This is a genomic window from Psychrobacter sp. 1044, assembly GCF_904846525.1.
Classification (GTDB): domain Bacteria; phylum Pseudomonadota; class Gammaproteobacteria; order Pseudomonadales; family Moraxellaceae; genus Psychrobacter.
The window spans coordinates 1-57,671 of the sequence record NZ_CAJHAZ010000010.1 but is presented as its reverse complement, the minus strand read 5'-3'; the positions used below and the strand labels follow the sequence as shown (position 1 = coordinate 57,671).

The following is a 57,671-nucleotide window of genomic DNA, read 5'->3' as shown; positions in this document are numbered from 1 at the left end:
CGATTATTGGTACGGCTGGCGCGTTGGGCGATGCAGGTTCTCCAGCATCAGATTCGACTCTCGGACCCACTTCTGGTCTAAACATTGACGGTCAGCATGACCATATCAAGGACAGTGTGGTGCCGACATTCTTGCATTACAACATTCCATTATTGATATTTGGTTGGATTGCAGCGATGGTTCTGTAAGGTTGTAAAATATCTAAGTTATAAGATAATGAAAAAAGACGCTTTTCTAAGCGTCTTTTTGGTTTTCAAAAAATCATTTAATTAGGAAAAATCTTAAGAAACCAATGTTATTTCTTCATTATGTGAGCCTTGTTTAAAGTCTCTTATCCCTTTAGATAGAAGGTATAGAAAAAATAACTCAATCACAGGATCATAAATCCGCTCTAGTTTTAGATTGCCATTACTGTAGTCTATGATTGATAAACCAAATAAAACTAGCAAAATTAATAAGACTATAGGAGAAATTATGGCAATAAAGCGGTGAAAAAATATATTATTAGGCTGCCTTATTCGTTTTATTTCAATATAAGTTGTCAATGCAAAGGTATAAAATGCAACTAACGCAAAAGAAAAACTTCTCAGCTCGGCAATATCAAAATCATTGTAATCATAAATATAAGCAGCTGGTGTGAGAAACAACATAATTACCCAAAAGTAAAAGCATACTTGTAATGAAGCGGGTGACATGAACTCTTTTTTTGCTTTATTCATGGTAGATTGGACCAGTATTGTAATGATAATTTTTTACATTAATTGTATTTCATAATTTAAAAATAAACAATAGTCCATATCATGTAATATATCAAGAGGTTACTAATATAGTGGCTTTTCAATTGACCAGTGGGTTATTTGTTAGTTATCTGTACTTTTATCAAAATCTTTCAACTCACCATTCAAATTACTCAAAAACGCATCACTTTGCGCGAGCAACTCATTCAAGCGTTCTTCATTGACTAGCCGTGTCATCTCATCAGAGCTAAAAGGTTGCTCTTGACTATAGTAACGCAACTCTCTAGCGCCCTCGTTACCTAACGTTTGCAAATACTCGTCCACATGATCAGCGCTAGAGTTAGTATCCATCGCTTGCTTATCCTCTTTCATCAAAACCACCTTATGCCACTTGGCGTAATTAAGCCATCTAGTGGCACATCCCATGGTTGCCGCTGTAATTGTTCGACTACTTGGAAGTCATAACACCAGCCGATCTTTAATGGTCTTTTAGCCCCTGATCGATAGCTTTTGCCTAACGTCGTGTCATAAAAGCCGCCACCCATGCCCATACGATTGCCGTTGAGGTCTACTGCCACGAGCGGACAGATAATCACATCCAATTCTCGCGCCCAAAGTAATCGGCGATGATGGTTTTGCTTCATGCCTAAGCTATGAATGCGAGTCGGTATATTGAGCAGCTTTGATTGATAAATAGGTACGAAACGTAGATGTTTATCATCGCTGCCATCGCTCGCACGACTAAGCGAGCCGACGACTGGTAAATAAGGTAAATAGCCTAAGCCTTGACACCAAGTTAGCAGTGGCTGAGTAGGTAGCTCACCAAAGCCATCGTAGTACAGTCCAATACGTGCGTTTTTTGGTAGCCGCTGCTGTAGCTTAGATAGGTGCAAACTTGCCATGCGCGCGTAATGTCTACGTTCGCCAGCCGTTAATTGCCGACGCTGGCGGGTAAATTGCCGTCTCGGCGGATTACTCACTGTAGATATCTGAGACTCAGAATGTTTTAACTCAGGATGCATAGATATACTATCCAATAATGTATTAAATTGATGATGGCTGTTGTTTTTAGAGAGCCGCAATGGCTATTTGTGAATATTCAACACGGCCTAGTCATGCTATCATAATGCCACTTTACAGCGTATTTTCCTTTATGTGCAGCGTGTGTTGCACTTTTTTCGAAGCAGCTATACAACAAACCATCAAAGAGGGTAGTTATGTCGACACAGAATCAGGCAACTCGTACCGAAAAAGATACCATGGGCAACGTGGAAGTCCCAGCCGACGCTTATTGGGGTGCGCAAACCCAGCGTAGCCGTGAAAACTTCAAAATCGGTGGCGAGACTTTGCCGCGTCCAATGATTGAAGCAATGGCACTGGTCAAAAAAGCCGCTGCAATTACTAATGCGAGCCTTGAGCGTATTGAAGGCGATAAGCGCGACCTAATCGTACAAGCCGCTGACGAAATCATCAATGGTGGCCTAACCGATCAGTTCCCATTGGTTGTATGGCAGACGGGTTCTGGTACGCAGTCAAACATGAACATGAACGAAGTACTAGCCAACCGTGCCAATGAAATCGCTGGTTCTGAGCGCGGTAGCTACACGCCAATTCACCCAAATGACCATGTAAACCATGCACAGTCTACCAACGACAGCTTCCCAACAGCGATTCGTGTGGCTGCTGCTCGTCAGATCAACAGCTTGTTGATCCCTGCGGTAAAAGCACTACGCGACACATTGGCTGCTAAAGCCAAAGAGTTTGATAGCATCGTAAAAATTGGTCGTACGCATTTACAAGACGCTACTCCATTAACGTTAGGTCAAGAGTTCAGCGGCTATGTCAGCCAACTTGATCACTCATTGGTACGTATTGATAATGCGCTACAAGGTCTATATGAATTGCCACTAGGCGGTACTGCGGTTGGTACTGGTCTAAACGCTCATCCTGATTATGCGGTAACAGCTGCTGAGCAGTTAGCGACTTTGACTGGTTTGCCATTCGTAACGTCACCGAACAAATTCGAAGCACTAGCCGCTCGTGATGCTGAAGTATTTGCGTCAGGCGCACTAAAAACGTTAGCAGGTAGCTTAAACAAAATCGCTAACGACGTACGTTGGTTGGCATCAGGTCCTCGTTGTGGTCTAGGCGAATTGACGATTCCTGAGAACGAGCCAGGCTCTTCTATCATGCCGGGTAAAGTAAACCCAACTCAGTCAGAAGCATTGACGATGGTTGTCGCTCAAGTCATGGGTAACGATGTGACGATCAGCATGGCTGGCGCATCAGGTAATTTTGAGCTAAACGTTTATAAGCCAGTTATCGCGTTTAACTTATTGCAATCTATCAAACTATTGGGTGATGGCTGCAACAGCTTCAATGAAAACTGTGCCGTTGGTATCGAGCCTGTTAAAGACAAAATCGATGACTTCTTACACAACTCATTGATGCTAGTGACTGCATTGAACCGTCATGTTGGTTATGAGAATGCTGCGAAAATCGCTAAAACTGCTTATAAAGAAAACAAAACCTTGAAGCAAGTGGCGGTTGAGCTAGAGCTATTAACTGAAGCTCAGTTTGATGAGTGGGTAATTCCTGCTGATATGGTAAATCCTAAGTAAGCAGTAGACCAAATAATGACCTGCTACGGCGTCAGACTCGCTTAATGTGCGATAAGTACCCTTTGCACTCGTCTTTCTGGTAGCAGCGTCATATTTGTGACACTGATAATTTAGAAATAAAAAAGACCTTGTCATCCTTTGTAAACGGATGTTCAGGGTCTTTTTTTGTCTATTAATTGAAGTACCTGCATCGAGCGAAACAATGTCTTACCCTCAAACAACAAGTCAACTAATATTTATAACGAGTAAAACTAAAACTTTGGTTAGAATAGGCACATAGGTAAGTGATGATGAAAAATAATTTTTAAATCATCATAGTAAATCAACACATGCACAATAAGAGCGAACGATTAGACTAACTAAAAATAGTTCGCCGCTAACGTCCCTGTTTGTATTCTCTTATCTATGACCATTCTAATTATATCATTGAGGTAATTTATGAAAAAGTTAACGACCGCTCTATCATCAGCTGGTATTTTGATGGCAATGTTAGGTTCTGGTTCTGCCATGGCTTACTCGGACCAAGTAATGGAACCAAGCGAAAGCTATGACACCGCTGTTAAAATTAGACAAGTCAACTATACTTGCCAAAGCAACAAGAAAGTAAGCGTGACTTATGGCTTTAATAAAGAGTATTTACCGACCTTTGCAGAAGCCAATCTGAACGGCAAAAAAAGATTTTTACCGATTAACTTAGGTCGTTCTGACAATGTTGGTACCGTGTTTGGTGATGAAGACAACTTTAGTATCATGACTGGCGCATTGCGTTTAAATAACTATCATAAATCATCGGCTAATATACAAAACGCTAAGAGTGAAATCCTTTATAAAGGTTGTAATGTTGCTTCTATCAAAAAGCTTAAAGGCTAGTTTCTAGTAGGTTGATACATAGATAAAAAAAGACCTTGTCACGTAATGTGGCAGGGTTTTTCATATTTAAGGGTGGAGCTAATACCTAATAAGCGTTAAAAAATGTGTCTGTCTACTGTAAAAAACAGAATATATCTTATATTCATCTACAATGAGGCAAGAGACGATTATAAATTTTATTTGGGCTATCTTGAAATTTCAGCTGTGAACTTGCAGTATACTCTTGATTGAGTTTTCATTGATAATCTTGAATATTATTAGAAAAGGAATTAAAAAAATGGGTATAGCTGATTGGCTTATGATATTTGCAGTTTTATTTGGGCCAATAATAGCTGTCCAGTTGACTAGATACTTAGATAGAATAAAGGAAATAAGAGAAAGAAAGTTGGATATATTTAAGACCTTGATGGCAACCAGAGCTTACAACGTTTCATGGGCGCATGTCGAGGCTCTTAATCGCATTGATTTAGAGTTTGACCATAATAATAAAAAAGAGAAAGCTGTAATTTCTGCTTGGAAAGAGTATCTTGATTTATTAAGCAATAGTTCTATTAACTCTGAACAGTGGAATATTAAGAGAGTGGATTTATTAGTTGAACTCCTGCATAAGATGGCAAAAGTCCTCAACTATGATTTTGACAAAATTCATATCAAAAACTCTTTTTACGCACCAACGGTTCATAGTGCAACTGAAGAGGAGCAAATAGCTTTGCGTCGTGGATTACTAGAAGTTTTAGAAGGAAAGAAGCATATACCAATATCTTTTCCTGACCTTAATAATTATAAAAAATAACTTTAAAGTATCTTAGGGTGCGTTCCCCACATCTATTCTAAGAACTATGTATTTTATCGGTGCGCTAGGCGCACCCTACATTTAATGCTCTGAAATAAAAAGACCTTGCCACATCACGCGGCAAAGTCTTTTTTATATCAAACATCTAATCTCAACTAGAACTTATAAAGCAAACCAAGCGTCGAGGTTGACTCAGTACGCGAGTCAACCATTGGGCTATCGTATTGTTCATTCGGCAAATAGCTTAAGCTTTGATTAGCAAACAATGCCCAACGTTCATTGAAATCATAGTTGGCACTAATGTTAACGTAAGGGTTCAAGCTCGAATTGGACTTATAAGCGGCGACGCCTGTTTCCGCTGACTCTTTTTCGCTGATGCCATAATAGTATTCATTATAGTCAGCATCGTTGTATTCGAAGCCAATGCTTGGATAGACTGTTAGCTTGTCTTTCGTAATTCTAGCAAGATAGGTCAAGCGGGCAGTATTGCCACCACTACGGTCTAAAACATCAGTCGCGATTTGAGCACGGAAACCACCGACGGGCGTGCGGCGCAAATAAGTCAGACCAGCAGCGACTGACGCTTCACGCTCATCAAGACCTTGTAATGCGCCTCTAGCATCATCAGGATCGAAATCGTTGCCAGCGAGCTGAGCATAAGCCGATAGCTGATTTTTGCCATCATTAATGATATAAGCACCCGCTTGAGCGCCGCGCACATAGAATCTATTGTTGTCATAAAAAGCGCCCGGCAACACACGTACATCGAGGCTGTCTTCCATATCGTAGGCTGAGTTGACGGCTATGACGTTGACACCCACGCTTAATACAGCGTCTTGGTCAGTAGGTAAATTGTCCTTAAAAAGTGCAGCATTGGACATACTGGTGACACTAAATAACGCGGTAGCCGTTAATGCGCTAAGCATGACGCGCGTAGAAATATGAGGTAGCGCTACAGGTTTAAACATAATAAAGTCTCGTGAATGGATGAAATAATTGGGGGCAATCGTGTATAGTCAAGGAATTTTAAAATCGCTACAAGGCGAACGACCGCAGATAGTACACTGAGTACATCTAGGGCGGGTAACACGGTAGCGGTTTAAAAGTGCTCTGACTTATAGCAAGAAGCGAGTAAGGAAAACCTAACTAGTAAGCTGTTATCATGAACTATTTAGCAATGATAAATAACTATGAAGGTTTACTCAATGGTTTTTAATACTTGTAGTATTTGATCATGAATATCTTGCCACCACCAAATAAAGCCAATGCTAATCAGTAGCATCATTAGCCATGGTAGTAATTGCCAAATAAGGATAGATTTGGTCGGTGTTTCTTGTTCACTAAGGTGGCTGCGATTAGCATAAGTATTTAAGTGTGAGTTTACAGCAGAGTCGGGGTGGAAACTGCTGTTATTGTCAAAATCAACATTATTAAAGTGCTCGTTATTAGCAGAAGAATCAGTATCGCTGCTTGCTGGAAAATTGATATAAGTTGTTCGATAACGGTCTTCATAAGCAGCTGGATTAGGCATATTCTGTAACGCTATTGTCATACGCTGACGGTAGGCGATTGCGAATGCCAGTGCAACCACTAAGCCAGTCACCGCGCCGCCAATATGCCCCGCATTGTCGATACCGGGTACGGCAAAACCATAAACAAGGTTAATGCCCATGATAAATATCAAGCTTTTAAGATTGAGCACCATGCCATTGACCGATATTTTAAACAGCGCGGCTATTAATAGTGCTGCGCCGATACCCATGATGCCACCTGACGCCCCAGCCGATAGACCCAGTTGACCAGTTCCTTCTACAATACTGTGCCACGTGACATAGTTATTCAGTAAGTTGCCCCCGATCGCTGCCAGTAAAAACAATGCCAAAAACTTGGCTGAGCCAAACATCGGCTCGGCAATCTGCCCAAAGAAATACATGGCAAATCCATTAAACAATAAATGCATCAAGCCGATGTGTAAAAAGGCACTGCTGACCAAGCGCCACGGCTCATCGCCCATGGTAAATGGCAATGCATTGGCACCCCATTTCAAGAGCGCCTCAGTCGATGGGTTATTGACATCGACGCCTGTCAGTACTTGCATGATGAATAACCCAATAAAGCTGGCTAGTAACAGCGTGGTGACAGGGGCTGTTTTTAATAATTGTTGAATGGTCATAAAGGTGAGATATCATTAGAATATTATAAATAGAGTATAAAGGGTATGATCAAATAATGTCAGACATCTGCATGACATTATGATTTAACGACTAGTAATCTTAAACGATTAATGCCCTTAATAGTGGATCGTTTTAACGACCGTTTTAATGACATGTTTAATGACATGTTTAATGACAAGTTTAATGACAAGTTTAACGATTAGTAACTTTGAGGTTCTCATAAGTGCCCTTTACCAATATATCAGTGGTGACCTTATTGATATCAGTATGACCACAGAACGCCATCGATAAGTCACATTCTTTATGAATGATTTCCAGCGCACGGCGCACGCCATCTTCGCCATAAGCGCCCAGACCGTAAAGAAAAGCGCGACCAATCATCGTGCCTTTCGCGCCAAGCGCAATGGCTTTTAGCACATCCTGACCCGAGCGAATGCCGCTGTCTAACCACACCTCGATATCGCTATTTTCAGCCTGCACCGCTTGTACGATATCGGATAGGGCAGATATGGAAGAGAGTGCGCCATCTAATTGACGGCCACCGTGGTTTGAGACGACCAGTGCATCGGCACCGCTACGAGCAGCCATAATGGCATCTTCAGGTTCCATGATACCTTTAATAATTAATTTGCCGCCCCACATATCTTTGATACGTGCCACGTCATCCCAGCTCAAGCGCGGATCAAACTGCTCTTCCGTCCAAGCGGTGAGAGAAGATAAGTCGTCGACGCCTTTTGCATGACCGACGATGTTGCCAAAGCTATGACGTTTGGTGCCCAGCATATTCATACACCACTGCGGCTTGGTCATCAAGTTGACGATATTGGCAAGTGTAGGTCTAGGCGGTGCAGACAAGCCATTTTTGATGTCCTTATGGCGCTGTCCCAGCACTTGTAAATCCGCGGTAAGGATCAATGCCGAACAATTGGCATCTTTCGCCCGCTGAATCAAATTGGCCACATAGTCATGATCGCGCATCACATATAGCTGAAACCAAAAGGGCTTGCTGGTATGGGTGGCGATATCTTCGATAGAGCAGATACTCATGGTCGATAGCGAAAACGGCACGCCGAATTTTTCTGCTGCCCGCGCGGCATGAATCTCGCCATCCGCCCACATCATACCGGTAAAGCCAGTGGGCGCGATGGCGACGGGCATTTTTACTTCTTCATCAATCATCTGGGTTGCTAAACTGCGATTGTCCATATCTACCAATACTCGCTGGCGTAACTTGATACGGTCAAAGTCGGTTTCATTGCTACGATAAGTCGTCTCAGTCCATGAGCCTGAATCGACATAATCATAAAACATACGCGGTACTTTACGTTCGGCAACGCGGCGCAGGTCTTCAATTTCAGTGATTTTGCTCAAATTTTTCATTATGTTCTCACTACATCGTTTTTTATTGTAGGCTTGCTATGATTGTATGAAAAGTTGCTGTAAATCCATGACTGAAAATGGATAGTTTAATCGTGTTGATGGTGTCAAAATCACCGGAATAGTGGTGGCAAATTCCATCATCAATGGTTCATCGAAATGTGCGATATCGACCTGTTGATAGGTAATCGGCTGTACGGCTTGAAATTGAATCAGCACTTGCTTCGCGATGTCGCACAAATGACAGCCAGACGTTCCAAGTAGCCACCATTTATCATTATTTTCAGCATGACCAAGATCGGGGTTTGCAGCAACCATACGTTCCCGTAAGGCTTTTATATTATTATCATCGTACATATTTATTCTCTTGTCTTAATACTTGTCACAAAGTTTCGGTTTTTAGGACTTCGATTGCCAGCATAAATACAGCCTGATTTTTTTACGTAGACTCTATGGCATGATAAAGAAGTGGGGTAAATAATGACAGCGATTGTGAGATTAGGTAAGATGACCTGCTGTTTTTAATTACTGGCTCTTCAGCTCATCTTATTACCTTTTCAATCACTTGGATATCGCGCATGGCAAGTTTTGGCAAATTTTTCAAACGATTATTGATGGCAATCATGCTATTGGTCGTTGCATTTCATGTATTAGTTGCTGGGCTACTATTAATTTGGAAAACGCAGCCGATTAATAACAGCATGTTTATGCTGACTCATCGTTTGACGGGCGGTACTGTCACCCAAACTTGGGCTGAATACGATGCCATCGCAAAATCTGCCAAACAAGCCGCGATAGTGAGTGAGGATTCGACATTTAGTCAGCATAATGGTTTTGATTTCAAAGGCATTGAGGCGGCACGTAAGAAAAATGAAGAGACGGGTAAGATGTCCGCTGGTGGCTCGACGATTACCCAGCAGCTAGCAAAAAACTTATTTTTGACCTCGCATCGCTCGTATGTTCGTAAAATTGAGGAAGCGATTATCACTGTCATGATTGAGACATTATGGGACAAGCAGCGTATCTTGACTGCTTATCTCAATGTGGCAGAGTTTGGCAATGGTATTTATGGTATCGAAGCAGCCGCTCAGCATTACTTTGATAAATCTGCTGCCAAGCTGAACCGTGATGAATCAGCCTTACTTATCGCTATGTTGACCAATCCAAAATACTACGAAGACAATCAGGGTGATAGACGTTTACGCAATAAACAACGTATTATCAAAAAGCGCATGAGCAATGCGGTGTTACCACAATCGGCTTAATGGATTGTACCTATGACCATTTAATAAATAGCGCTGTGTTTTTGAATGATAGTTTTAAGTGACGGTTTTAAGTGATAGTTTTGAATGGCAGTTTCAAGTGATAGTTTCGAGTAGTAATGGATGAAAAAAGAACCCTGATAAATTTCTTAGTGAAAAAGCGATTATAAAAGACAATTGGTATTGAAGATGATGGCGTATCGATAACGCAAAGGAGTAGTGACGTGATGGATGTGAATAATAAGCAGGACACTGATAGCAATAATACAGTGATAGCAGTTGATAATAAAAGCCATACAGAGAGTCGCAATGACAATTTAACTGAGGTTGCATGGCAGCGTTCAGAAGACGGCAGCTATTCACCCAGCAGTTATATCAATCGCGACTTGTCTTTATTACAGTTTCATTTACGTGTCTTAGCGCAGGCAGCAAGTCCTCGTCATCCGCTACTTGAGCGCTTGTTTTTCTTGATTATTTTCTCATCGAATATTGATGAGTTTTTTGAGATTCGTGTCGCAGGCATTATGCAAAAGCTCAATATGGGTGATGTCTCGACCAGTGTTCATGGCATGCGTCCCAGTGAAGTGCTGAATGAGATATCTACCGTAATGCACGACGCCATCGCTGAGCAATATCGTATTCTCAATGAAGATATCTTACCAGCACTGGCGCTTGAGGATATCCGTTATCTAAAACGCGACGAGCTAAATGCTGAGCAGTCGGCATGGATGAAGCGCTACTTCACTGAGCAAGTATCGCCAGTGTTGACACCGATTAGCATCGATCCGGCGCATCCGTTTCCGCGTTTGGTCAATAAGAGCTTAAACTTTATCGCTACTTTAGAAGGTAAAGATGCCTTTGGTCGTGATATCAATCTAGCGATTGTGCCCGCACCGCGCAGTTTGCCGCGCGTGATTCGCCTGCCTGATGAGCTGACAGGTGGCAAAGAGCATCACGTCATGCTCTCAGCTATTATTCATGAGCATATCGGTGAGCTGTTCCCTGGGATGAGTGTGACGGGCTGCCATCAGTTTAGACTGACGCGCAATGCCGATTTAGATTTGGCTGATGATGTTGAAGATATTGCTAAGGCTCTGGAGGGCGAGCTAGAAAACCGCCGCTTCGGTGATAAAGTGCGGCTAGAAGTCACCACCGATTGTCCAACGCCTATCAGTGATTATTTGCTTAATGAATTTGAGCTGCATGACAATCAGCTGTACCGCGTCAATGGTCCTGTCAACTTAACGCGCTTATTGTTTGATTTCAATATTCCAGCGCTGCGCTATCAGCCCTTTACCCATGTGGTGCCAAAAGAGTTCCGCCGTGAAATGGATAAGCTGGATAAAGCAACCAGTATGTTTGCCGCCATGCGTAAAAGCGATGTGCTGGTGCATCATCCTTTTCATGCGTTTTCACCGATTATCAATCTGCTTTGGCAAGCGGCGAGCGATCCAAAAGTGTTAGCGATTAAGCAGACATTGTACCGCTCAGGCACCAATTCAGAAATCGTTAAAGCATTGGCTGCTGCTGCTCGTAATGGCAAAGAAGTGACTGCCGTCATCGAGCTGCGTGCGCGTTTCGATGAAGCCTCTAATATCGCCGTCGCCAATTATTTGCAAGAAGCGGGTGCGGTCGTTGTTTACGGGATTGTCGGCTATAAAACCCACGCCAAGCTGATGCTCATTGTACGCCGTGAGGATGATCGAATCCGCCGCTATGTGCATTTAGGGACGGGCAACTATCATGCCGCCAATGCCAAAGTTTATACCGATTATGGTTTATTTAGCGCAGATCCTGATATTTCAGAGGATGTACATAATATATTTCAAGAGCTGACGGGAATGGGTAAGCCTGCCAATCTCAAAAAGCTGCTGCATGCGCCTTTTACCTTGCATGATAAGTTGATAAGCTTTATCGATGATGAAATTGCTCATGCAAAAGCTGGCAAGCGCGCTCATATTATCGTTAAGGTTAACGCTTTAACCGAACGTCGATTGATTAGCAAGTTATACGATGCCTCGCAAGCAGGCGTCAAAATCGAGCTCATTTTACGCTCAATGTGTTGTTTGCGTCCGCAAGTAAAAGGTCTATCAGAAAACATTACCGTACGCTCTGTTATCGGGCGTTTTTTAGAGCATACGCGTGTTTATTATTTCTATAATAATGGCGATGAGCGCTTATATTGTGGTAGTGCAGACTGGATGGATCGTAATTTATTCCATCGCGTCGAAGTGGCGTTTCCAATTGAAGACAAAAAACTATTCAAACAAGTATATCAAGACGGTTTACTTAACTATCTGAAAGACAATACCCAAGCGTGGATACTTAGCGGTGATGGTGTTTGGCAGCAGCTGCAACCAGCCGTAGGTGAAACGCCGCATACTGCTCAAGAGTATTTATTAAAAGTGATTAATGGCGTTGATGCATCAAGCTAGCTTAATATTTCAACGACATCTTCAAAGTGGTAAACACGTCTTTACAAACAATAAATACCAAGCAAAAAACCAAGTATAGAGTACTTTCTATGCTTGGTTTTTTTTGGATAAACGATTTGTCTGAGTTACAAACTGTCTTGTAACCTCACATTTATTCACATATTGATACGGCAGCACACTGGTGCAGTCCGTTATCTCATCCTTATAATCAAGGTCAGCCCTTACGCTATTATTAAACCGATTTGATGGTTTAATAAACAATTAGCACTCTAGTAATTCATGCAAAATTGCTCGTATTACTATCATTGATCGTATTACGAAAAAGAGCAGGGACTGCCTAAATCAACGAATTATAAAAATAGGAAACATCTTATGAGCAATACCGATAATGACACATCAGATATCAAAAAAGCTGTTGAGCAAGCAGATAGTCAGCAAATTGCGCGAAATCTCAAAGACAATAAAGCGGTCGATGCGCCTGAAGCATTAAGTAAAGACGAGCAAACTTCTTTTATTGAAGATGATTTGCGTACGGATAAATGATAAATAAGCTGTGATATAAATATTTGGATTAACTTATTTTATCTATTAATGACATATTGATGCGAGGGAACTGCAATGCCAAATAACACCCATCCAAATCATGAAGAAGCGGTACCAGTTCGTGATCCAGCCGCCTTACACCCAGACAATGCACAAGACAGTTATGAAGGTCGTAAGCACGAACCTAATATCGATGGTCCACAACAAGAGTCGCAAGAAACCGACGAGATATATGTTGACCCTCGTAAAGAAGAGAATTTACCCGCTGGCGGCAAGAACGTCGCAGATTTGAATGCCTATGACTTAAGCCAAGAAGGCAATGAATAGTACGGCTTACAGGCTAGGTTGAGCTGGGTATTAAATTAGGCTCACCATTTGCTAAACCGCCATAAAAACTCTAAGCACATTAAGCAATTGCCAAAACACGAATAACAATAATAAGGATATAGCTATGCAAACCAATGATCCAGCACTCACCAAGACACGCATCAGTGAAAATCATGACTCAACCAATAGTCATGATGCTGCTAATACCTTCCCTAGTAGACCTACTTCTAATGAGCATAGTGATAGTGGCATTGACAAGAGCATCACTGAAAATAAAGAAACGGATACTTTCAAAGAAGGCGTCGTTAACTCAGAGCATGTCAATGATAATGACAACCCCGCACGTCAGCCTGATCGCCGAGACCAAGAAGGTAATGCCTTTGATGATGGCGTGAATGAGCATACGATGGTTAGCGAGACATCCAAAAGCGAAGGTATTAACAACATGAATCGTTATGCAAATATCGATAATGCTCAAACACGGGTGTTAAATCCTGACGAAAAGGATTAATAGCTTTTTATGAAAAATTGATTAAATACAGATTTTTTATCTTTATAGAATGACTATTATGATAATAAATGATAATAAGGAGTAATGATGAATACGCCAGATGACAAGGCTGTCAACCAAGAAGACCATCAGTTAAGAGATGCGAACGATAACCATGGTATCGTACCTGACGATGCGCTACAAAAAGTCAATCCAGCAGCGGCAGAAAGGGCAACCGATGATCACGATCCCCATCATGTTGCGAAGGATAGTAAACAGTACGACAGCTCATTAATGAAAGATGATAAATAACCATTCATTTTGCTATAACGAAGTTCAAATAAAAGGCTAATAAGTGAAGTAGCAGACCAGAGCATGAAGCTTGGTTCGTTACTTCACTTATTATCTGTATAATTATTTATTGTATAAGAGGGTATCTAATCTAAAGTGATACCTAATCTTAGGTATTTAAGCAGGTGTGCCGCTATGAAAGCGTAGCTCATGATCTGGGCTAGAAATCAGTTCTGCTTCTACGTCTTTAAAAAATGCGACGCGCTCATCAATACTGTCCTCAGACAGTGATTGAGCCAAGGCTAAATAATCCTCAAAGTGACGACTCTCTGACTTAAGTAAGTAGCGATAATACTTTGCCAAGCGTTCGTCGTCGATGACCTCAGCAAGGGCGGCAAAACGTTCACAAGAGCGTGCTTCGATAAATGCGCCAATTATCAACACATCAACCATCGCTGCTGGCTCATAAGTACGTTTGTGTTTTAACATGCCTTTAGCATAACGTCCAGCACTCAGATATTTCCACGCCTGACCACGGTCATTCATAATACCTAAAACCTGCTCATAATGCAGCATTTCTTCGCGTATCAATTGTGCCAATTTACGCTGCAAATCATAAGAAAACTCATAGCGGAATATGAGATTCATGGCAGTGCCAGCGGCCTTTTTTTCGCAATTGGCATGATCTTGAATGATCATCGGTACATTCGCAATCGCCGCATCAACCCAAGCTTGTGTTGTGCGCGCACCCAAAAAATTATAAACAGCAGATAGGTCAACCTTGATTGGGGTGCGTAGCTTTGTGATATCAACATCGTCCTCTTCTATCTCGTCTTTTACTATACGAGGTTCTTCTATATTGCTGTCGTTCATAACTTTGTCGTTACTGTCCTTGGTTCTTATATCTTCTTTATTCATAGTTTTTGCCATAATCGAACGTTTAAAAAATCTTTTACTAATATTAGATAGATAACGGTTAAGCATAAATCCATGGAGTAATGATTACTGACAGTTTGTCTATGCGATATCAAGTATTGATCAATAAGCACTAATAAAACCTCTTAGCGCCTGTCTCATATAGATTATCATTATAATACAATCCCAGTATTTATCTAGTGAATGATGTTTTCTTGTTTATTTCTTTATTTGATAGTAGGATGATATTTTGCTTAAGCGCTATTTTGTCTTACTATTGATGTGTCGCCATATTGTGTTGTCGCAGTGGTGATGATTGCCAATGTTATGCAGTTGAAACCGTTTACAGTAGGTGCAAGGCAACCGAGCTCAAATCGTACACTGAGTACATTAAGCAAGGTTGACACCATCATCCGTTATAAATGCTTTGACCATGCTAATGGCTAATGCAGCAAAAATATAGGTTAATAGCATAGCATAAATAGTTAATTTGTTATTCACCACAAGCTTGTATGATATATCAGTAGGTTTGCTTAGTATTTCATCTAAATTTGGAATAGATGCCTAAGACCGACAATGTGTAATCATTGCGGTAGCAACTTCGTATTCACACCCCTCACGAACAGATAAGGATAACAACATGAGCCAGTCTTCTAACGCCAATCGTATTCAAAGAGGCATTCTTGCCATCGACCAGCAATTGTATGACTTTATTGAAAACGAAGTGCTGCCGAAAGTCGGTGTTGATTCAGACAGTTATTGGTCAGGTTTTGAAAAAGTCATTAAAGAGTTTACGCCGCGCAATAAAGCATTGCTCGCAACTCGTGACAAGATTCAAGCGCAGATTGACCAGTGGCACCTGCAACATCCTGCCAAAGACGGCAACATTGATTATCCTGCTTACAAAGCATTCTTACAAGAGATTGGCTATCTGTTGCCAGAAGGCGATGATTTTAAAGTTAGCACAGAAAATGTCGATGACGAGATTGCTCATATTGCAGGCCCGCAGTTGGTCGTACCAGTACGTAATGCGCGCTACGCATTGAACGCGACCAACGCTCGTTGGGGCAGCTTGTATGATGCTTTATATGGTACTGACGTTATCAGTGATGAAAATGGTCAAGAAGCAAAAGGTGGTTACAACCCAACTCGCGGTGCTGCTGTCGTTGCTTATGCCAAACAATTCCTAGATGAAAACTTTGCATTGGCGTCAGGTTCATATAACGATGCGACCGGCTTTAAAGTGGTCGATGGTAAGCTTGAAATTGTCCAAGGTGATAGCAGTACTGAGCTAAAAGATGCCGAAAAATTCGTTGGTTTCGTCGGTGATGCAGAAAGCCCAACGGGTATTTTATTAAAAAACAACGGTTTGCATGCAGAGATTCAAATAGATGCCAATCATCCAGTCGGTAAAGACGACCCTGCACATATCAAAGATGTGTTGCTAGAGTCAGCTATTACGGCAATTCAAGATTGTGAAGACTCAATCGCTGCCGTCGATGCAGAAGAAAAAGTGGAAGTGTATCGCAATTGGCTTGGTCTCATGAATGGTGACTTGCAAGAAACCTTTGAAAAAGGTGGCAAAACCCGCACACGTCAGCAAAATCCAGATCGTGAATACACCACCCCAGATGGTGGTAAGCTTATCCTGCCAGGTCGTTCGTTATTGCTGATTCGTAACGTCGGTCACCTCATGCAAAACCCTGCAATATTGGTCGACTTGGGTGATGGTCAAGAACAAATATTTGAAGGCTTGATGGATGGCTTGATTACACCACTATTGACGCTCAATGACCTTAAAGGTAAAAATGCGCTATCAAATTCACGTAAAGGTTCAATGTATATCGTTAAACCAAAAATGCATGGCCCTGAAGAAGTCAAAATGGCCAACGATTTATTTAATGCAGTAGAAGACTTATTAGGCTTAGAGCGTAATACCATCAAAATCGGTATCATGGATGAAGAGCGCCGTATGACGGTCAACTTGAAAGAAGCCATCCGCCAAGCGAAAGAACGTGTCATTTTCATTAACACAGGTTTCTTAGATCGTACTGGTGATGAGATGCATACCAGCATGAATGCAGGCCCATTTGTACCTAAGGGTGAGATGAAGTCACAAGCATGGCAGCCAGCCTACGAGCAGTGGAACGTTGATATCGGTTTAGAGACTGGTTTACAGGGTGTTGCTCAGATTGGTAAAGGCATGTGGGCGAAGCCTGACGAGATGAAAGAGATGATAGACACCAAAGCTGCACATCCTAAGTCTGGAGCCAGTACCGCATGGGTACCGTCACCAACAGGGGCAACCTTGCACAGCATGCACTATCATCAAGTGAGTGTTGCTGATGTTCAAGATAGCCTAAAATCACGTGAGCGTGCCAGCTTAGACGACATTTTGACCATTCCATTAGCAAAAAATACTAATTGGACAGATGAAGAGAAACAACAAGAGCTTGAAAATAACGCTCAGGGCATCTTAGGATATGTTGTGCGTTGGGTAAACCAAGGCGTTGGTTGTTCTAAAGTACCAGATATCAATGATGTGGGTCTAATGGAAGACCGTGCAACTTTACGTATCTCAAGTCAACATATTGCCAACTGGTTGCATCACGATGTCGTGAGCGAGCAGCAAGTGATGGATACGATGAAGCGTATGGCAAAAGTGGTAGATGAGCAAAATGTAGGCGATAGTGACTATCAGACGATGGCAGATAACTTTGACCACTCTTATGCCTTTAAAGCGGCCTGTGACTTAGTGTTTAAAGGTCGTGAGCAGCCGAGTGGTTATACTGAGCCATTATTGCATCAGGCACGTCTTGATCTAAAAGCAGGCTGCTAATATTGCGCAGGTTAATATTAGAATATGGCATACTTGACATTCTATTATAATACTGTCATGACTGAATGAGGCTTGTTATTGGCTTTTATACTTAATAAGAAGTCTGTGATAGCCATTGACTAAGGTTATAGTCTGGAAACAAGAGCAGTGAAAATACCTTTTTTACTGTTCTTGTAGCAATTTTCCAGTCTCAATTGTGACTGTCAGCATGTCATAAATCACCTTTATTATTTTCTATTAGCCCTACTTGTCAATAAACAAGTAGGGCTTTATGTTTGTTAATTAAAGGGTATTCATTACGATAGTTTCAAGTTCTTGGTAATTATATTAATCAATAATATCCTTATCTATTTGAGCAGATAGAGATTTTTTTACAATGACCCACATTCTATAGTAGATATGGTGTTCAACAAATACTGGGTTTAAAAATCTAAAAAAAATGTTGCAAATTATGTCAAAGTTGTTATGCTTGTATTCGAAGTATGAGTTTGGTAACGGATGTTACGCAACGGAGCGATAAAGACCTAAGATTACATGGCAGTTACTTTTTAATCCCAGTTATGTAAGTCATTGTTTTTTTCATCTTACTGTAATAGAACTTCGCCACACTTGTTTCTGACTAATCTCGGTAGCCAGTTACACATTATATCTTTGAGGATTTGTGACGATACCATTATGAGCACCAGCTAATCATAGCTCGCTTATTACTAAAATTGTAAAGTGGAGATACCCCATGAAAAAACTACTTTTAGCTACAGCAGTTGCTGCCTTATCTGTATCTGCAGCCAATGCAGCACCGACTATCTATGGTAAAGCATTTGTAGCTGCTGACTACATCAATGCAGAATTTGATACTGATAGTGGCAACATGTATGATGAAGACAATGTAGAAATTAATTCTCATGCTTCACGCTTAGGTTTTAAGGGCTCTGAAGCCATGACTGCCAATACTGATGTTATCTATCAGTTAGAGTATGGTACAAGTATTACTGGTGATAATGCCACTTTCACTAACCGTGATACGTTTCTTGGTTTAAACAACAAGCAGTTCGGTGAGTTCCGTGCTGGTAAAAACCAGTCAACGCTAGCTCGTATTGATAACGTTGTTGTTAACGAAGGTTACTGGGATAACCTAGGTCAAACTGTAAATGAGAAAGAAACAGTTGCAGCATTAAACATGGCTGACAGTAATCGTCTTGCAAGTTCAATCATTTGGACTGCACCTAAGTACAATGGTCTACCATTACAACTATCTGCAATGTACAGCTCTAATGATGTAGATGGCGATGACTCTGATGACGCAGGTTTCGGTGTTGCCATGTTGTTTGATCAAGGTACTGGCTTTACTGCTGGTGTTGCGTACGATAAAGATCAAAATATTGATGGTGACATCATCCGTGGTACAGCGACTGTAGATCTAGGTAAATTTATCGCTGCTCCTGTAAATTTAGGTGCCTTATATCAAGTAGCTGACTATAATTACGGATCTTCTAAAGAAAAAGGTTTGGTGGTTAGTGCTCAGATGGCTCTAGCTAACTTTGCGCGTCCAGCCTCTATCTACACTCAGTTTAATAAAACTGACAATTTAGATGGTATGGACAACGCTGATTCAAATCAGATCGTTGTTGGTGGTAAATACTTCTTTAAAGACAATATCATTGCTCATGCCTATGCTGGTATGAACAAAGCTGATAATGTTAACTACACATATGTTGATGATATTCTAGAAAAAGATATTAACGTACGTGGCGATGCAGAAGTATTAGTAGTTGGTACTGGTCTAGAATACAAATTCTAATCTAAGCATTAGAATCTGATTATAAAAACTCATCCTTCGGGGTGAGTTTTTTTTGTTATATCCTTTTTGAGTGGGTAGTGCGTTATAATAGCTAAGTACTAAAACTTGAATGTTTCAAAGAGTTTATGCTTTTGCCCTATATTTTTTGACGTATTTTTAGTAAAATCCTTCTTTACCAATTACCGACAGAGTACTATGACCAAGTTTATATTTGTGACCGGTGGGGTAGTGTCCTCACTAGGAAAAGGTATCACCGCAGCCTCTCTTGCAGCGGTCTTAGAAGCCCGTGGCGTGACCGTCACGATGACCAAGATGGATCCGTACATCAACGTCGATCCAGGTACGATGAGCCCATTCCAGCATGGCGAAGTATTCGTCACCGAAGATGGTGCAGAGACTGATTTAGATTTGGGTTACTATGAGCGCTTCTTACGCCATTCAAAAATGAGTAAGAGCAATAACTTTACTAGTGGTCGTATCTATCAAAACGTTCTAAATAAAGAGCGCCGTGGTGAATATCTTGGTGGTACAGTACAAGTTATTCCACATATCACTGATGAGATTAAGAGTAAAATCTTAGCCAGTGGTGAAGGTTATGATATCGCTATTATTGAGATTGGCGGTACCGTTGGTGACATCGAATCGTTACCATTTATGGAAGCCGTCCGCCAAATGCAAGTAGAGCTTGGTCGCAATAGAGCTATGCTGATGCATTTGACGCTAGTTCCTTACATTGCTAGTGCAGGCGAAACCAAAACCAAACCAACGCAGCATTCAGTAAAAGAGCTACGTTCTATCGGCTTGCAGCCTGACATATTGATTTGCCGCTCTGATCACCACATCTCGCAAGACAACCGTCGCAAAATAGCGTTGTTCACTAATGTGGAAGAGCGTGCGGTTATTATGTGTGAAGATGCGCAAAGTATTTATCAAATACCACGCACGCTTCATGAGCAGGATCTTGATGATTTGATCTGTGAGCGTTTTGGCTTAGATGTACCAGAAGCAGATTTGAGTGATTGGGACAAAGTGGTTGAAGCGCAGCTTAATCCTGAAATGAGCCTTACGGTAGCGATGGTTGGTAAATACGTCGAGTTACCTGATGCTTATAAGTCGATCAACGAAGCACTACTGCATGCTGGTATCACTCATAAAGCCGATGTCAAAATTGACTATGTTGATGCTGAGCGTCTAGAAGACGATGACAGCTTATTGGCACAGCTACACAATGCTGATGCCATCCTAGTACCGGGTGGTTTTGGTGAGCGTGGTACCAATGGTAAGATAAAAGCCATCACTTATGCGCGTGAAAATAACGTGCCATATTTAGGTATTTGCCTTGGTATGCAGCTAGCAGTGATTGAGTACGCGCGTAATGTACTCAAAATCGATGCCAACTCTTCTGAGTTTGATCGCAAAACGGCAGAGCCTATCATTGGTCTCATCACTGAGTGGTTAGATGAGCGCGGCGAATTACAGATTCGTAGCGATGACTCTGACCTTGGCGGCACTATGCGTCTAGGCGCGCAGCAAGCCGAACTGGTTGCTGGTAGCAAGCTTAGCCAAATCTATGGCGCCAAAAATATCACTGAACGTCATCGCCATCGTTATGAGATGAACAATCGCTATATCGAGCCATTAGAGCAAGCAGGTATGACCATATCTGGTTATTCTGCCAAGCAGCATCTAGTAGAATCGGTCGAGATTGCTGATCATCCTTGGTTTGTCGCCGTACAGTTCCATCCTGAATTTACCAGCTCGCCACGCGGTGGTCATCCACTGTTCAACAGCTTTGTAAAAGCAGCTAAGAACTATAACGAAAGCAAATAATCGTTAATGCATAAAAACTTACATGTATAAAAAAGACTGATCTTCGGATTGGTCTTTTTTTGCGTTTAATTTTATGACTGTGGCTATGAATGAGATTGTTTTTAAGAAATAAACATGACAATTTTTTTAATGGTTGGTCAGCAATTACGCTTAACCCCTTTTTTTACTGAGTCTATCGGTTACAATATGGGATAGAAATATTAATAACAATAAAGAGGGTAACGACTTCATGGAACATTTATCAACGGCGCAATCACATATCAAACTTACTACGCCAAATGGCAACACTCTTAATATCGGCAACGACCAGCCATTTGTATTATTTGGTGGTATGAATGTTTTAGAATCAAAGGAATTGGCCTTCGAGATTGCAGAGCAATATATCGAAATATGTCAGCGTTTGGGCATTGGCTATGTCTTCAAAGCCAGTTTTGATAAAGCCAACCGTTCAAGCCTGCACTCATATCGAGGTCCTGGATTAGAGCAGGGTATTGATTGGCTGGGGCAAATCAAAGAAAAGTTCCAAGTGCCTATTATCACGGATGTACATGAGCCGTATCAAGCGGCACCCGTCGCTGAAGTCGCAGATATCATCCAATTACCAGCATTCTTATCACGTCAGACAGATTTAGTACACGCTATGGCGAAGACAGATGCGATTATTAACATCAAAAAAGCACAGTTTTTAGCGCCGCATGAGATGCGTCATATCGTTAACAAATGCCTTGAAGGTGGTAACGATAAGTTAATTCTTTGTGAGCGCGGCAGTGCCTTTGGTTACAATAATTTGGTCGTTGATATGCTTGGTTTTGATACCATGAAGCAGATGGATATCCCCGTATTTTTTGATGTGACGCATAGTTTACAGCAGCCAGGCGGCCGTAGCGATAGTGCGGGTGGACGCCGTGAACAAATCACAACATTGGCACGAGCAGGGATGGCGACAGGATTGGCAGGGTTGTTTCTAGAAGCGCATCCAAGCCCAGAGACTGCAAAATGCGATGGTCCATGTGCGCTACGTATGAGCCAATTAGAGCCGTTTTTGCGTCAGTTGAAGCAAATTGATGACTTGGTCAAAGGCTTTGAGGTGTTAGATACCCATTAATGTATTCACAGACAATAAGAGGCTGAGATTATGGCGATGCAAACAGCAACAGTCAGTATCGAAAATATCGATGATGATGAAGGGTTAAAGAGTGTGATGACAGCGCTGAAAAATATCACAGGGGTTACGGCCATCGAGCTTGATCCTGATAATCATGTTGCCACCATACGTTATGAAGATACAGACACCAGTATCCATGCGTTTACGGCGGCAATTAGTACGGTCGATTATGTGACTCAGCCATTTCCTCTTGATGCACCGTAAAACCCACGTCATGATGATTAGACGTTATTCTAAAATAAGCGCTATTGTCTGTCACTTAGGCATAAATTCACGGTTCTATTATTTACAGTTCCATTATTTACGGTTCTATTAATAAAGTGATAATCAAAGAGCCTTGTTGTTAACCGTGATAGGGCTTAAGCTGGTTAAGTGCTATTTTTATAAGGTCTTAAAAGATAGCCGTCTTAAAAAGACAATTATAAAAGCAATTCTTTAATAAAAGTATTTACCTATAAAAACTCAGTTACAAAAATAAGGAGCCTCTCATGGCAAACCAAACACGTATTATTAAAATTGATGGCATGACTTGTGGTGGCTGTGTGGCCAGTGTGCATAACGCCACTGCCGATATCGATGGCTTAGACGATATCAGTATTGAGCTGGCAGATAATCAAGCGACGGTTACTTTTGATGATAGCAAAACCAGTGTAGAGACAATTGCTGCTGCTATCGACGATGCAGGCTTTGATGCCACTGTTGCCAATGCTTAACCTACTCCGTTTGTATTAAAAAACCGGCTATCAAGGCTGGTTTTTTAATGGTTGAAAATTATTGATAGTAGCGTACTAATTATTCAGTGTGACCATACCAATATCAAATTTAAAAGTGTGCTATTTGTTTGACTTAGATATTCCATCCACTGAGTTGCTGTCCTAGCTCAGACGACTTTATAACGCCATAACGCATAAACGCCATACCGAGTTTTATTTATGAATGATACTACCCAAACCGACAATCATGACGCCTACGATGTAAAAACTGACATTCAATCCAATACGCCGCTCGCGCCGCAGCATGCACACTTGCAGCTAGCAATTGAGGGGATGACGTGTCAAGCCTGCGCCTCGCGAATTGAGAAGGTGCTCAACAAAAAGCCGTCGGTATACGAGGTGAGTGTAAACTTCGCTGGCGAGACCGCTAATGTTGATTATGATCCGACCCAGACAACGCCTGAACAAGTGACAGAATGGGTAAATAAAACAGGCTTCGTTGCCAATTTGCAGGCGGCCGATAGTTTGTTTGCAAAAACAGACGAAGATACCGCGACTCAGTACCCATGGCGCTTGATTGGGTTATGGGTTTGTTTGGTGCCGTTTTTAATTGGTATGGCAGGTATGCTCGTTGGGCAGGGTATGGCGTGGATGCCGCCGATTTGGATTCAGTTTATATTAGCGACCATTGTACAGTTTGGATTTGCCTTGCCATTTTACAAAAGCGCTTGGGCATCTATTAAAGGTGGTCTTGCCAATATGGACGTGCTAGTCGTCATCGGTACCGTGACTATTTGGGCGTATTCAACGTATCTGTGGCTGACCCATGGCGATGGCACTTTAAACAGTTTGCTGCAAAGTGGTCATGCTGGTGGTCACGGTGCGGATGGCAGTCCTGCGGTGTATTTTGAAGCAGGCGTCATGGTCATTGCTTTTGTGCGTACGGGTAAGTATCTAGAAGAGCGTACTAAGAAACACAGCCTCAATAGTATCGATTTATTATTGTCTTTAACGCCCGATGAAGTCGAACAGCAGCAGCCTAATGGTGATTTTCATAATGTTGCTCTTAAAGACGTGCAAGTTGGTGATATTTTGCGTGCTAAACAAGGCAGCCGCGTCGCAACCGATGGGGTGGTTATCGATGGTGCTGGCTGGTGTGTCGAGAGTCATTTAACGGGTGAGTCGGTACCGCTTAAAAAAGAAGTGGGAGATAAATTATTAGCAGGGGCGTTGGTTGAAAATGGCAGCTTATTATACCGCGTCAGTGCTAAAGGTAGTGATACAAAGCTTGGTGATATGGTACAAGCCCTCAGCGATGCCCAAGGCTCAAAAGCCAATTTAGCCCGTCTCGCCGATAGAGTGACGGCGGTATTCGTCCCAGTCGTCGTTGCCATTGCGCTTATCACCTTTGGAGTGACGTGGTGGCTGACTGGCATGATGGATACTGCCTTGATGCATGCAGTTTCGGTGTTGGTCATTGCATGTCCTTGTGCTTTAGGTTTGGCAACGCCAGCCGCTATCATGGCTGGTATGGGCGTTGCTGCTCGTCATGGCGTCTGGTTTAAGGATGCGCAAAGTCTTGAAGCGGCAGGCAACATCGATACAGTAGTGCTCGATAAAACAGGTACTTTGACCATTGGTAAGCCGACTATCGTGGACCATGTGATGGTGGATAAATCGATCGCAGTCGATGATGTGTTACAAATTGCCGCAAGCGTTGAAGCACATGCCAGTCATCCGCTAGCAACAGCATTGGTTAACGCGGCTACTGAGCGAAATTTGCCGTTGATGAATGTGACTGATATTAGTGTCATTAAAGGCGCTGGTATACAAGCAAATATTGAAGGTTTGGGTGTGGTAAAAGTCGGTACCGCAGAGTTTGCCAATTTAACACTGCCTAAGCTGATGCCAAAGGTATGGCAAATTGCCAGTACCGTTGCTGTTAGTATTAATGAGGAAGCTTTGGGTGCTTTTGCTCTAGCTGATGACCTAAAGGTAGATACTCCGAAGGCTATTACTGCGCTGCAAGACGCAGGTATCAATGTCATTTTGATGAGTGGTGATAAGCAGTCTGTGGTCGATCATGTGGCAGGGCAGCTGGGTATTGAGCAAGCTTATGGTAAAATGAGCCCACGCGATAAGGCCAGTCAAATTGCCTTGTTGCAAACGGCTGGTCATAAAGTTGCAATGGCAGGTGATGGTGTCAACGATGCGCCAGCGATGGCAACTGCCGATGCAAGCTTTGCCATGTTTGAAGGCACAGACGTCGCCCAGCATAGTGCGTCTGCCCACTTGATGGGTGAGTCACTGATGCATATTGATGCCGCGCAAAAAATCGCTAATGCAACGGTGCGCAACATCAAGCAAAATCTGTTTTTTGCTTTTATTTATAACTGCTTGGGTATTCCGCTGGCTGCTTTTGGTTTCTTAAACCCTATGATTGCCGCCGCTGCGATGGCGCTTAGCTCTATTTCTGTATTAATGAATGCCTTACGTTTGACCCAATTTAAAACAAAGGTTGAGCTGGATAACACAGTATCTGGCTCCCACGCTAAAACAGAACGTCTAACAAAAGCATAAGAGTCATATGGCTTTTAATATTATAGGTGCTGAGACAAATCCATAATTGGTAATTTGTTTATCTAAGTGTGATTTTATCAGCGCCAGTCGGTGCAAGATAAGGGAAGTTTGGCAAAATTTATGCTATGATGCCAAGCACTATAGCTAACGATTAAAGTATTAAAACCACCTTTAATCCTGCTCAAAACTTGCTGACTATATAGATAAGCAAAGCTGGTTTGAGCATAGCACTATACGATATTTTGCTTTATCTTTTTTGTATTCTAGTTGCCGTTATTTATCCCACAAACTTGGCATGACCAAAGGAATTAACAGACATTATGTACGCTGAAGAAACCACCAACGTCACCGCAATTAAAGACATTCGCGCCCGTGAGATTTTAGACTCGCGTGGTAACCCAACCATCGAAGCTGATGTAATCTTAGCTGATGGCACTATCGGCCGTGCTGCTGCGCCAAGTGGTGCATCAACTGGTTCACGCGAAGCGCTTGAGCTACGTGATGGTGACCAAAGTCGCTATATGGGTAAAGGCGTCAAAAAAGCCGTTGCTAACGTCAATAGCCAAATTCGCAGTGCATTGATGGATAAAGACGTCACCGAACAGCAAGGCATTGATGATGCAATGATTGCGCTAGATGGCACAGAAAACAAAGATAGCCTTGGTGCCAATGCCATGCTAGCGGTGTCTCTTGCTACTGCAAAAGCCGCTGCCAAGTCACAAAATCTGCCATTACATCAATATATTGCAAACTTGCGCAATCAGACGTCGCTGACGATGCCTGTACCGATGATGAACATCTTGAACGGTGGTGAGCATGCGGATAACACGGTTGATATCCAAGAGTTCATGATTGAGCCTGTTGGTTTTACCAGCTTCTCAGAAGCATTGCGTGCTGGTACAGAAATTTTCCACAGCTTGAAATCTGTGTTGAAATCACAAGGTTTAAATACTGCGGTTGGTGATGAAGGTGGTTTTGCGCCAAACCTGCGTAGCAATGAAGAAGCCATCACCGTTATTATGCAAGCGATTGAGCAAGTCGGCTATAAAGCGGGCGAAGACATTCATTTGGCGTTAGACTGTGCGGCTAGTGAGTTTTATAAAGATGGTCAATATATCTTGGCAGGCGAGGGCAACAAAGCCTTTGATAGCCAAGGATTCTCAGACTATCTAGTCGGCTTGGCGCGTCAATATCCTATTATCTCTATCGAAGACGGGCTTGACGAGTCTGATTGGGATGGTTGGAAATATTTGACTGAGCAGATTGGTGATAAAGTTCAGTTGGTTGGTGATGATTTATTTGTGACCAATCCTGCTATCTTGCAAGAGGGTATTGATAAGCATATTGCCAATGCAATTTTGATTAAGTTTAACCAAATCGGTACTTTATCAGAAACGCTAGATGCGATCTATCTAGCGAAGAAAAATGGCTATGCAACCATTATCTCACATCGTTCAGGTGAAACTGAAGACAGCACCATTGCAGATTTAGCCGTTGGTACGGCTGCTGGTCAGATTAAAACTGGCTCACTATGCCGTTCAGACCGTGTGGCAAAATACAATCAGCTGCTACGTATCGAGCAACAAGTACGTGCAAGCTACCGTGGTCGTGAAGAGTTCATCGGTCTACGTGGTTAACAAGCCAGATTTCTTGCTACAGCTAGGCGATATGTCATCATTAATCTGGTGATATATCGCCTAGCAAGCTTAGCTGGTTTTTTATTTTTATTATTGTCTCTATGTTGTTTGGCGTTATTATCTTATGAAATACTTTAGCCAATTTATGCTACTTGCTCTAGCCGTTGCCGTCCTTTTGGGACTGCAATATCAGTATTGGCTGGGCGAAAATGGTCGCTTTGAGCATAATAAATTGCTGACTCAAATCGAAGAACAACAACGCTTAAACGAAAACCAAGTGGCAGCAAATAACTTATTGCGTACTGATGTGCATGACTTAAAAACTGGTCTTGAGGCAGTAGAAGAGCACGCTCGTTTAGACTTGGGTTTGATTAAGCCGAACGAGACCTTTGTACAAGTATCTACGGCGCCCACCACACATAGCCGTTATTAATTGCTCTTAACTGTCTAAAATTATGATCTTCTATTGTCTATAATAGAAACCTTATACACCTGAAATTCGTTACTTCTCTTATTCCTCGTCTATCCCTAGCAATACTGTCATGGGTTCTAACCATGAATACTACTTTATGAACATTGCCCTATGAATATCATCCCTAATGTACATGCCATGATCGTCGCTGCGGGTCGCGGTAGTCGTTTTGGTGCCTCTATCGCCAAGCAATATACGATGTTGCAAGGGCAGACCTTGCTACAGCATAGTGTGGCACGGCTTGCTACTAGTGCTTATATTGATACATGTTTATTGGTCGTCGCAGCAGATGACAGTACAGCACAGACGCTTAATTTTGCGCTCCCCATCAAATATGTGATTGGCGGCGATGAGCGTTGGCAGTCAGTAAGAGCAGGGGTAAAGGCGATTATTGAGGCGGGAGCCGACGATTCAGATTTGGTTGTTATTCATGATGCTGCGCGTCCTGCGGTTTCCAGTCATGATATTGAAGAGGTCATCGAAGCGGCGATGCTAGAGCCCTATGGTGCTATCTTAGCGACACCGGTGGCTGATACTTTAAAGGAATCCTATCCGCAGTCTACCGCTCAATCTGAGCTTGTAGGTGAGACGCCTGTAGTTACCCTGACAGTGAGTAGCAGCCCATATTCTTACGCTAAACGTACTATCGATCGCCGTCATATGTGGCAAGCACAAACGCCGCAAGTGTTTCGCTTAGGTCAGCTGCAAAAAGTATTGACTTATGTCGCTGAACACGAGCTCACTATTACTGATGAAGCCAGTGCATTTGAATGTTTAGACCTACCCATTCGCCTCGTGACTGGCAGTCGCCAGAATATCAAGCTCACTTATCCTGATGATGCTATTTTACTCACAGCGATTATTAATGCCCAGTTCTGAGTAGACAAAAAATAATTAAACATTCGTAATAGACATCAGTCTGTATCAATCTCATTAATGAGCCAGTGGTCTTATCGCTCATTGGTGACGATTTTTATCATAACTTTCCTCTCCCATATTACCTATTTATCCTATCGCTGCCCATAAACCACAGTGCAAGTTCTCGATATAAATAATTGCGAATTATTGTTTGGTTTTTTCAATTAATGATATAAGATAAACATATATTGCTTTGATGACTAAACTAGCCTATGATGTAACCAACTTAATACAATTAATATAAACATTTATAAAATCAATAATATACCAAGCCTATTTGATATTTTCAAAGATCTTGTTTCTATGTTTTTTCTAAATTTAGTATGGTTGTCTTAGCTACATTTACCTGAAAATAGGGAGAAGCTGATTGTCAACAATCAACGATTCGACAAATCCAGTGACGACAGATCTCTGCCAGCTTATATATATAAGCCAAATTACTTCGACTGGTCTTTCAAGCCCCAGCACGCTTAACGACATCTCAGAGGTCGCGATTGAGCGTAACCAAGCCGATAATGTTACGGGTATTCTTTGCTATGGCAATGGCTACTTTTTTCAATGTGCAGAAGGGTCAGAACAAGATTTAACCAATCTAAAGAATCGCTTATTATTAGACGATCGACATAAAGAATTAAAAATCTTAGATTTTTCAGAAATTACCGAACGCCGTTTTTCGAACTGGTCTCTACGCTCCATTACACTTGAACGTTGGATGACCAAAGAGCCTGAGCTGAAAAAACTCATGCCATTTAAACCCTATGATTGGGGCTCTAACGCATGGCGCGAATTTTTAGATATCTTACAAGGGTATTATGAGGAACAAGCAAGAACTGGCAATATTGACACGCCACCTATCAAGTACAGCACGTTAGGGGTGACGTTAAGTAAGGTTGTTGGTCAGCATCAAGCATTCTTCTTGATTCAAACAGTACTCGGTATCATGATTGTGATGACATTGTTGTGGCTAATGCTATCAGATAAGATTTGGTAGTTTTTGTAAAAATAGATTGTTTGATTTAAAAATCCAGTATTCAATGCTGGATTTTTTTGCTTAAATTTATGATAAAAAATTCAATAAATAAACAAAACATCAAGTTAGGTATAGAAACCATGGATAGCGACACTTAGTAAATATATCTTAATATTTTGAGCGAACCTAATACTGGATCTTATCTATAAAATTAATTATGCTTCATTTATCAAGTAAATCGGCGATGACGAACTGAGTGCTAAGGTATCAAGAACCTCATGATATAAAAAACAGGCATAAAAAAAGCCCAATCACAATGGTATTGTGATTGGGCTTTTTGGTGGTACGCTTATTAGTCTTATCAGATGCTTTGCAGCAAACTTGCTAATAAGTGACGCCAAATAGTGGCGTCCCCAGGGGGATTCGAACCCCCGTTACCGCCGTGAAAGGGCGGTGTCCTAGGCCTCTAGACGATGGGGACTAGTAACACAACACCTCAGCTGCTTTCACCTTTATGCTGAAGTGGTGCGTATTCTAATAGCGTCTGCGCTTGCTGTCAAGCCTTTTTCTTCTTCTTTTTAAAATTAAGTATCTTTTTTTGATCGCACGGCGAGGATGTAAGTCATTACGCTTTAAATGATAGCGAATCCATAGTGAAGTGCAAGCACTAATAGTCAATGCGAGCAGCATATAACCGAGGATGGTTCCCCATAACTTAAGCTGTGGATCCATAATAGAGTCCCTCCTATTACGCCTCGATAGCATGAATCGTACTGGCTATCGCGACAATGGGGGCAACTTAAACCATCTATAGGATATAACGAGACGTTCTAATGTGAGTAATTACAACAACTTGTCTGGTTTTTGAATTGTTTTACACAATATGATATTCAACGGTTAGACAAGTGGCTGATTTATTGTGATATCAATCATATCCCTATTGATTGTAAAACCAAGATGTTAAAGTCATCAAGTATTACAAATAGCACTATTATGGGTAGTTGGCAATATAGGATATGTGATAAATGGATTATTTGTGACTACTCTCAGTCGAATCCTCTTTATTTTCTTCAGTATGCATCGCATTAGCCAGCATAGGATAATGGTTTAGGATATGACAAAACAGCTCAGCGGTCTTTTGTGTATCGTATAGGGCAGAATGTGCATCATTACCATCGAAATCAAGCCCTGCTGCTTTGCAAGCCCGTGCTAGTACTGTCTGACCAAATGCCAGCGCAGATAAAGTCACTGTGTCAAAAACTGAAAAGTTATGAAACGGGTTGTGACTTTTGTTATTGGTACGCAGCACCGCCGCATTCAAAAATGCTAAGTCAAAATGAGCGTTGTGCCCGATTAAGACACACTGGCGGCAGTCTTCAGTACGGCGTACTTCTTTTAACCCTTTGAAGATACGGCGTAGTGCTGTTTTCTCATCTTCGGCAATGGCTTTACGCATTGGATTGTTGGGATCAATGCCAGTGAAGGCAAGGGCACTTGGCTCAAGATTCGCGCCTTCAAAGGGTTCGATATGAGCATTGAATGCTTCCCCAGGATAAAACACGCCTTGCTCATTCAGTAGTACAGGAATGCAGGCAATCTCTAGCAAAGCATCGGTTTGCGCATTAAAGCCGGCAGTTTCCACATCAACGACGACAGGCAGAAACTTACGAAATCGGTCTTTTAGACGCATTGGTGCTAGCTCGTCTGCTGCGGCATCTTCTGTGTGACTATTTGATGGGCTCTTAATGCTATTATCTACAGGGTTTGATGGGTTTTCGTCAGGTAAGGCGGCATCGTTTGGAGTGGTCATATCTGGTTAAATCGCTTTTATCAGTCGTACTGTTATATTGAATTAAGACATTAAATGAAAAATAAATAACCTATGATACAAATCACACCGCTGGTTAGCAGATGTCATTCTTATCATAGGGTTAAACTTCTCAAGTTAAAATAGAATACAGATGGTTTTGCTTAGTGCGTTTTATGCTTTGATAGACCAAGGCAGTGTCTCGCCTGCCATAAGCGGGGTCAATGATGAGCCATCAAAGTAAGGGTAGGCTGCTGGCACTTGCATAGGTGTATTGACAAGCGTAATCGTGCTTTCATTGACTGGCAATCCATAGAACTGAGCCCCAAAACGACTGGCAAAGCCTTCTAACTTGTCTATTTTTCCCACGCTATCGAAAGCGGTGGCATACAATGGCAAGGCAGTTGCGGCACTATAGCAGCCAGCACAGCCACAAGCGGCTTCTTTTTTATCCGTCGCATGCGGGGCTGAATCCGTGCCTAAGAAAAACTTGGGATTGCCACTGGTTGCCACGTCTAATAATACTCTTTGATGGCTTTCACGCTTTAAAATAGGCAAGCAATAAAAATGCGGTTTGATACCGCCAACCAATAGATGATTGCGGTTAAACATTAAATGCTGCGGAGTGATAGTGGCGGCAATGTGATTGCCTTGTGCTAAGACAAAATCAGCGGCATCACTGGTAGTAATATGCTCGACGACAATCTTTAATGTAGGGAATTTGACAATGATTTGCGCCAACACTTCGTCTAAAAAGCGCTTCTCGCGGTCGAAGATATCCACATGATCTTGCGTCACTTCGCCATGTATCAATAGTGGTAGGTTGTACTTTTCTAATGCTTCAAAAACATCGACACAGGCGTTAATATTGGTGACACCATCAGCCGAATTGGTAGTCGCGCCAGCAGGATAAAGCTTGACCGCTTGGACGATACCTGATTTTGCTGCCATCTCGATATCTTGGGCAGTGGTTTTGTCAGTGAGATATAAAGTCATACGTGGATCGAATGCAGTTTTGCGCTCAGCACTCAGCTCACTGGCTACTAAGTGCGCCATGATACGGTCGCGATAGGCATGCGCATCGTCAGTGTTCTTAACAGGAGGCACTAAGTTTGGCATACATATGACACGGTTAAAGCTGTTTGCTGCGTGCGATACAGTAGTGCTCAATGCTTTGCCATCACGCAAATGGATATGCCAATCGTCTGGCTGAAGGATGGTCAACTCTCTAATCGAATCAGTCATAATGTCGTCGCGCTCTATATCGTCATATACGGAAATAAAAGGAAGGGATACTGTACCGCTATCATAACAGATTTGCCTACTTGACTAAATATGCGGCTAAATATCTGTACATAATAGATGGGTTGTTTTTTAATTTGCGGCAGTCAACTGTCAACTATATGTGAATAATTGAAATCTATCGACCCAAAATTTAAATCAAAAGCTTATGCCATGGGGCAGTTGCACTTTTGCCTATAGTAAATATGATGTACACTGAGCAAGTAATTTATCTTTTGATTGAATATTAGCGCTTTTCCTAACACTAAATGCTCACAATAGGAGTTCTTCATGGCTCAACTTGATCCAAAAAATATTAATAAAATCGTCTTGGCCTATTCAGGTGGTCTTGATACCTCCATCATCGCTAAATGGCTGCAAGAGACTTATGATGCAGAAGTGATTACCTTTACTGCTGATATCGGTCAAGGCGAAGAAGTTGAGCCGGCACGCGCTAAAGCTGAAGCTATGGGCATCAAACATATCCATATTGAAGACTTACGTGAAGAGTTCGCCCGTGATTATGTATTCCCGATGTTCCGCGCTAACGCTATCTATGAAGGCGAGTATCTGCTAGGGACTTCTATCGCCCGTCCGTTAATTGCCAAGCGCTTGGTTGAAATTGCTAAAGAACACAATGCCGATGCGATCAGTCATGGCGCGACTGGTAAAGGGAATGACCAAGTCCGTTTTGAGCTTGGCGCGGTTGCTTTATCGCCTGACGTGGTCACCATTGCCCCTTGGCGTGAGTGGGACTTGTCTAGCCGTGAGAGCTTGATGGAATATGCTAAAGAGCATAACATTGCGATTGATTATGCGGGCAATAAGAAAAAATCTCCGTACTCAATGGACGCCAACTTACTACACATCTCTTATGAAGGCGGTATTTTAGAAGACCCTTACGCCGAAGCAGAAGACGATATGTGGCGCTGGTCAGTCAGCCCAGAAGAAGCGCCTGACCAAGCACAATATCTAGAACTAGAATACAAAAAAGGCGACATCGTTGCCATCGATGGTGAAGCACTTAAGCCGTATGAAGTCATGATTAAGTTAAATGAGATTGGCGGTCAGCATGGTATCGGACGCCTAGATATCGTAGAAAACCGTTATGTTGGCATGAAATCACGTGGCTGCTACGAGACGCCAGCGGGTACGATTATGCTAAAAGCGCATCGCGGCATTGAGTCGTTAACGCTTGACCGTGAAGCGGCACATCTAAAAGATGAGCTAATGCCACGCTACGCAAAAATCATTTATAACGGTTATTGGTTCAGCCCTGAGCGTATGATGCTACAGGCCTTGATTGACAAATCACAAGAATATGTCAATGGTACTGTACGTCTAAAGCTGTACAAAGGCAGCGTCAGCGTTGTTGGTCGTAAGTCAGATGATTCGTTATTTGACGAAAAAATCGCGACTTTTGAAGATGATGCTGGTGCTTATGATCAGAAAGACGCAGAAGGCTTTATCCGTCTGAACGGTTTACGTCTGGCGATTGAAGCCAGCCGTGGTCGTGATTTATCAAAGTAAGTATGCTTTGCTAGATAAAGCATGAATAAGATACATGAATAAAAAAAGGCGCTATATGAATAGCGCCTTTTTTTTGTGGATTTTTTGAAGATTTGTTCGATGATTTTTTGCTAATTAAGAGGTTCTGTATTCAGAGCTTTTATTTATCATTGAGCCGCTTTTGTTTCTTTGTCATCAGGCTCCTCATCGTCAACCATGACGATAGCCACATCCTGCTGTTGACGTTCTTCGATAATATCTTGTTCTATGACTTCTTCTGTCGCCAGTAACACACCGTCAGATTTTTGGCTTTGATACTTGAGCGTTGCAAGCCCGCCAAGCACCCCGATCACAGCAATAATAATCAGGATAACCGGATTTTTCCAGAGGGGTATTGATGCCTCGTATTCAATGGGCTTTTCGCTGGTGGTGGTCGGTGTATTGTCGTTATTACCACCAATTAAACCCAAGCTTACCAAAGGTGGTTTGGGTGCGCTGGCAGGTTCGGAGGTAATACGTAGGCGATTACGACTGAGATAGATATCTGAGATTTTGGCGAGCTGTAATAGCCAGCGTTGGTGTGGCAAGGCAATGGCTTGCATTTCTGTAAAGACTAGCATGTCGTTATGACGACCTTGCTGCAAGTTATCAGGTGAGCGTCCAATGGCTTTTAAATAATTGCCAGTTGCCAACTGCATATCTTGCACAGGCTGTTGATTTTCAGGCTTGAATGTCGTCAACTCATGCCAGTAAGGATTGAACGCTGGTGGGGTGTCAGCGAGCTGCTCTGCACTTAATAAGGCACGTTCTGTATGAGGATTGTTGTCGGATTCGTCTGCTGCTTTTGTTTTTACTGCCGAGTCTGAATTGACCTCTGATGCTGCGACTAGACTGTTATCTTCATTTACCTCATTCAATTTAACAGAGACAGACGCTGGCTTATTGATGGCAAAGCGAGCAGCTGATAAAAACTGTGGCTGTAAAGCGAACCACTTATCCATCTCATTGCTATCAAGTTGGCTATAGTCGGCTAAAATAGCCAGCTCACGTAAGACAATCACGCATAGAGATGTGAGGAGTATCTGTACTTGCTGCGTTGTTGCGTCAATCTGCTGAGCAATATAGTCACTCGCTTTAATCACGCGAGCATTATCATAAAATATCGCATCCGCCGCTTCATGGCGATGATATAACGTCGCATTGATAGTCGAAAAATTCATCGAATTATATTGGCGTAGCTCTTTGACAGCGCCGCGACTAAATAGCTTTTTGCTCACAGCTTGTCCGTCATTGTGCTGCTGGTAAGCAAGCAAGGCACTGATAATGGCCTGCAAACTGGCATCCATTGCCAATCGAGCTTGTGGTAATGAAAGCTTGGCGGCATCGGCCAATAAAGATACCATTGGCTTGGTATCTTGATAGAGAAAATCATACATCGACACACGTGTCGGTGAAATAGTCGTCATAATCTGCTAGCATCAAAAAGTGTGTCCCTATATTACGGTGCCAAAAGCCTTGATACAATCCCTTAATAATAGAAAAAATAAATCCACTTACTTATCACGCGGTCAATAATGATATCTATTGGGTAAATGACTGTTGGAAACATTCTATGAAGAATAACGAAAGCTATAACGAGAAAAATAACGAAAGTTCTGATGTGCAGTTGGTGGTTAACATTGCTAAGCAAACATTAACGCTCTACCAGCATAATAGAGAATTGGCTCAATATACGGTGTCTACTGCTAAAAATGGCATTGGCAGTCAACAAGATAGCGGCTGCACACCTCTTGGCAAACACTTTATCGCCAAAAAAATTGGCGCAAATGAACCCATGAATGCCGTGTTCATCGGACGCGTTCCTACAGGCGAAATATATAGTGCAGAGCTTGGCAAACAACATTCTGAGCGTGATTGGATATTAAGCCGTATTCTTTGGCTAAGTGGTGTGGAAGAGGGCTTTAATAAAGGCAGTAATAGTCAAGGTGGCTGTGATACTTATCAGCGTTATATCTACATTCATGGTACGCCAGACAGTGAACCGATGGGCGCGCCACTCTCGCACGGCTGCGTACGTATGCGTAATGAGGATATTATTGAATTGTTCGACCAAATTGCAGAGGGCATATCGGTGACGATTGTTGCTAATTAACCATTTTTAGCCCATTTAGGTACTTTCGTTCAGGCTCAGGACATGCCCTAAGTAAAACAGAATAATGTTATAGAGTGATTAGTAAAATAAACTTTATAGAGTCTAGATATTATTTAGTATATTGATATAATAGCTTGCTTATGAATGATCGACGAGCCATACTAAACATGGCTCGTTTGACCTATATTTTATGATAATTATAAGGATAATATCGATGTCTAAAGAAAGCCTAGTTACTTTACAACAAGCTTTTGATGAACGCCGGTCAATATATGCTTTGGGCAATGAGCTGCCAGTAGAGCCACAAGCAATTGTCAATATGGCAGAGCGGGTTTTATTACATACCCCTTCTGCTTTTAATTCACAATCTTCGCGCTTGGTCATACTGTTTGGTGCCGAGCACCAGAAATTATGGGATATGGCTGAAGAAAAACTGCGTGCAGCCGTCGGCGATGGCGACTTTTCTGGGACTAAGCAAAAGTTAAACGGCTTCCGTGCAGCAGCGGGTACAGTGCTGTTTTATGAAGATAAAAACGTGACTCAATCGCTGCAAGAGCAGTTTGCGTTATATGCAGACAGATTCCCAGTTTGGGCTCAGCAAACCTCGGCCATGCATCAATATGCCATGTGGACAGAGCTACGTACTTTAAATGTTGGTGCCAACCTACAGCACTACAATCCGCTTGTGGATGAAGACGCAGCTAAGGCTTTTGCTATCCCAGATAGTTGGGAATTGGTTGCGCAAATGCCGTTCGGTAACATTGTTGAGCCTGCTGGCGAGAAAACCTATCAGCCAGTTAGCGAGCGTATGAAAGTGTTGGGTTTATAAAATACTTAAGCCTATAAACACGCTAGATGTAGAAAGCGGATAGTAATTTTTGAATTACGTTTAACTAAGTTGAAGTATTACGTTTTTCAAATGGTTGAGTTTAAGCATCCAATCAAAAAAAAGCACCTCAAAGCAAGCGCTTAAAAAAAGACAGCCCATATAAAGTGAGCTGTCTTTTTTATTCTAAGCTTAGTTTATTTTAAACTTGGTTCATGCTGCTATAGTCGATTCAATTTAAAAGTAGTACAAGGCAACCGAGTGTAGATGTATATTATAGTCAATCCTATATAAATCAGATACGGTGTCAGGCTCGCTTAGTCTACTATTTGTAGTACTTTCGCTTGCCTTCCTTGTATCCAAATTATATTGAACCGACTATAAATACTTCAAGCGAGGCTAACGCTGTAATGCTTTTATAGTGGAATGACTATAAGAGCATTTTCACCGCAATACTGAGCTGTCTGTCACTTTCGCCAAGCGTTTTTCTGTGCGCTTAAGGTCTCTCACTAGCATGGCGGCAAACCAACCAGCGCCATATAGGGCATTGCTATCTGTCTCTGATTTCAACTGATAGCGCTGTTGATACATTATATGATTGCGGTATTGAGTCAAAGCTGTTTGCGCTTTTACCAAACGTTTTAGCCAGCGTTTGCTTTCATTTTTGGCTTTTTTCTTTTTTGACTTTTTTTTATCTAATAATGGCGTAGCAAACTCACTGATATAAAGTAAGGTGGTTAACTGCTCATGCAGCTCATGCTCTGCATTATTATCGTCTAGATCAATATTTTCTATAATATTTTCTATATCGTCACTTTTTGACTCTACGTTTTCTAAGTCACTATCGTCTAAGTCAACACTTTGTAAATCGTCATCTTCCAAATCATTGCTTTCTATATTAATGTTATCTGAGCCAACGTCTTTTTTACTCTGTAGCTCTTGTACTGCTTTGTCAAGCTTTGCCTGCTGTTTGGATAAGGTTTTTGCCAGTTTATCGATGGCGAGTTGATCAGCTTGCGGTTCAAGGCTTGGGTCGCTCATGGTAAAGGCGATCAGCTCAAGTAAAGTCAGCTGAAAATCGTTGGCACAGATGGCATCCTTGGGAGTAATCTTCAGCGCATCGATATCTGTTGCCCAATCGACTGTAGGTGCACCATGCTGCTGTAAGTTAGGCTCTATATGTGAGGCAAGGTGGGCAAGCTCTCGATATTCATTCAATAACATGGCTGTTTGTTGTAGTATCGGCAGCCAGTCTGGATTGATTTCGTCAGAATAGCTGACAAATGCTTGTAGGGCAGCTTGCAAGCGGACAATACCAATGTATAGTTGTAATGCATGGTCGTCCTCTTCGCTGCCAGCGACGATAGCGCTGCTATTGGGCAGTATTTGCAACAGACAGTTATGTACCGCTGCGCGCACAAAGGCAGGCATGCTGATTTTTTTATCTATATTTAGCTGGTCAAGGTCAGCGTGGGCAGCTGGACTATGCTGCTGTTCTGTGATGAGTAAACCACCGCGCTCAGCTTTTGTCACCGTAGACAAACAAAGCTTGTAGCGCTTACACCAAGTTTTGGCGGTTGCAAATAAAAAATCGATATCTCCTGATACCAGCTCAAATTCAATCTCTTGAATAGCATCACGCTGAGTATCATCATTACCGTGAATAATTTCTCCATAATCGTACGCAATCTCGACATGGTTATTCGCATCATTGTCACCATCACTACCACTATCATCCACTAGCAATCGTGTGGTGCGCTCTACATCGGTCACATATAACCGTGTGAGATTTTTAGCCAGTTTTTTTAGCTTAAATTCAGCCAGAGCAGGGGCGACAGAGGTGTTTTTATAAATGGTTAAATCAGGCATGAGCGTATTATTATCGAGCATCGCTTGTACTTGTTCATTATCCAGTACCGCATTATGCTCTAGGCGTGCTGCAATGCCATCGCCGCCCGCTTTGATGGTCTGTACCCAAGCATCGCCTTCTTTACGGATACGCAAGCCAATGCCTGCCTCTGAAAGCTGTTGGTCTGGGGTATCATAATAATGGGCAGCCAGTTGTGTCACCTCAGAAGACTTGACTCGTGCTTGGCGCATCAAACCTTTCAGTCGCGACTCTGGTACCAAAAACTTTAGCTCTATCTCTTGCATGATGGCTCCCGATTATTTTAATAAATTTGAATGACTACCATCGTATGAAAGCTATCGGCGAATAACAAGCAAAATTTTTTCTATAAATAATCTGAGCCAATATTAGAGATATACTTTTAGTAAGTAATCATTATAATTAACGTTAATTATTAAACAAAAGTAGGATAAAGGTGGTTGGCTTTATAATAAAAGCTAAAATATTTTTATCCAATATGTTTACCATATCTCATAAAATGCCGGATTATAAAATAATGACGCAATGCAATCAAAAGAAGTATGACATTCAGCAGTCTCATGCAATATTACTGCCTAAAGCCTTGTTTCCATCAGTTTTATGTCTACCAATAATGCTTGGGTCTATGTTATTGATAGGCGGCTGCGATAGCTCTTCTGAATATGCAGAAAGCAGCGCAGATCTGACAGCAGTGGCAACCGAAGAAGTTGCAGACGCTACAGAAGGGGAGATGGTCGGCATTATGTCAGATGTGGCAGTCGATAACGCATCCGATGGCTTAGAGGTTGCAAACCTATCGAGCACTAGTGAACAGACCCTTGGTAGTCAGGCAGCAGACATTAAAATTGCGGGCAAAGCGCTATTGATAACTGCCAGTGCTGATTTTAAAGTTGAAGATGTCGTCAAAACTAGTGATGCTATTGAGAGTTTGACACGGCAACAAGCTGGTTATGTGGCACTTAGCAATATTAGTAATCATCCACGTGATAGTCGAACCTTTGTACAAGGCAATAAAAATATCACGATTACAACCTACACTCGTCAAGCTGACATGACGGTTCGTATTCCTCGCGCCAATGTCAGTAAGTTCCTAGCGCAATTACAACAGCAAGTCGCATTTTTAAATGGGCAGCAGTTTAGTGCTCAAGATGTGACATTAGATATTTATCGTGAACAGCTAGCGAGCCAGCTAAATAGTGATATGGCAAGCGAGCTTAGCCAAGAACGCCTGAGTAGTAAAAATGATAAAGACCAAGGCAGCAATGTTGATGCTATTACCGCGACTTATGCGGCACGTCGTCAGCAAGAGCTTGCCAAGCTTGAGCAACTTGCTATCGCTGATAAAGTTCAATATAGCACCATTAACCTGACCTTTATGCAGCCAGATATCAGTTATAAAGAAACCACACAAAATCTGGATGTGCTATTAGATGCTGAGCAACCAAGTTTTAGTAGTCAAGTGGGTCAAGCATTTAAAGATGGCTGGGAGATACTTAGATCAGTAGCGCTTGGATTGATACAACTGTGGTGGCTGCTTGTACTTGGCGGTATTTTTTATCTAATTTATAGAATGATAAAAGCAATCTATCGTAAATTTTTTAAACATGATCCCCGTATAAAAAATATGAAGCGTGAGCTGATGGGTGAAAATTCAAAAAGTCATAATTCAGTCGGTATACAGAGCAGTCAGATAGAGGATAACATTAACAATATGAAAGAGACTGATAATAAGGATAATAATCACTCAAATTAAGAATTAACAAGCTCACAATGCTCAAAATCTTACAATAATAGAGTGCAAATAAGCAGACATAAAAAAGCCGCCCTACAAGATAGGACGGCTTTCTCTATAACTGGTGCTTACGAGATGTACTTATAAGTGGTCGGTGATTAGAACTGGTTCATCGTGTTCTTGCCGCCGCCAGCTTTAAGGGCGTTTTCACCTGAGAAGATCTCTTTGTGATCATCACCAAGGTCAGAACCAGCCATTGCTTGATGCTTCACACAAGCGATGCCTTCACGGATTTCTTTACGTTGCACGCCAGCAGCATAAGCAAGCATACCATCTTCACCGAAGTAGCCTTTAGCAAGCTCATGCACGCTAAGCGCAGTGGTGTGATAAGTAGGTAGCGTGATTAAGTGATGGAATACACCTGCTTCACGTGACGCATCACGTTGGAAGTTTCTAGCCGCTTCGTCAGCTGCGGTATCAAGTTCAGTACCATCGTAATCCGCACTCATCAAGTCATCTTTATTGTAGGCAGATAGGTCTTTGCCTTCTTCTTCCCACTGAGCGATGATTTGCTTACGGAAGTTCAGTGTCCAGTTGAACGATGGGCTGTTATTGTATACAAGCTTAGCTTTTGGCTGTTGCTCTTTAATACGATCAACCATCATTTTGATGTGTGCGACGTCTGGAGTCGGTGTTTCGATCCATAGTAGATCCGCGCCATTTTCTAGAGCCGTTACACAGTCAAGTACGACACGGTCGATGTTCGTTTCTTCACGGAATTGATATAGACCATTTTGAAGACGAACTGGACGTACTAGTTTGCCGTTATGCTTAAGCAAGCTGTCGTTCTCTTTGGCGTTTTCTAGCGTGACTTCTTCCATCTCGATAAAATCAATGTACTGAGAAGCAAGATCGCCTGGCTCATTTGATACTGGGATTTTTTGCGTTAGTGACGCGCCTTCAGAGTCAGTACGAGCAACGATAACGCCGTCTTCAACACCAAGCTCTAAGAAAGCATAACGAATAGCGTTGATTTTTGCTATATAGTCTTCATGCGGTACAGTGACTTTACCCGCTTGGTGACCACATTGTTTCGCGTCAGATACTTGGTTTTCAACCTGAATAGCACAAGCACCAGCTTCAATCATTTGCTTAGTTAGCAAGTAAGTGGCTTCTTCGTTACCGAAACCTGCATCGATGTCAGCAATGATTGGCACAACATGTGAATCAAAGTTTTCGATTTTTTCTAGGATGGCTGAGGTATCTTGACCCGCTTCTTCTGCAGCGTTTAGCTCACGGAAGTAGTCGTTCAATACTTTAGCATCAGCTTGACGTAAGAAGGTGTAGATTTCTTCGATTAGCTTAGGTACAGAGGTTTTTTCATGCATAGACTGGTCAGGAAGAGGACCAAACTCAGAGCGAAGGGCTGCAACCATCCAACCTGATAGATAGATGTAAGTTTTAGACGTAGTACCGAAATATTTTTTCTTAGCGTACATGGTTTGTTGAGCCACAAAACCATGCCATGCACCTAAAGACTGCGTGTACTGAGACGTATCATTGTCATAGTCTTCCATGTCTTGACGCATGATTTTTGCAGTATATTTGGCGATATCTAAGCCCGTTTTAAAACGGTTTTGTGACATCATACGTGCCGCATCGGTTTCGCTGATATTCTGCCAGTTACCGTGCTTTTGCTTTAATTCACGTACTAAGTCGATCGCTGATTTATATGCAGTTGACATCTATGTCTCCTTGGGGTGGTGAAAATTAGTTACTTAGAAAATTACAAGTATTGAGGTAATTTTGATATATGTAGAAAGATGCTGGCAGAAGTAAAAATCTAAAATATAAACCTTGTGCGTTAGCAATCTCTACTAAACTATAAGAAAATTATGATAAAAGCAAATAAAACCTGTCGAATTGGTCAGCTTTTATTATTGGGTCTTTTGTTTTAGGTTAAATGCGCTTTTTTATAAGCCTTTTTTGACTGTTAAAGTGCTTATTGCCCTAAAAAGTGCCAACTACTAATTCAAGCTTAAAAATAAATGAGAGCAAAAAATTAAGTTTGCGTAATAAATGTTATGTCCGTATTTCCGCATGAAAATGCGATAAAATACCTGTGGTAGTCAATCCATCAAAACGCACGGCGACTACCTAACATTAAACAAGGACTGATTAAGCGCTTGCTAGCCACTATAACTAGGTTGCCTTGATTTATCTAGTTTATGATTATTATCTTGGGTATTTAATTTTATGATAGTACATATAAAACAATGACTTATGATGAATGATTTCAGTTATAATAAGCGTATATCAAAATAATTAATATAAAATTGTCCTTATTTCATGCTGTGATAGATGATTTATACTAAATAACAGGGCAAAAAACGCCGCGTTTGTAGTGGTATTTATTTTAAGGTAAAGAGACATATATGAATTTGCAGCGGGTAGATTTAAATTTATTGGTACATCTAGATGTGTTGTTACGAGAAAAAAACGTCACTCGTGCAGCTGAGCAGCTTGGCATTACCCAACCTGCCATGAGTAATATTTTGCGCCGGCTACGTAAGCTATTTAATGATCCATTGCTGGTACGCTCATCCGAAGGCATGACGCCGACTGAACGCGCTTTGGAGTTGCAACCTCGTATCCGTGAAATACTGGCGGATTTGACACAAGTATTAGAGCCACGCACAGAATTTCGTCCTTATAGTACCTCGCGCGTTTTTCGCATCATGACCTCAGACTATGCTGAAGCGACACTGGTACCAAAATTGGTCAAAGCATTGCGTTCAGAGGCACCAAATGTCATCTTAGATTTCTTAACGCCATCGGACGTCTCATATCGTGATATGGAGCAGGGGCGAGTGGATTTAGCGATCAACCGCTTTAATGAAATTCCGCAAAGCTTCCACCAAGTTTTGGTCTGGCGTGATACCTTTAGCTGCCTATTGTCCTCTGACAGTCCTTATGCTCATCGCTTTAATCTAAAAAATTATCTTAAGGCGCAGCACGTTTGGGTCTCTAAAACGGGTATGGGTGTGGGATTTGGTGTCAATCCAGAAAAATCTGGTGGCCTAGGTTCAATTGATCAAGCACTGCAACGTTTAGGTCAAAAACGTCAAATCAGTGTTTTTACCCGCCACTATCAAATGCCAGCCATGCTTGCAGCCAATAAAGATTTGGTTGCAACTTTGCCTACGCGTGTAGCAAAAATGCAGGCTAATAACGACAGTATCATGATGGTCGAGCCACCATTTTTTATCCCTGAATTTGAGCTAACAATGGCGTGGTCGCCTTTGTTGCAGCATCATCCCGCCCATCGTTGGTTGCGTCAGCTTATCATGCATGTGGCTCGTCAAATTGTTGACGAAGAAGAAAATCCACCCCAAGAAATTCCTGTGATGAATCATTTGTTTTAAGCCATTTATTTTTGGTTATCAATTGCTTATTTATTAAACCAGCCCAAGCGCTGGTTTTTTATTGGCGTAATTTTACTGAAAAATCTCGTCCAAGATTTTGACCTAATAAATCGGTCAGTCACATTCTTAACATCTTACGAACACTTCTTTATAACTTGTAAAACTACTCGTTGTACATTTTGCTATGATGAATTTTCTTTAAGAAAAAAGATAAATACATAGCCTATTGTTAAGTTATACGACAGTATCGAATTTCATAAAATCGTTGATGAAGTTGTTCAATTTAACCAGATATGTTTATAAAAATGACCACTCTTGGTTTATTTGTTTCTAAGTTTTCAGATATTGAAGCGATCAATTTTCAAACCAATAAAATAGTTTAATAAATAAGGATGATAATCATGGCAGATATTACTACTATAAACCCAGCAACGGGTGAAGCGATCAAAGAATATAATTACATGAGTAATGATGAGGTGAACAAGATTGTTGAATCCTCGCACCAAGCATTTACTGAGTGGCGTAAAACCAGCCATGAAGCGCGTGCAAAAGTCATCAATTCTATCGGTGAGACATTGCTCAAGTATAAAGAAGAGTTGTCTAAACTCATGACTGAGGAGCGTGGTAAGCTCTATAGTCAGAGTTTGCAAGAAATAGATTTGTGTAAAGCAATTTGCGACTATACCGCAGAAAAAGGGGTGGCTGCACTTGCTGACGATGAACGTGATATTGAAGGCTTGAAGAAAGGTATTGTGACCTATCAGCCTATCGGTGTCATTTATGGAATGCAGCCATGGAACTTTCCTGCTTACCAAGTATTCCGTTATACCATCGCAAATTTGATGGCAGGTAATAGTATTTTACTCAAGCACGCGTCAAACGTGACTGGTTCAGGCTTGTTAATCGAAAAAATCTTCCATGAGTCAGAGTTACCAAACGACTTGTTCCGTACGATTTTAATCGATCACGACCAATCAGAAGCATTAATCGGTCATGACAAAGTGCGCGGTGTCACACTGACAGGTAGCGACGGCGCTGGTAGCATTGTGGGTCAGCAAGCAGCAAAAGCTATTAAAAAAGTGGTGCTAGAATTAGGCTCAAACGATGCCTTTATTGTCTTAGAAGATGCTGATGTAGAGTTAGCGGTAGAAACTTGTACCCAAGCGCGTCTCATTAATAATGGTGAAACTTGTGTCGCTGCTAAGCGCTTTATCGTCGTTGATAGCTTATACGATGATTTTCGTGAACGCATTGTCAAAAAATTTGCAGATGCTAAATTTGGCGATCCGATGGATGATGGCTCTGATCTTGGTCCGTTAGCCCGCAAAGATTTACAAGAAAAATTGCATGAGCAAGTAGAAGACAGTGTGGCAAAAGGCGCAACAATTGCTGTTGGTGGTCAATTGCCAGAAGGTAAAGGCAGTTTTTATCCAGCTACTATCTTGGAGAATGTCGAAAAAGGACAACCTGCCTATGATGACGAGTTATTTGGTCCTGTCGCCTCATTAATACGAGCCAAAGACCAAGATGATGCATTACGCATTGCCAATGACAGTCGCTACGGTTTGGGCGGTGCTATCTTCTCTAAAGACGAAGACAAAGCCATTCGCCTAGCGCGTGAAGAGTTTGATACGGGTATGGTCTACATCAATGGTTACGGTCTTGCAAATCCAGCGTTGCCATTTGGTGGAGTGAAGAACTCAGGTCATGGTCGCGAGCATGGCGGTTTTGGTATCAAAGAATTTGTAAATATTAAAGGGCTACATGTTCATAAAAGTCAATAATAGCTGACGTCTTCGGGATTAATATGCTTTAGAATATTTTAAAGGTAGCTATTAGAAAGCCCAGTCATTCATTGAGTGACTGGGCTTTTTTATGCAAAGAGTTTAAGTGTGACAGTTGGTGCCTGATAATTTGTGACTGTCGCTATTTACTCAGTCGTTCAAATATAGTTTTAACGGTAGCGTTGGTAAAGACATACTTTGTTGATTGGATGCTTGAGCATGATCTAGCGAGAGTGCGCCTTTGGCCAATAATAAAATCGTCCAAGGGAGCAATTGATGCTCAAGCTTTTGCACGCGTGCTTGCAAACTATCGGCAGTGTCTTGTTGATGTATCTCTAACAGCGCTTGGGTCAAAACAGTACCCGCGTCGAGCTCAGCGGTGACGACATGAATACTACAGCCATGATGTCGCTCACCTGCTTGTATCGCACGCTGATGGGTATCAAGGCCTTTATAGACAGGTAGCAAAGAGGGATGCAAATTAATCATCGGCGCTGGTGCATTATCGATAAAATCTGCACTCAAGATACGCATAAACCCTGCCAAGACAATTAAGTCAGGCTGCCATGCGCTTAATTGCTCGCTGGCATGAGTCTCAAAAGTCTTGATTCCCATGCGTTTGCCGCTAGCAACATGTGACAATACTGCCACTGGAATGTCAGCGTCTTTTGCACGGGTGATGGCATAAGCATCCTCACGGTTACTAATGACGCCAACAATCTCAATTGGCAGTGCGCCAGCTTGCATGGCATCGATTAATACTTGCAAGTTGCTACCACTACCAGATACTAAGACAGCAATGCGCAAAGGCTTACTGTCTTGGCGTGTATTGGTTGATATTAACGATATTTCTGACATTAACGGTACACCACAGCATCCGCTTCACGCTTCACCATTTCGCCTAATTTCCACGCTTTTTCACCAGCCTCATTTAAAGTGCTAATGGCCGCATCTGCTTTATCTTTAGGCACGACAATGACAAAACCAACGCCGCAGTTAAAGGTGCGGTACATCTCGCTTTGTTCAATATTTCCTTGGGTTTGTAACCAAGTGAATAGCTCTGAGAACTGCCAGCTAGCCGTATCAATACTAGCAGCTAAATTCTCTGGTAATACACGTGGTAAATTATCGGTTAAGCCGCCACCGGTGATGTGTGACATTGCATGCAGCGCTGAGCTACCAAAAGTATCTTGTAGCGCTTTAATCGCTTTAACATAGATGCGAGTAGGAGCCATTAACGCGTCTTGGATAGGCTGACCGTCTAATTGCTCATCGCTAGTAGTCACATCAATGCCGCTGACTTCGATGACTTTACGCACCAATGAATAACCGTTTGAGTGTGCACCACTTGAGGCAAGAGCGATCAATACATCGCCTTCCGCGACATTTTCGCCAGTGATGACTTCCGCTTCTTCAACCACACCGACACAAAAGCCTGCCAAGTCATAATCGTCGTCTTGATACATACCTGGCATCTCAGCCGTTTCGCCGCCGATCAGAGCACAGTTTGATAGCTTACAGCCTTCACCAATACCAGTGACCACAGTCGCTGCTACATCAATATCAAGCTTGCCAGTTGCATAATAGTCTAAGAAAAATAAAGGCTCTGCACCGCAAACCAATAAATCGTTGACGCACATGGCGACTAAATCAATGCCGATAGTGTCATGACGATTCAGCTGTAACGCCAGCTTGAGCTTAGTACCGACGCCGTCAGTGCCCGACACGAGTAGAGGAGAGGTGTAACCAGTTGGTATACGACAAAGCGCTCCAAAGCCGCCAAGTCCGCCCACAACCTCAGGGCGAGAGGTGGCTTTTGCCACTGATTTAATACGTTGTACCAACGCATCGCCAGCATCAATATCAACACCAGCATCTTTGTAGCTTAAAGAAGGCTTGTTACTCATGGTCATCTCACAAATTTTATAGGGAATGAAGGTCTGTCAGTAGAAAATCGAGTTGGTCGTGTTAATTCTGAATATAGTGCGCGCATTATACCCAAAAATGACCCTTACTCGCAAAGCAACTTGCGGATATTTGGCGGATATTTCACGAAGACTGACTTTAAGTGGTAAATAAAAAGTTAAGAAACAAAAAATGACGGATTTTTTGCTGTACTCTGCGATAATGGAACGCTAAATTTATTGTCGATAACAGTTCGCTATTACACCGTTATTGTACGATAAGACGTATCATTTCTTTCAATTATACTTCCATCTTAAATCAGCCTAATCATAGGATTCCTTGTCATGATGAACCAACCAATAGATCCTTTTTTTCGGCGCTTATTTATTGTCGTTGCGATGGTGGTGGGTATATTGTTACTGTATTTGATGATGCCAGTCATTATACCGTTTGTCTTTGCTTTCGTATTGGCTTACTTGTTCAATCCGCTGGTCAAACGCTTATCGAAGTATATCAAACGCTGGATGGCGATTATCATTGTCTACTCCACCATCACTTTAGGAATGGTGCTACTGCTTTGGTGGTTGATACCGACCTTGTGGCATCAGTTGCAAGCGGCGTGGGAGTATCTGCCTAAGGTCTTAACTTGGTATAATGAAGTCGTACGCGAATGGTTCGTTAACAACAGTCGTATCAATCTGCCAGAGTTGGAGTCTAAAGGGTTTTCTGAGACATTGGTTGAATACATGCAGACCAATTATAAGTTTGAAGATGCCAGTACCATGATGAACCAAATATTGGTGTCGAGCATGAACTTCATCAATAATGCTGGACTCATTGTGCTAGTACCGATTTTAACCTTTTATTTTTTGTTCAATTGGGATCAGCGTCTGCAGACATGGAAGCTGGCGATTCCCGCTGCGTATAGCAAAAAAGTCATTCAAATTGCTCGAGAGTGTGACCTTGCATTGATGGCATTTATCAAAGGTCAGCTATTGGTGATGGTATTATTGGGTGCGATTTATGCAGTGCAATTACAGCTTATTGGGCTTGAGCTTGGGCTGATTATTGGTATGGTTGCCGGTATTGCTAGCTTTGTTCCTTATTTGGGTTTTGGCATTGGTTTTATCGCTGCCATTATCGCCTGCCTGTTCCAGTTTGGGCTAAATTGGACGTATTTGTCGCTGATCGTCGGAGCGTTTTTAGTTGGGCAAGCCGCAGAAGGTTATATTCTACAGCCGTTACTATTGGGTGATAAGATAGGTCTATCGCCGCTTTGGGTGATTTTTGCCGTATTGGCAGGCGCAAGCTTATTGGGTTTTGTTGGTATGCTAATTGCTTTGCCTGTCTCTGCCGTGCTTAATGTACTGTTTCGCCATTTATACATCTACTATCGTTCGACAGATTTTTATAAAGGTCGTAAGCAATTGGCTTTGTTTGAGAAGAGGTAAGTATTTTATCGTTACATTGATAGAATCATGGGGGATTAATAGTGAATGGTGTGAGAGATAAACAGCGATGGATAAGGCTTAATAGGTAAAAGACTTGTCAGTCATTTTGCAAATATGTTATATATAGGCGCAGTATTGACAGTATCAGCCGTTATCCAGTTGGTCGTTAACAAGATGACTTTTGATTAGGTGATTCTCAGATATATTCCTGATTAAAATAACGAGATGCTAACGCAGCAAGTTTATATCAGGTAGTATAAGAGCATCTCAAAAACAGTTATTAATAATTTATCCTTTTATTTATTGCATTACGCAAAACGAGTTGATGATTCATGGCAGAAGCACAGCTAAGTCTCAATCTGGACATTAAGCATGATGCAAGTCTAAGTGACTTCGCCGGTCCTGGTTGGATGTCGATTATTGATGCAGTGCGGCAACTACATGTCGGCCTGATCGGTCAGCTGTACCTATTTGGCAGTCCTGCTACGGGCAAGTCGCACTTATTATCCGCTATCTGTGAGTCATTTATTGAGATGGACAAGTCAGCGATTTGTTTGTCACTCAATGAGTTGATTCATACCGATGTGCACGTCCTCTCCTCTCTAGAAAACTTCGATCTAATCGCGATCGATGATCTAGAGGTGCTGGAGCAAAGCAGTCAATGGCAAGAAGCCTTATTTCATTTGATTAATCGCAGTCGTGAAGGTCAGCGTCAATTGTTGTTTGCAGCCAATAAGCCTGCTGGTGATTTGCCCTTTCAATTGAGGGATTTACTGACTCGTTTGGCACAAGCACCTACGTTTAAAGTACCCAATGGTCATGACTTAGCTGACCGTCAGGCGTTATTACAATCTATCTTGCGTCGACGTGGTTGGCAGTTTGATGATCGAATTATTGATTATTTGCTTACTGAAGGACCACATCGCATCGGTGCGATGATGGAAGTACTCAATTATATTCAGCCGATGTTTTCGAACCTTGGGCGTAGCAATATATCCAAAGCAGTCATCACTGACGCATTGCGTACCATTGATGAGCAGACACTAGCAGCAGAGCTTGCTGATATTGCGCAAGAGACACAAGTAGATAACGATTCAGCGGAACAAGATCAACATACGATGCCACTCGATTTTTAGCATTAAAAACTAAAGTCTTTTATCCAAAGCGCTTTTACTATTGCCAAAACGTTTTCACTATTAATGGAATCACTTATGAAATCCAATGTTTCTTTGCTAAAAAAACTGACCATCAGCACGTTGCTTATTGGTGCAGGCTCTGTCTCTATGCTGTCGCATGCCGAAGTAACGCTACTGGTTGATGACCATATCAAAGTCACGGCTATCAATGGGCAAGAAGTGCAGCAGAGCGCTTTTCAACCATTGACTAAAAAGTTCACGCTTCAGCCGGGTCAACATGTGATTACTGCGAAGTATGATCGCTTATACGATTTGCGCCGTGATGAGCATGATTATTTGCGTTCGGGTAATGTGAGCGTGACGGCAGAATTGGCGGACAATCAAACCTATCGTCTGACCATGCCGAATCAGCCAGAAGAGTATGCAGCAGCTAAAGAATATGCCAAGCGTCCGATACTGGCAGTACAGAAAAACAATACTGTGATTGCAAGTCAGCAAGGTATCGCTGGTAATCAAGGTGGATTGTTATCAGGCTTAGGCAAGGCGTTCGGCGGTGTGTTTGGCGGAGCAGGTGATGCAGAGCTACAGAATCAGCGTGCGATTGCCGCATTAGATCAACCAAATGTGAATACGGGTACGGTAGCGACTACTAAGCAAACCACTAGCGTTAATTCATCTGCTAATACCTTAGATCAATTTATGCAAATTTGGTTACAATCCACGCCTGCTGAGCGCGAAAAAATGCGTCAATGGATGCAAAAGTAAGGTTTCATTAGCAATAGCAAGTACAAAAAAAGCACCTAAAGTAGGTGCTTTTTTATGATCTAGATTTTAGGGCGTGTCCTCAATTCAATCAATTACTCTCTAAATGGGCTAAAAATGGCTAAATTTTGTTAAACATCGTCAAATAGCTTATCAATATCTCGATATTAACAGCGCTATCTTCCTTGTTTAACTGCAATTTATCTCATTTTTATCACCATTTTTAAAATGAGGACACGCCCTAGTGATGTACTGTTTTTTTAGCAATGATTAACCCAAAAAGGCGTTATACATCCAGATGAGCTTTTCTTGCTCTTGTACATAGGCATCTACGAGGTCAGCTGTCCCTTGATCTTCGCTGTCTGCTGCTAGAGCAGATACTTTACGCTGCTCTGTAATCAAAGCTTGTAAACCAGTTACCACGCCTTTCACACAAGCATTGCCATCTTTGACGTTTTTATCTTCTTGAATGCTAGTATGCTGAGTAAAATCGCTATAAGCATGCAGCGGTGTGCCGCCCAAAGTTAAGATACGTTCAGCAATTTCATCAATTTGTAATTGTAGCGCGGTATACAATTCTTCAAACTTTGGATGCAAAGTGAAAAAATGCTCACCTTTTACATTCCAGTGATAGCCACGGACGTTTAAATAAAATACGTGATAAGTTGATAATAAATTGTTTAGTTGTGCAATGACTTCGCTCATGTCAGCTTTTTCTAGACCGATTTGATTAGTAGCGTTACTCATAATATTATCCTTATAGTTTGAGTGTTGAGATAAAACATTAAATGAAGAAGATGAGAAGTGTAGCAACTCGTGTGCTGCATTACTATGCTCTTTAATATATTAACGCTTTTCAGCCTTAAAAAGTAACAATCTTAGAAAATAGTATGATAAAACTGCCATATAGAATGGCGTCAGCTTAAGCTAAAATCATAACTATACATTCATGTAATTTAGAGCAATTATCACCTTTCTTCTGATAGCTATTATAATAGCAGAGCACCATCGATAAGTTAATTTCAATAAATTTATAATTATGATTGGTTTTGTAAAAAGTGTTTTTTATTGCTCATTTCTTTATTGCTCATTTCTTTATCGCTCATATAATAAGTGATAAAGAAGTCTTCTACTATTTTATGCTGGCGGCTGTAAGTTTTCAGGGTTTAAGCCTTTAACGGGGATAACTTCTTGCAAATGCTGACGTACCGTATCGATCGGAAACTTCTGTGCTTCTAAGCGCTTTGGCACAATTTGGCTGCCTTGTTGATCTTTCATCTCAAACATCATAAAGATATAGTCGTCCGTCTCATCCCAGCTTTTGACAGCTGACCATGGAATGACGGCTTGCTGGGTCGTGCCTGCTCGCATTTGCATACCGCGCATTTGGTTGTTATTAAATGTGTCAGGCTGATTCACTGGCATCGCCATGACGAGGCCATGCTTTTGTACGCCCAATTTCATCTGACGCATCTCGTCTGGCATCTCTTGATCGGCCACTTGCTTGTCAAACTCTCTTTTCACATACCATTTAAAGCCAAGGGTACGAACCAGTAAATAAATGACGACTGAAACTAGCATCAGCCAAAAGATAATGGTTGAGTAGCCTGTCACAAAAACCAACCCTGCGATCGCTAGTACCACGGTTACCGCCATAATGATCCATTCTTTCATTTTGATACTTTTTAGACCGAAAGAAGGGCTAGCACTGGCAAATAGCTCGTATTGTGCTTGGTGAAATTCTGCCTCAGTTAGGTTTAAGGCGACAGGTTGTAGCGTATAGGGGTACAAGGCCATAAAGGTTTCTCAAATACTTGTATTGAAAGTGTTGGGTTTAAATCGACAAAACGTAGCAGCTACGTCGTACTTGGCTAGAAGTCGAATAAAAGGTATGCGCTTATCTTACCGAAAAGTACCCCTAAATGAAACATATAAGCCGCTCTGTTCGTTGATAGAAGTGATATTAATGGTTTTAATAAAGATGGGCGAGGCTTATTGAGATAAGCTGAACTTTAAGAGACGCATTTAAAGCAAATATAACTGGCTACGGATAATGAAAGTAATAAATGAAAATTCAATCAGCAGAGGTCAAAACATGGTCAAATCTGCTGTGTCTTGGTATTATAGCGGCTATCACTTATTTTGATAAAAACAGTACCTTTAAAAACAGTATCTTTAAAAATAACACTTTCGAACCTCTTCCTCACTTCTAGCGTTACAGGCAACTATTATGATTGATCCAAAACTCTTACGCGGCGATTTAAGCGATTTACAACAGCAACTGGCCACTCGTGGCTATGCACTTGACATAGATTTTTGGCAAATGGTTGAGTCAGAACGTAAATCTTTGCAGATCAAAACCGAAGAGTTGCAGTCGAGCCGTAATGCGGGTGCTAAGCAAGTGGGTGCTTTGAAAAAATCAGGCGAAGATGCCAGTGAGCTATTGGCTGAGATGCAGAATGTCAGCGGTGAGATTAAAACAGCCGAAGACGAGCTGCGCACTCTACAAGAGCGTATTAACAAAGCTGCTATGCAAATTCCAAATATTCCAGCAGCCGATGTGCCAGTGGGTACGTCAGAAGATGATAACGTAGAAGTACGCAAGTGGGGCACGCCTCGTACGTTTGATTTTGAGATTCAAGATCACACTTATATTGGCGAGACACTTGGCATGCTGGACTTTGAAGCCGCGACCAAGCTGACTGGTAGCCGCTTTAATGTGCTAAAAGGACAGTTGGCGCAAATGCATCGCGCGTTGATTCAATTTATGCTCAATACCCATACCATGAAGTACGGCTATCTTGAGACCTATGTGCCTTATATTGTGAATTCAGATAGCCTCAAAGGTACGGGGCAGCTGCCAAAGTTTGAAGATGATTTATTTAAGCTAAAAAACCATACTAATAACGAAGATATGGACTTTTATCTCATTCCTACTGCTGAAGTGCCAATGACCAATTTGGTACGTGGCGAGCGTTTGGACATCAGTGAATTACCGCTTAAGTTTACCGCGCATACGCCTTGTTTCCGTAGTGAGGCGGGCTCTCATGGGCGTGATACTCGTGGTCTGATCCGTCAGCATCAGTTTGAAAAAGTTGAGATGGTCAATATTGCCACGGCTGAGCAGTCTGATGAGTTGTTAGAAGCAATGACTGGTCAAGCCGAATATATCTTGCAGCAACTTAATCTGCCATACCGCACTGTGCAGTTATGTACAGGTGATATGGGCTTTGCCGCGCAAAAGACTTATGATATCGAAGTATGGTTACCGAGCCAAGATACCTATCGTGAAATCTCAAGCTGCTCTAACTGTGGTGACTTCCAAGCGCGCCGTATGGGAACACGTGTCAAAGATGGCAAACAAACCAGCTTAGCACACACGCTAAATGGTTCAGGCTTGGCAGTGGGTCGTACACTATTGGCAGTGATGGAAAATCATCAAAACGCTGATGGTAGCATCACCATTCCAGAAGTGTTGCGTCCGTTTATGGGCGGTGCTGAGACTATTTCAGTTTAATAAATGATCTGTAGGTAATGAGCTGCTTGCCGTTTAGGTCGCTCGCCGCTTGTTACTTATCACTTAAATCAAAACCTATCACTGCTTATGGTTTAACAAAACTGATGTGAGTCATTGCTAAATATAAACGGTCTTGTCACCGCATTCTTAGCTAGCCCTATAGCAAATATGTTAATATTGCACTTTGATTTTATAGTCTATAACTTAGGGACGCATTTGTCGTCCTTATGCTTATACTCCTTTGAGTAAACTCTCCTCTTAGCCCAATACTAGGACACTCTATGCCAGCTCCAATTAGCGAACGTAAATTAGCCAATGCCATCCGTGTACTGTCGTTTGATGCGGTTCAAAAAGCCAACTCTGGACATCCAGGCGCGCCAATGGGTATGGCCGATATTGCTGAAGTTCTGTGGCGCAAGTTTTTGAAGCACAATCCTGCTGACCCGCAGTGGCACAACCGTGATCGCTTTGTATTATCGAACGGTCATGGCTCGATGCTTATTTACTCATTGCTGCATTTATCTGGTTATGACGTCAGCGTTGATGATCTGAAAGGTTTCCGTCAATTGCATTCTAAAACCCCAGGTCACCCTGAGCTTGGTTATACGCCAGGTATCGAAACCACGACTGGTCCACTAGGACAAGGTATTGCCAATGCCGTTGGTTTTGCTATCGCTGAAAAAACCTTAGCCGCACAGTTCAATCGTGATGGCCACAACATCGTTGACCACAATACCTATGCATTCTTAGGCGATGGTTGCTTGATGGAAGGTATCAGTCATGAAGTTTGCTCATTGGCTGGCACGTTAGGTCTTGGTAAGCTTGTCTTCTTCTATGATGACAATGGTATCTCAATCGACGGTAATGTCGAAGGCTGGTTCACAGATGATACGCAAGCGCGCTTTGAGTCATACGGCTGGCAAGTTATCAAAGTAGATGGTCATGATGCGGATGCGATCACGCAGGCAACTGAACAAGCGCTAAAAGAGACTACTAAACCAAGTCTTCTGATTTGTAAAACCACAATCGGCGCGGGTAGCCCGAACAAACAAGGCTTAGCAGCCAGTCATGGCGCACCACTAGGTGATGACGAAATCGCCTTGACTCGTGATGCATTGTCTTGGAAGCATGCCCCATTCGAATTAGCTGATGAAATCTATGAAGCGTGGGATGCTAAAGCCAAAGGCGACGTACAGCAAAAGAACTGGGAAGCTGACTTTGACGCGTATAAAAAAGCCTATCCTGAACTGGCGTCTGAATTGTTACGCCGTCTAAATGGTGATTTGCCTGCTGACTTTGATAACCAAGCACAAGCCTATATTCAGCAAACGCAAGAAGCGGGCGGTGATATTGCCAGCCGTAAAGCCAGTCAAAACGCCATCAATACCTTACAGCCATTATTACCAGAATTATTAGGTGGTTCAGCAGATCTAGCTGGCTCAAACCTAACGCTATTCAAAGGCGCTAAAGGTATCGAAAAAGACGCTGATGGTAACTATATCTATTATGGCGTGCGCGAGTTCGGTATGACCGCGATTGCCAATGGTATCGCATTGCATGGCGGCTTTATCCCTTACGTAGCAACGTTCCTCATGTTTATGGAATACGCACGTAACGCGGTACGCATGGGCGCACTAATGAAGCAGCGCGTCATCCATGTCTATACGCATGACTCTATCGGTCTGGGTGAAGATGGCCCAACGCATCAGCCAGTTGAGCAATTGACTAGCCTACGTACTACGCCAAACCTACGCACATGGCGTCCGTGTGATGCGACTGAATCTGCAAGCGCTTGGGTAGAAGCAATCAAGTCAGAAAACAACCCGTCAGCGTTAATCTTTAGCCGTCAAAGCTTGCCGCATCAAGCCCGTGATAGCGAGCAAGTAGCCAACATCACGAAAGGTGGTTATGTACTGGCAAAAGAACAAGGTGAGCTAAAAGCCATCATCATCGCGACTGGTTCAGAAGTTGGCCTAGCGATGGAAGCGTACGAGACATTGAGCGCAAATGGTGTTGGCGTACGTGTGGTATCTATGCCATGTGCAGAAATCTTTGTAGAGCAAGATGCTAGCTACCGTGAAGCGGTATTGCCTGCCAATATCCGTGCTCGTGTAGCAGTCGAAGCCGCGCATGTAGATTACTGGTATAAGTTCGTTGGTCTAGATGGCAAAGTCATTGGCATGACGACTTATGGCGAATCTGCCCCTGCAGATCAGTTATACAAAGAGTTTGGTATTACAACTGATGCTGTGGTTGAAGCGGTAAATAGTTTGGTGTAATAAATCTAACTTAGTTAGCGTTTAAACATAAAAAAAGAGCTACTGGAGAAATCTGGTAGCTCTTTTTTTATGATCACAACATTAACTAACAGCCTAACTCATTAGATTCTATATAAAGTTTCTAATAAAAAATAATAGTTATGAACTTCTTGAACGTTGACCAGCAGGTACACATCCCCAACCAATCATAATTTCGCCTATAGTTACCCAATCATTAAGTATATCTTGATCCACACTTAATCTACGTAAATTGGATTGTTGCATTTTCTCAATAGAATGCTTTAATATCTTATCACCAAACCCAATGATTTTTGGACAAGAATTACAACCATAACATTCTTTATCTTGTAAACAACTTTTTGAGGAAAAAATAGTTTTTTTGGCTAGGGACTGTATAGAATTGAGAAAGCATTGAAAAAAATAAGCAACGCCTTACTCTAATGTTTACCACAACAAAGAA

Annotated in this window: 50 protein-coding genes and 1 tRNA gene (1 of these 51 running past the window's edge); 32 read left to right on the top strand and 19 right to left on the bottom strand. The window is 42.0% G+C overall.

Annotation, left to right across the window (positions count from 1 at the left end):
- On the top strand, nt 1–188 hold the 3' end of the coding sequence (locus tag JMX82_RS08545) for a Na+/H+ antiporter family protein (RefSeq protein ID WP_201540208.1). 1,174 nt of this gene lie to the left of the window's left edge; only the last 188 of its 1,362 coding nucleotides appear in the window; its start codon lies beyond the left edge, outside the window; its stop codon occupies nt 186–188.
- A 93-nt stretch (nt 189–281) separates the two neighbouring features.
- Here the strand turns inward: JMX82_RS08545 and JMX82_RS08540 are convergent, their stop codons facing one another.
- From JMX82_RS08540 to JMX82_RS08530, 3 genes are all read right to left on the bottom strand, one after another.
- Nucleotides 282–719 (bottom strand): hypothetical protein, encoded by a 438-nt coding sequence (locus JMX82_RS08540; RefSeq protein ID WP_201540207.1) that lies wholly within the window; start codon nt 717–719, stop codon nt 282–284.
- A gap of 141 nt (nt 720–860) precedes the next feature.
- Complete coding sequence (locus JMX82_RS08535) at nt 861–1,109, bottom strand: hypothetical protein (protein WP_201540206.1); 249 nt, start codon at nt 1,107–1,109, stop codon at nt 861–863.
- Nucleotides 1,109–1,759 (bottom strand): 5-formyltetrahydrofolate cyclo-ligase, encoded by a 651-nt coding sequence (locus JMX82_RS08530; RefSeq protein ID WP_201540205.1) that lies wholly within the window; start codon nt 1,757–1,759, stop codon nt 1,109–1,111. Before JMX82_RS08530 ends, JMX82_RS08535 begins: the two co-directional genes overlap by 1 nt.
- Before the next feature lie 195 nt (nt 1,760–1,954).
- On the opposite strand from JMX82_RS08530, the gene fumC reads away from it, so the two are divergent.
- The 3 genes from fumC to JMX82_RS08515 all read left to right on the top strand — a co-directional run bounded on the left by fumC (nt 1,955) and on the right by JMX82_RS08515 (nt 5,021).
- Nucleotides 1,955–3,358, top strand: coding sequence for a class II fumarate hydratase (gene fumC / locus JMX82_RS08525; protein WP_201540204.1), 1,404 nt, complete (start codon nt 1,955–1,957; stop codon nt 3,356–3,358).
- Between the two features lie 438 nt (nt 3,359–3,796).
- Nucleotides 3,797–4,228, top strand: coding sequence for an adhesin (locus tag JMX82_RS08520; protein WP_201540203.1), 432 nt, complete (start codon nt 3,797–3,799; stop codon nt 4,226–4,228).
- 277 nt (nt 4,229–4,505) lie between these two features.
- The gene (locus JMX82_RS08515) at nt 4,506–5,021 is read left to right on the top strand and encodes a DUF6680 family protein (RefSeq protein ID WP_201540202.1); all 516 of its coding nucleotides are present in this window, start codon (nt 4,506–4,508) and stop codon (nt 5,019–5,021) included.
- Between the two features lie 155 nt (nt 5,022–5,176).
- Here the strand turns inward: JMX82_RS08515 and JMX82_RS08510 are convergent, their stop codons facing one another.
- The 4 genes from JMX82_RS08510 to JMX82_RS08495 form a co-directional block, all read right to left on the bottom strand.
- Nucleotides 5,177–5,989: a MipA/OmpV family protein gene (locus tag JMX82_RS08510; protein ID WP_201540201.1), complete on the bottom strand. Its 813-nt coding sequence runs from the start codon at nt 5,987–5,989 to the stop codon at nt 5,177–5,179.
- 230 nt (nt 5,990–6,219) lie between these two features.
- Entirely contained in the window at nt 6,220–7,194 is a 975-nt protein-coding gene (locus JMX82_RS08505) for a rhomboid family intramembrane serine protease (RefSeq protein WP_201540200.1), read from the bottom strand.
- A 193-nt stretch (nt 7,195–7,387) separates the two neighbouring features.
- On the bottom strand, nt 7,388–8,575 hold the full coding sequence (locus tag JMX82_RS08500; RefSeq protein ID WP_201540199.1) for an L-lactate dehydrogenase: 1,188 nt from the start codon (nt 8,573–8,575) through the stop codon (nt 7,388–7,390).
- Between the two features lie 36 nt (nt 8,576–8,611).
- Nucleotides 8,612–8,929, bottom strand: coding sequence for a glutaredoxin family protein (locus JMX82_RS08495; protein WP_060491658.1), 318 nt, complete (start codon nt 8,927–8,929; stop codon nt 8,612–8,614).
- A gap of 221 nt (nt 8,930–9,150) precedes the next feature.
- On the opposite strand from JMX82_RS08495, the gene mtgA reads away from it, so the two are divergent.
- From mtgA to JMX82_RS08465, 6 genes are all read left to right on the top strand, one after another.
- Nucleotides 9,151–9,837, top strand: a complete 687-nt coding sequence (gene mtgA / locus JMX82_RS08490) for a monofunctional biosynthetic peptidoglycan transglycosylase (protein ID WP_045453173.1) — start codon at nt 9,151–9,153, stop codon at nt 9,835–9,837.
- Nucleotides 9,838–10,061: 224 nt separating this feature from the next.
- Nucleotides 10,062–12,269: a polyphosphate kinase 1 gene (gene ppk1, locus JMX82_RS08485; RefSeq protein WP_201540274.1), complete on the top strand. Its 2,208-nt coding sequence runs from the start codon at nt 10,062–10,064 to the stop codon at nt 12,267–12,269.
- 372 nt (nt 12,270–12,641) lie between these two features.
- Complete coding sequence (locus JMX82_RS08480) at nt 12,642–12,812, top strand: hypothetical protein (RefSeq protein ID WP_201540198.1); 171 nt, start codon at nt 12,642–12,644, stop codon at nt 12,810–12,812.
- Nucleotides 12,813–12,887: 75 nt separating this feature from the next.
- Nucleotides 12,888–13,139: a hypothetical protein gene (locus tag JMX82_RS08475; RefSeq protein ID WP_055125157.1), complete on the top strand. Its 252-nt coding sequence runs from the start codon at nt 12,888–12,890 to the stop codon at nt 13,137–13,139.
- Nucleotides 13,140–13,263: 124 nt separating this feature from the next.
- Nucleotides 13,264–13,650 (top strand): hypothetical protein, encoded by a 387-nt coding sequence (locus tag JMX82_RS08470; RefSeq protein ID WP_201540197.1) that lies wholly within the window; start codon nt 13,264–13,266, stop codon nt 13,648–13,650.
- 87 nt (nt 13,651–13,737) lie between these two features.
- Complete coding sequence (locus tag JMX82_RS08465; protein ID WP_201540196.1) at nt 13,738–13,941, top strand: hypothetical protein; 204 nt, start codon at nt 13,738–13,740, stop codon at nt 13,939–13,941.
- Between the two features lie 156 nt (nt 13,942–14,097).
- Here JMX82_RS08465 and JMX82_RS08460 read toward each other — a convergent pair whose 3' ends face one another.
- On the bottom strand, nt 14,098–14,793 hold the full coding sequence (locus tag JMX82_RS08460) for a tRNA-(ms[2]io[6]A)-hydroxylase (RefSeq protein ID WP_201540273.1): 696 nt from the start codon (nt 14,791–14,793) through the stop codon (nt 14,098–14,100).
- 682 nt (nt 14,794–15,475) lie between these two features.
- On the opposite strand from JMX82_RS08460, the gene JMX82_RS08455 reads away from it, so the two are divergent.
- The 11 genes from JMX82_RS08455 (at nt 15,476) to JMX82_RS08405 (ending at nt 29,778) form a co-directional block, all read left to right on the top strand.
- The gene (locus JMX82_RS08455; RefSeq protein ID WP_201540195.1) at nt 15,476–17,674 is read left to right on the top strand and encodes a malate synthase G; all 2,199 of its coding nucleotides are present in this window, start codon (nt 15,476–15,478) and stop codon (nt 17,672–17,674) included.
- Nucleotides 17,675–18,407: 733 nt separating this feature from the next.
- Nucleotides 18,408–19,472, top strand: coding sequence for a porin (locus JMX82_RS08450; protein WP_201540194.1), 1,065 nt, complete (start codon nt 18,408–18,410; stop codon nt 19,470–19,472).
- 195 nt (nt 19,473–19,667) lie between these two features.
- Nucleotides 19,668–21,302, top strand: coding sequence for a CTP synthase (locus JMX82_RS08445; RefSeq protein WP_045444494.1), 1,635 nt, complete (start codon nt 19,668–19,670; stop codon nt 21,300–21,302).
- A gap of 229 nt (nt 21,303–21,531) precedes the next feature.
- Complete coding sequence (gene kdsA, locus JMX82_RS08440; RefSeq protein ID WP_201540193.1) at nt 21,532–22,407, top strand: 3-deoxy-8-phosphooctulonate synthase; 876 nt, start codon at nt 21,532–21,534, stop codon at nt 22,405–22,407.
- 30 nt (nt 22,408–22,437) lie between these two features.
- Nucleotides 22,438–22,671, top strand: a complete 234-nt coding sequence (locus JMX82_RS08435) for a heavy-metal-associated domain-containing protein (protein WP_201540192.1) — start codon at nt 22,438–22,440, stop codon at nt 22,669–22,671.
- Between the two features lie 284 nt (nt 22,672–22,955).
- Complete coding sequence (locus JMX82_RS08430; RefSeq protein WP_011280902.1) at nt 22,956–23,180, top strand: heavy-metal-associated domain-containing protein; 225 nt, start codon at nt 22,956–22,958, stop codon at nt 23,178–23,180.
- Between the two features lie 219 nt (nt 23,181–23,399).
- Entirely contained in the window at nt 23,400–25,760 is a 2,361-nt protein-coding gene (locus JMX82_RS08425; protein ID WP_201540191.1) for a heavy metal translocating P-type ATPase, read from the top strand.
- 320 nt (nt 25,761–26,080) lie between these two features.
- Complete coding sequence (gene eno, locus JMX82_RS08420) at nt 26,081–27,397, top strand: phosphopyruvate hydratase (protein ID WP_055125148.1); 1,317 nt, start codon at nt 26,081–26,083, stop codon at nt 27,395–27,397.
- A 124-nt stretch (nt 27,398–27,521) separates the two neighbouring features.
- Entirely contained in the window at nt 27,522–27,830 is a 309-nt protein-coding gene (locus tag JMX82_RS08415; protein WP_055125147.1) for an FtsB family cell division protein, read from the top strand.
- 150 nt (nt 27,831–27,980) lie between these two features.
- On the top strand, nt 27,981–28,748 hold the full coding sequence (locus tag JMX82_RS08410; protein WP_201540190.1) for an IspD/TarI family cytidylyltransferase: 768 nt from the start codon (nt 27,981–27,983) through the stop codon (nt 28,746–28,748).
- Nucleotides 28,749–29,154: 406 nt separating this feature from the next.
- Nucleotides 29,155–29,778, top strand: a complete 624-nt coding sequence (locus JMX82_RS08405) for a BLUF domain-containing protein (protein WP_045444510.1) — start codon at nt 29,155–29,157, stop codon at nt 29,776–29,778.
- Between the two features lie 384 nt (nt 29,779–30,162).
- Here the strand turns inward: JMX82_RS08405 and JMX82_RS08400 are convergent.
- The 4 genes from JMX82_RS08400 to pyrC all read right to left on the bottom strand — a co-directional run bounded on the left by JMX82_RS08400 (nt 30,163) and on the right by pyrC (nt 32,809).
- Nucleotides 30,163–30,238, bottom strand: a tRNA-Glu gene (locus JMX82_RS08400).
- A gap of 53 nt (nt 30,239–30,291) precedes the next feature.
- Nucleotides 30,292–30,489 (bottom strand): hypothetical protein, encoded by a 198-nt coding sequence (locus JMX82_RS08395; protein WP_140412980.1) that lies wholly within the window; start codon nt 30,487–30,489, stop codon nt 30,292–30,294.
- A gap of 298 nt (nt 30,490–30,787) precedes the next feature.
- Nucleotides 30,788–31,447: a ribonuclease T gene (rnt, locus tag JMX82_RS08390; protein ID WP_201600334.1), complete on the bottom strand. Its 660-nt coding sequence runs from the start codon at nt 31,445–31,447 to the stop codon at nt 30,788–30,790.
- A gap of 291 nt (nt 31,448–31,738) precedes the next feature.
- Nucleotides 31,739–32,809 (bottom strand): dihydroorotase, encoded by a 1,071-nt coding sequence (gene pyrC / locus JMX82_RS08385; RefSeq protein WP_201540188.1) that lies wholly within the window; start codon nt 32,807–32,809, stop codon nt 31,739–31,741.
- A gap of 327 nt (nt 32,810–33,136) precedes the next feature.
- Here pyrC and JMX82_RS08380 point away from each other — a divergent pair, with 327 nt between their 5' ends.
- Nucleotides 33,137–34,375, top strand: a complete 1,239-nt coding sequence (locus JMX82_RS08380) for an argininosuccinate synthase (protein WP_201540187.1) — start codon at nt 33,137–33,139, stop codon at nt 34,373–34,375.
- A 146-nt stretch (nt 34,376–34,521) separates the two neighbouring features.
- Here JMX82_RS08380 and JMX82_RS08375 read toward each other — a convergent pair whose 3' ends face one another.
- Nucleotides 34,522–35,820, bottom strand: a complete 1,299-nt coding sequence (locus tag JMX82_RS08375) for a hypothetical protein (protein WP_201540186.1) — start codon at nt 35,818–35,820, stop codon at nt 34,522–34,524.
- A 146-nt stretch (nt 35,821–35,966) separates the two neighbouring features.
- On the opposite strand from JMX82_RS08375, the gene JMX82_RS08370 reads away from it, so the two are divergent.
- Together JMX82_RS08370 and JMX82_RS08365 are read left to right on the top strand one after the other, a co-directional pair.
- Nucleotides 35,967–36,506: a L,D-transpeptidase gene (locus tag JMX82_RS08370; protein WP_201540185.1), complete on the top strand. Its 540-nt coding sequence runs from the start codon at nt 35,967–35,969 to the stop codon at nt 36,504–36,506.
- 214 nt (nt 36,507–36,720) lie between these two features.
- A complete protein-coding gene (locus tag JMX82_RS08365) occupies nt 36,721–37,335 on the top strand; it encodes a nitroreductase family protein (protein WP_201540184.1) in 615 nt (204 codons plus the stop codon).
- Nucleotides 37,336–37,776: 441 nt separating this feature from the next.
- Here the strand turns inward: JMX82_RS08365 and JMX82_RS08360 are convergent, their stop codons facing one another.
- Complete coding sequence (locus tag JMX82_RS08360) at nt 37,777–39,486, bottom strand: CYTH and CHAD domain-containing protein (RefSeq protein ID WP_201540183.1); 1,710 nt, start codon at nt 39,484–39,486, stop codon at nt 37,777–37,779.
- A gap of 251 nt (nt 39,487–39,737) precedes the next feature.
- On the opposite strand from JMX82_RS08360, the gene JMX82_RS08355 reads away from it, so the two are divergent.
- On the top strand, nt 39,738–40,973 hold the full coding sequence (locus tag JMX82_RS08355; RefSeq protein ID WP_201540182.1) for a DUF4349 domain-containing protein: 1,236 nt from the start codon (nt 39,738–39,740) through the stop codon (nt 40,971–40,973).
- 137 nt (nt 40,974–41,110) lie between these two features.
- Here the strand turns inward: JMX82_RS08355 and JMX82_RS08350 are convergent, their stop codons facing one another.
- Nucleotides 41,111–42,697 (bottom strand): isocitrate lyase, encoded by a 1,587-nt coding sequence (locus JMX82_RS08350; RefSeq protein WP_045444527.1) that lies wholly within the window; start codon nt 42,695–42,697, stop codon nt 41,111–41,113.
- A gap of 690 nt (nt 42,698–43,387) precedes the next feature.
- Here JMX82_RS08350 and JMX82_RS08345 point away from each other — a divergent pair.
- Both JMX82_RS08345 and JMX82_RS08340 read left to right on the top strand, forming a co-directional pair.
- The gene (locus JMX82_RS08345; RefSeq protein ID WP_045444529.1) at nt 43,388–44,377 is read left to right on the top strand and encodes a LysR family transcriptional regulator; all 990 of its coding nucleotides are present in this window, start codon (nt 43,388–43,390) and stop codon (nt 44,375–44,377) included.
- A 401-nt stretch (nt 44,378–44,778) separates the two neighbouring features.
- Nucleotides 44,779–46,161, top strand: a complete 1,383-nt coding sequence (locus JMX82_RS08340; RefSeq protein WP_201540181.1) for an NAD-dependent succinate-semialdehyde dehydrogenase — start codon at nt 44,779–44,781, stop codon at nt 46,159–46,161.
- A 150-nt stretch (nt 46,162–46,311) separates the two neighbouring features.
- On the opposite strand, the gene purN is transcribed toward JMX82_RS08340, so the two are convergent.
- Both purN and purM read right to left on the bottom strand, forming a co-directional pair.
- Nucleotides 46,312–47,019, bottom strand: coding sequence for a phosphoribosylglycinamide formyltransferase (gene purN, locus JMX82_RS08335; RefSeq protein WP_201540180.1), 708 nt, complete (start codon nt 47,017–47,019; stop codon nt 46,312–46,314).
- Nucleotides 47,019–48,068, bottom strand: a complete 1,050-nt coding sequence (gene purM, locus JMX82_RS08330; RefSeq protein WP_201540179.1) for a phosphoribosylformylglycinamidine cyclo-ligase — start codon at nt 48,066–48,068, stop codon at nt 47,019–47,021. The genes purN and purM overlap by 1 nt, the downstream gene beginning before the upstream one ends.
- Nucleotides 48,069–48,410: 342 nt before the next feature.
- On the opposite strand from purM, the gene JMX82_RS08325 reads away from it, so the two are divergent.
- The 3 genes from JMX82_RS08325 (at nt 48,411) to JMX82_RS08315 (ending at nt 51,418) form a co-directional block, all read left to right on the top strand.
- Nucleotides 48,411–49,517 carry an AI-2E family transporter gene (locus JMX82_RS08325; RefSeq protein ID WP_201540178.1) on the top strand — a complete coding sequence of 369 codons (1,107 nt, stop codon included), beginning with the start codon at nt 48,411–48,413 and terminating at the stop codon, nt 49,515–49,517.
- Between the two features lie 332 nt (nt 49,518–49,849).
- On the top strand, nt 49,850–50,653 hold the full coding sequence (hda, locus tag JMX82_RS08320) for a DnaA regulatory inactivator Hda (RefSeq protein ID WP_060491634.1): 804 nt from the start codon (nt 49,850–49,852) through the stop codon (nt 50,651–50,653).
- A 75-nt stretch (nt 50,654–50,728) separates the two neighbouring features.
- The gene (locus JMX82_RS08315) at nt 50,729–51,418 is read left to right on the top strand and encodes a DUF2057 family protein (protein ID WP_201540177.1); all 690 of its coding nucleotides are present in this window, start codon (nt 50,729–50,731) and stop codon (nt 51,416–51,418) included.
- A 267-nt stretch (nt 51,419–51,685) separates the two neighbouring features.
- On the opposite strand, the gene JMX82_RS08310 is transcribed toward JMX82_RS08315, so the two are convergent.
- Both JMX82_RS08310 and JMX82_RS08305 read right to left on the bottom strand, forming a co-directional pair.
- Nucleotides 51,686–52,162: a Dps family protein gene (locus tag JMX82_RS08310; RefSeq protein ID WP_045453127.1), complete on the bottom strand. Its 477-nt coding sequence runs from the start codon at nt 52,160–52,162 to the stop codon at nt 51,686–51,688.
- A gap of 390 nt (nt 52,163–52,552) precedes the next feature.
- On the bottom strand, nt 52,553–53,212 hold the full coding sequence (locus tag JMX82_RS08305; RefSeq protein WP_201540176.1) for a YcxB family protein: 660 nt from the start codon (nt 53,210–53,212) through the stop codon (nt 52,553–52,555).
- A 433-nt stretch (nt 53,213–53,645) separates the two neighbouring features.
- Here JMX82_RS08305 and serS point away from each other — a divergent pair, with 433 nt between their 5' ends.
- Both serS and tkt read left to right on the top strand, forming a co-directional pair.
- Nucleotides 53,646–54,932, top strand: a complete 1,287-nt coding sequence (serS, locus tag JMX82_RS08300; protein WP_201540175.1) for a serine--tRNA ligase — start codon at nt 53,646–53,648, stop codon at nt 54,930–54,932.
- Between the two features lie 281 nt (nt 54,933–55,213).
- Complete coding sequence (gene tkt, locus JMX82_RS08295) at nt 55,214–57,211, top strand: transketolase (RefSeq protein WP_201540174.1); 1,998 nt, start codon at nt 55,214–55,216, stop codon at nt 57,209–57,211.
- Nucleotides 57,212–57,671 lie beyond the last annotated feature (460 nt).

Coding starts and splice junctions, on each gene's coding strand:
- JMX82_RS08540 (WP_201540207.1), bottom strand. CDS start 719: ATGAATAAAGCAAAAAAAGAGTTCATGTCACCCGCTTCATTACAAGTA.
- JMX82_RS08535 (WP_201540206.1), bottom strand. CDS start 1,109: ATGAAAGAGGATAAGCAAGCGATGGATACTAACTCTAGCGCTGATCAT.
- JMX82_RS08530 (WP_201540205.1), bottom strand. CDS start 1,759: ATGCATCCTGAGTTAAAACATTCTGAGTCTCAGATATCTACAGTGAGT.
- fumC (WP_201540204.1), top strand. CDS start 1,955: ATGTCGACACAGAATCAGGCAACTCGTACCGAAAAAGATACCATGGGC.
- JMX82_RS08520 (WP_201540203.1), top strand. CDS start 3,797: ATGAAAAAGTTAACGACCGCTCTATCATCAGCTGGTATTTTGATGGCA.
- JMX82_RS08515 (WP_201540202.1), top strand. CDS start 4,506: ATGGGTATAGCTGATTGGCTTATGATATTTGCAGTTTTATTTGGGCCA.
- JMX82_RS08510 (WP_201540201.1), bottom strand. CDS start 5,989: ATGTTTAAACCTGTAGCGCTACCTCATATTTCTACGCGCGTCATGCTT.
- JMX82_RS08505 (WP_201540200.1), bottom strand. CDS start 7,194: ATGACCATTCAACAATTATTAAAAACAGCCCCTGTCACCACGCTGTTA.
- JMX82_RS08500 (WP_201540199.1), bottom strand. CDS start 8,575: ATGAAAAATTTGAGCAAAATCACTGAAATTGAAGACCTGCGCCGCGTT.
- JMX82_RS08495 (WP_060491658.1), bottom strand. CDS start 8,929: ATGTACGATGATAATAATATAAAAGCCTTACGGGAACGTATGGTTGCT.
- mtgA (WP_045453173.1), top strand. CDS start 9,151: ATGGCAAGTTTTGGCAAATTTTTCAAACGATTATTGATGGCAATCATG.
- ppk1 (WP_201540274.1), top strand. CDS start 10,062: ATGGATGTGAATAATAAGCAGGACACTGATAGCAATAATACAGTGATA.
- JMX82_RS08480 (WP_201540198.1), top strand. CDS start 12,642: ATGAGCAATACCGATAATGACACATCAGATATCAAAAAAGCTGTTGAG.
- JMX82_RS08475 (WP_055125157.1), top strand. CDS start 12,888: ATGCCAAATAACACCCATCCAAATCATGAAGAAGCGGTACCAGTTCGT.
- JMX82_RS08470 (WP_201540197.1), top strand. CDS start 13,264: ATGCAAACCAATGATCCAGCACTCACCAAGACACGCATCAGTGAAAAT.
- JMX82_RS08465 (WP_201540196.1), top strand. CDS start 13,738: ATGAATACGCCAGATGACAAGGCTGTCAACCAAGAAGACCATCAGTTA.
- JMX82_RS08460 (WP_201540273.1), bottom strand. CDS start 14,793: ATGAACGACAGCAATATAGAAGAACCTCGTATAGTAAAAGACGAGATA.
- JMX82_RS08455 (WP_201540195.1), top strand. CDS start 15,476: ATGAGCCAGTCTTCTAACGCCAATCGTATTCAAAGAGGCATTCTTGCC.
- JMX82_RS08450 (WP_201540194.1), top strand. CDS start 18,408: ATGAAAAAACTACTTTTAGCTACAGCAGTTGCTGCCTTATCTGTATCT.
- JMX82_RS08445 (WP_045444494.1), top strand. CDS start 19,668: ATGACCAAGTTTATATTTGTGACCGGTGGGGTAGTGTCCTCACTAGGA.
- kdsA (WP_201540193.1), top strand. CDS start 21,532: ATGGAACATTTATCAACGGCGCAATCACATATCAAACTTACTACGCCA.
- JMX82_RS08435 (WP_201540192.1), top strand. CDS start 22,438: ATGGCGATGCAAACAGCAACAGTCAGTATCGAAAATATCGATGATGAT.
- JMX82_RS08430 (WP_011280902.1), top strand. CDS start 22,956: ATGGCAAACCAAACACGTATTATTAAAATTGATGGCATGACTTGTGGT.
- JMX82_RS08425 (WP_201540191.1), top strand. CDS start 23,400: ATGAATGATACTACCCAAACCGACAATCATGACGCCTACGATGTAAAA.
- eno (WP_055125148.1), top strand. CDS start 26,081: ATGTACGCTGAAGAAACCACCAACGTCACCGCAATTAAAGACATTCGC.
- JMX82_RS08415 (WP_055125147.1), top strand. CDS start 27,522: ATGAAATACTTTAGCCAATTTATGCTACTTGCTCTAGCCGTTGCCGTC.
- JMX82_RS08410 (WP_201540190.1), top strand. CDS start 27,981: ATGAATATCATCCCTAATGTACATGCCATGATCGTCGCTGCGGGTCGC.
- JMX82_RS08395 (WP_140412980.1), bottom strand. CDS start 30,489: ATGGATCCACAGCTTAAGTTATGGGGAACCATCCTCGGTTATATGCTG.
- rnt (WP_201600334.1), bottom strand. CDS start 31,447: ATGCGTCTAAAAGACCGATTTCGTAAGTTTCTGCCTGTCGTCGTTGAT.
- pyrC (WP_201540188.1), bottom strand. CDS start 32,809: ATGACTGATTCGATTAGAGAGTTGACCATCCTTCAGCCAGACGATTGG.
- JMX82_RS08380 (WP_201540187.1), top strand. CDS start 33,137: ATGGCTCAACTTGATCCAAAAAATATTAATAAAATCGTCTTGGCCTAT.
- JMX82_RS08375 (WP_201540186.1), bottom strand. CDS start 35,820: ATGACGACTATTTCACCGACACGTGTGTCGATGTATGATTTTCTCTAT.
- JMX82_RS08370 (WP_201540185.1), top strand. CDS start 35,967: ATGAAGAATAACGAAAGCTATAACGAGAAAAATAACGAAAGTTCTGAT.
- JMX82_RS08365 (WP_201540184.1), top strand. CDS start 36,721: ATGTCTAAAGAAAGCCTAGTTACTTTACAACAAGCTTTTGATGAACGC.
- JMX82_RS08360 (WP_201540183.1), bottom strand. CDS start 39,486: ATGCAAGAGATAGAGCTAAAGTTTTTGGTACCAGAGTCGCGACTGAAA.
- JMX82_RS08355 (WP_201540182.1), top strand. CDS start 39,738: ATGACGCAATGCAATCAAAAGAAGTATGACATTCAGCAGTCTCATGCA.
- JMX82_RS08350 (WP_045444527.1), bottom strand. CDS start 42,697: ATGTCAACTGCATATAAATCAGCGATCGACTTAGTACGTGAATTAAAG.
- JMX82_RS08345 (WP_045444529.1), top strand. CDS start 43,388: ATGAATTTGCAGCGGGTAGATTTAAATTTATTGGTACATCTAGATGTG.
- JMX82_RS08340 (WP_201540181.1), top strand. CDS start 44,779: ATGGCAGATATTACTACTATAAACCCAGCAACGGGTGAAGCGATCAAA.
- purN (WP_201540180.1), bottom strand. CDS start 47,019: ATGTCAGAAATATCGTTAATATCAACCAATACACGCCAAGACAGTAAG.
- purM (WP_201540179.1), bottom strand. CDS start 48,068: ATGAGTAACAAGCCTTCTTTAAGCTACAAAGATGCTGGTGTTGATATT.
- JMX82_RS08325 (WP_201540178.1), top strand. CDS start 48,411: ATGATGAACCAACCAATAGATCCTTTTTTTCGGCGCTTATTTATTGTC.
- hda (WP_060491634.1), top strand. CDS start 49,850: ATGGCAGAAGCACAGCTAAGTCTCAATCTGGACATTAAGCATGATGCA.
- JMX82_RS08315 (WP_201540177.1), top strand. CDS start 50,729: ATGAAATCCAATGTTTCTTTGCTAAAAAAACTGACCATCAGCACGTTG.
- JMX82_RS08310 (WP_045453127.1), bottom strand. CDS start 52,162: ATGAGTAACGCTACTAATCAAATCGGTCTAGAAAAAGCTGACATGAGC.
- JMX82_RS08305 (WP_201540176.1), bottom strand. CDS start 53,212: ATGGCCTTGTACCCCTATACGCTACAACCTGTCGCCTTAAACCTAACT.
- serS (WP_201540175.1), top strand. CDS start 53,646: ATGATTGATCCAAAACTCTTACGCGGCGATTTAAGCGATTTACAACAG.
- tkt (WP_201540174.1), top strand. CDS start 55,214: ATGCCAGCTCCAATTAGCGAACGTAAATTAGCCAATGCCATCCGTGTA.